The sequence below is a fragment of the Streptomyces sp. NPDC058653 genome, from assembly GCF_042716895.1.
In the GTDB taxonomy this organism is placed as follows: domain Bacteria; phylum Actinomycetota; class Actinomycetes; order Streptomycetales; family Streptomycetaceae; genus Streptomyces.
In genome coordinates this window covers 19,548-77,218 of the sequence record NZ_JBHXRM010000031.1, presented here as the reverse complement: position 1 = coordinate 77,218, position 57,671 = coordinate 19,548, and the positions used below count along the sequence as shown (strand labels likewise).

39 protein-coding genes and 2 riboswitches (1 of these 41 only partly in view) are annotated in these 57,671 nt (G+C 71.6%); of the genes, 15 read left to right on the top strand and 24 right to left on the bottom strand.

The annotated features are described in order from the left end of the window. Both ACFWU9_RS24715 and ACFWU9_RS24710 read right to left on the bottom strand, forming a co-directional pair. On the bottom strand, positions 1-12,638 hold the 5' portion of the coding sequence (locus tag ACFWU9_RS24715) for a type I polyketide synthase (protein WP_384321922.1). It extends 4,054 nt beyond the left edge of the window; the window shows 12,638 of its 16,692 coding nt (coding positions 1-12,638); its start codon is at positions 12,636-12,638; its stop codon lies off the left edge, out of view. Between the two features lie 235 nt (positions 12,639-12,873). Continuing rightward, positions 12,874-15,726 (bottom strand): AAA family ATPase, encoded by a 2,853-nt coding sequence (locus ACFWU9_RS24710; protein WP_384321920.1) that lies wholly within the window; start codon positions 15,724-15,726, stop codon positions 12,874-12,876. Between the two features lie 1,958 nt (positions 15,727-17,684). Between ACFWU9_RS24710 and ACFWU9_RS24705 the strand changes: the two genes are divergently transcribed. The 6 genes from ACFWU9_RS24705 to ACFWU9_RS24680 all read left to right on the top strand — a co-directional run bounded on the left by ACFWU9_RS24705 (position 17,685) and on the right by ACFWU9_RS24680 (position 21,251). Beyond that, complete coding sequence (locus ACFWU9_RS24705; RefSeq protein ID WP_384321918.1) at positions 17,685-18,206, top strand: hypothetical protein; 522 nt, start codon at positions 17,685-17,687, stop codon at positions 18,204-18,206. 195 nt (positions 18,207-18,401) lie between these two features. Next, on the top strand, positions 18,402-18,971 hold the full coding sequence (locus ACFWU9_RS24700) for a hypothetical protein (protein ID WP_384321916.1): 570 nt from the start codon (positions 18,402-18,404) through the stop codon (positions 18,969-18,971). Between the two features lie 34 nt (positions 18,972-19,005). After that, positions 19,006-19,146, top strand: a complete 141-nt coding sequence (locus tag ACFWU9_RS24695) for a hypothetical protein (RefSeq protein WP_384321914.1) — start codon at positions 19,006-19,008, stop codon at positions 19,144-19,146. Positions 19,147-19,192: 46 nt separating this feature from the next. Beyond that, a complete protein-coding gene (locus tag ACFWU9_RS24690) occupies positions 19,193-19,651 on the top strand; it encodes a hypothetical protein (protein ID WP_384321912.1) in 459 nt (152 codons plus the stop codon). 140 nt (positions 19,652-19,791) lie between these two features. Further along, positions 19,792-20,013 carry a hypothetical protein gene (locus ACFWU9_RS24685; RefSeq protein WP_189109429.1) on the top strand — a complete coding sequence of 74 codons (222 nt, stop codon included), beginning with the start codon at positions 19,792-19,794 and terminating at the stop codon, positions 20,011-20,013. Positions 20,014-20,090: 77 nt separating this feature from the next. Beyond that, positions 20,091-21,251: an SPFH domain-containing protein gene (locus ACFWU9_RS24680; RefSeq protein WP_384321910.1), complete on the top strand. Its 1,161-nt coding sequence runs from the start codon at positions 20,091-20,093 to the stop codon at positions 21,249-21,251. A 90-nt stretch (positions 21,252-21,341) separates the two neighbouring features. Here the strand turns inward: ACFWU9_RS24680 and rpmG are convergent, their stop codons facing one another. Continuing rightward, entirely contained in the window at positions 21,342-21,506 is a 165-nt protein-coding gene (gene rpmG, locus ACFWU9_RS24675; RefSeq protein ID WP_384321908.1) for a 50S ribosomal protein L33, read from the bottom strand. 39 nt (positions 21,507-21,545) lie between these two features. Then, complete coding sequence (locus ACFWU9_RS24670) at positions 21,546-22,097, bottom strand: Lrp/AsnC family transcriptional regulator (protein ID WP_384321905.1); 552 nt, start codon at positions 22,095-22,097, stop codon at positions 21,546-21,548. A gap of 73 nt (positions 22,098-22,170) precedes the next feature. Between ACFWU9_RS24670 and ACFWU9_RS24665 the strand changes: the two genes are divergently transcribed. Beyond that, the gene (locus ACFWU9_RS24665) at positions 22,171-22,644 is read left to right on the top strand and encodes a DUF2000 domain-containing protein (protein WP_384321903.1); all 474 of its coding nucleotides are present in this window, start codon (positions 22,171-22,173) and stop codon (positions 22,642-22,644) included. 40 nt (positions 22,645-22,684) lie between these two features. On the opposite strand, the gene ACFWU9_RS24660 is transcribed toward ACFWU9_RS24665, so the two are convergent. The 12 genes from ACFWU9_RS24660 to ACFWU9_RS24605 form a co-directional block, all read right to left on the bottom strand. Then, positions 22,685-23,656 carry an NADP-dependent oxidoreductase gene (locus ACFWU9_RS24660; protein ID WP_384321900.1) on the bottom strand — a complete coding sequence of 324 codons (972 nt, stop codon included), beginning with the start codon at positions 23,654-23,656 and terminating at the stop codon, positions 22,685-22,687. Positions 23,657-23,904: 248 nt separating this feature from the next. Then, on the bottom strand, positions 23,905-24,069 hold the full coding sequence (locus ACFWU9_RS24655) for a hypothetical protein (protein ID WP_384321898.1): 165 nt from the start codon (positions 24,067-24,069) through the stop codon (positions 23,905-23,907). Between the two features lie 67 nt (positions 24,070-24,136). Then, on the bottom strand, positions 24,137-25,087 hold the full coding sequence (locus ACFWU9_RS24650) for a cytochrome c oxidase assembly protein (RefSeq protein WP_384321896.1): 951 nt from the start codon (positions 25,085-25,087) through the stop codon (positions 24,137-24,139). 143 nt (positions 25,088-25,230) lie between these two features. Next, a complete protein-coding gene (locus tag ACFWU9_RS24645; RefSeq protein ID WP_384321894.1) occupies positions 25,231-26,256 on the bottom strand; it encodes a 6-phosphofructokinase in 1,026 nt (341 codons plus the stop codon). 138 nt (positions 26,257-26,394) lie between these two features. Beyond that, positions 26,395-27,123 (bottom strand): type 1 glutamine amidotransferase, encoded by a 729-nt coding sequence (locus ACFWU9_RS24640; protein WP_384321892.1) that lies wholly within the window; start codon positions 27,121-27,123, stop codon positions 26,395-26,397. A gap of 32 nt (positions 27,124-27,155) precedes the next feature. Next, positions 27,156-28,394 (bottom strand): MurT ligase domain-containing protein, encoded by a 1,239-nt coding sequence (locus ACFWU9_RS24635; RefSeq protein ID WP_189109419.1) that lies wholly within the window; start codon positions 28,392-28,394, stop codon positions 27,156-27,158. Between the two features lie 380 nt (positions 28,395-28,774). Next, on the bottom strand, positions 28,775-29,959 hold the full coding sequence (nagA, locus tag ACFWU9_RS24630; protein WP_384321890.1) for an N-acetylglucosamine-6-phosphate deacetylase: 1,185 nt from the start codon (positions 29,957-29,959) through the stop codon (positions 28,775-28,777). Next, complete coding sequence (locus ACFWU9_RS24625) at positions 29,956-31,425, bottom strand: glycoside hydrolase family 3 N-terminal domain-containing protein (protein WP_384321889.1); 1,470 nt, start codon at positions 31,423-31,425, stop codon at positions 29,956-29,958. Before ACFWU9_RS24625 ends, nagA begins: the two co-directional genes overlap by 4 nt. A gap of 66 nt (positions 31,426-31,491) precedes the next feature. Beyond that, positions 31,492-32,403 carry a carbohydrate ABC transporter permease gene (locus tag ACFWU9_RS24620; RefSeq protein ID WP_384321887.1) on the bottom strand — a complete coding sequence of 304 codons (912 nt, stop codon included), beginning with the start codon at positions 32,401-32,403 and terminating at the stop codon, positions 31,492-31,494. Beyond that, complete coding sequence (locus ACFWU9_RS24615; protein ID WP_384321885.1) at positions 32,400-33,374, bottom strand: carbohydrate ABC transporter permease; 975 nt, start codon at positions 33,372-33,374, stop codon at positions 32,400-32,402. The genes ACFWU9_RS24620 and ACFWU9_RS24615 overlap by 4 nt, the downstream gene beginning before the upstream one ends. Positions 33,375-33,390: 16 nt before the next feature. Then, on the bottom strand, positions 33,391-34,680 hold the full coding sequence (locus ACFWU9_RS24610) for an extracellular solute-binding protein (protein ID WP_384321883.1): 1,290 nt from the start codon (positions 34,678-34,680) through the stop codon (positions 33,391-33,393). A gap of 5 nt (positions 34,681-34,685) precedes the next feature. Next, entirely contained in the window at positions 34,686-35,963 is a 1,278-nt protein-coding gene (locus ACFWU9_RS24605; protein WP_384321881.1) for an ROK family protein, read from the bottom strand. A gap of 195 nt (positions 35,964-36,158) precedes the next feature. Between ACFWU9_RS24605 and def the strand changes: the two genes are divergently transcribed. Next, the gene (def, locus tag ACFWU9_RS24600) at positions 36,159-36,695 is read left to right on the top strand and encodes a peptide deformylase (RefSeq protein ID WP_384321880.1); all 537 of its coding nucleotides are present in this window, start codon (positions 36,159-36,161) and stop codon (positions 36,693-36,695) included. A 34-nt stretch (positions 36,696-36,729) separates the two neighbouring features. Here the strand turns inward: def and ACFWU9_RS24595 are convergent, their stop codons facing one another. Beyond that, entirely contained in the window at positions 36,730-37,383 is a 654-nt protein-coding gene (locus ACFWU9_RS24595) for a TetR family transcriptional regulator (protein WP_384321878.1), read from the bottom strand. 153 nt (positions 37,384-37,536) lie between these two features. Between ACFWU9_RS24595 and ACFWU9_RS24590 the strand changes: the two genes are divergently transcribed. Next, complete coding sequence (locus tag ACFWU9_RS24590; RefSeq protein ID WP_384321876.1) at positions 37,537-38,781, top strand: acyl-CoA dehydrogenase family protein; 1,245 nt, start codon at positions 37,537-37,539, stop codon at positions 38,779-38,781. Here the strand turns inward: ACFWU9_RS24590 and ACFWU9_RS24585 are convergent. Beyond that, positions 38,778-42,629 (bottom strand): XRE family transcriptional regulator, encoded by a 3,852-nt coding sequence (locus ACFWU9_RS24585; RefSeq protein ID WP_384321874.1) that lies wholly within the window; start codon positions 42,627-42,629, stop codon positions 38,778-38,780. The genes ACFWU9_RS24590 and ACFWU9_RS24585 overlap by 4 nt on opposite strands. Positions 42,630-42,860: 231 nt before the next feature. Here ACFWU9_RS24585 and ACFWU9_RS24580 point away from each other — a divergent pair, with 231 nt between their 5' ends. After that, on the top strand, positions 42,861-43,229 hold the full coding sequence (locus ACFWU9_RS24580) for a peptidase inhibitor family I36 protein (protein WP_384321873.1): 369 nt from the start codon (positions 42,861-42,863) through the stop codon (positions 43,227-43,229). 30 nt (positions 43,230-43,259) lie between these two features. Here ACFWU9_RS24580 and ACFWU9_RS24575 read toward each other — a convergent pair whose 3' ends face one another. The 5 genes from ACFWU9_RS24575 to ACFWU9_RS24555 form a co-directional block, all read right to left on the bottom strand. After that, on the bottom strand, positions 43,260-43,838 hold the full coding sequence (locus ACFWU9_RS24575) for a dihydrofolate reductase family protein (RefSeq protein ID WP_384321871.1): 579 nt from the start codon (positions 43,836-43,838) through the stop codon (positions 43,260-43,262). 155 nt (positions 43,839-43,993) lie between these two features. Beyond that, a complete protein-coding gene (locus ACFWU9_RS24570; RefSeq protein WP_384321869.1) occupies positions 43,994-44,500 on the bottom strand; it encodes an excalibur calcium-binding domain-containing protein in 507 nt (168 codons plus the stop codon). 192 nt (positions 44,501-44,692) lie between these two features. Further along, a complete protein-coding gene (locus tag ACFWU9_RS24565; protein ID WP_384321867.1) occupies positions 44,693-45,181 on the bottom strand; it encodes a glutathione peroxidase in 489 nt (162 codons plus the stop codon). A 51-nt stretch (positions 45,182-45,232) separates the two neighbouring features. After that, complete coding sequence (locus ACFWU9_RS24560; RefSeq protein ID WP_384321864.1) at positions 45,233-46,105, bottom strand: acyl-CoA thioesterase; 873 nt, start codon at positions 46,103-46,105, stop codon at positions 45,233-45,235. Positions 46,106-46,142: 37 nt separating this feature from the next. Beyond that, on the bottom strand, positions 46,143-48,665 hold the full coding sequence (locus ACFWU9_RS24555; protein WP_384321862.1) for a DEAD/DEAH box helicase: 2,523 nt from the start codon (positions 48,663-48,665) through the stop codon (positions 46,143-46,145). Between the two features lie 167 nt (positions 48,666-48,832). On the opposite strand from ACFWU9_RS24555, the gene ACFWU9_RS24550 reads away from it, so the two are divergent. Next, positions 48,833-49,624, top strand: a complete 792-nt coding sequence (locus tag ACFWU9_RS24550) for a metal-dependent hydrolase (protein ID WP_384321861.1) — start codon at positions 48,833-48,835, stop codon at positions 49,622-49,624. Positions 49,625-49,754: 130 nt separating this feature from the next. On the opposite strand, the gene ACFWU9_RS24545 is transcribed toward ACFWU9_RS24550, so the two are convergent. Next, a complete protein-coding gene (locus tag ACFWU9_RS24545; RefSeq protein WP_384321859.1) occupies positions 49,755-51,224 on the bottom strand; it encodes a prenyltransferase/squalene oxidase repeat-containing protein in 1,470 nt (489 codons plus the stop codon). A gap of 124 nt (positions 51,225-51,348) precedes the next feature. Next, positions 51,349-51,487: riboswitch (cobalamin riboswitch) on the bottom strand. 40 nt (positions 51,488-51,527) lie between these two features. Then, positions 51,528-51,668: riboswitch (cobalamin riboswitch) on the top strand. A 198-nt stretch (positions 51,669-51,866) separates the two neighbouring features. On the opposite strand from ACFWU9_RS24545, the gene ACFWU9_RS24540 reads away from it, so the two are divergent. The 4 genes from ACFWU9_RS24540 to ACFWU9_RS24525 form a co-directional block, all read left to right on the top strand. Beyond that, on the top strand, positions 51,867-54,560 hold the full coding sequence (locus tag ACFWU9_RS24540) for a prenyltransferase/squalene oxidase repeat-containing protein (protein WP_384321951.1): 2,694 nt from the start codon (positions 51,867-51,869) through the stop codon (positions 54,558-54,560). Next, on the top strand, positions 54,557-55,507 hold the full coding sequence (locus ACFWU9_RS24535; protein WP_384321857.1) for a hypothetical protein: 951 nt from the start codon (positions 54,557-54,559) through the stop codon (positions 55,505-55,507). The genes ACFWU9_RS24540 and ACFWU9_RS24535 overlap by 4 nt, the downstream gene beginning before the upstream one ends. Positions 55,508-55,585: 78 nt before the next feature. Continuing rightward, positions 55,586-56,740, top strand: a complete 1,155-nt coding sequence (locus tag ACFWU9_RS24530; protein WP_384321949.1) for an energy-coupling factor transporter transmembrane component T — start codon at positions 55,586-55,588, stop codon at positions 56,738-56,740. Continuing rightward, positions 56,737-57,671 (top strand): energy-coupling factor ABC transporter ATP-binding protein (locus ACFWU9_RS24525; protein WP_384321855.1); only part of this gene is annotated, 935 nt, incomplete at its 3' end. The genes ACFWU9_RS24530 and ACFWU9_RS24525, both read left to right, overlap by 4 nt.

The window sequence follows — 57,671 nt, the reverse complement described above, 5'->3', positions numbered from 1 at the left end:
GTGAGGGTGCTGCCCGCCGTACGGCCGCGCCGGCTGGTCAGCAGGAGCTTCTTCACCCCGTGCTCGGTGACCAGGTGACGGGCGAGGAGCGTGCCCAGCGCGCCGGTGCCGCCGGTGATGAGGACCGTCTTGTCCGGGTCGAACGGCGCCGTCGCGGAGGACTCGGTGGCGCCTGCGCCGACACGGGCGAGGCGAGGGGCGAGAAGTCGCCCGTCACGCACGGCCAGTTGGGGTTCGCCGGTCGCCAGGGCGGCCGAGAGGGCCCGCAGGGACGAGTCCGAGCCGTCGAGGTCGATCAGCGTGAACCGGTCGGGGTGTTCGGTCTGCGCGGTGCGGATCAGTCCCCACACCGCCGCTCCGGCCAGGTCGGACTCGCCGCCGGCGCCCATGGACATGGCGCCCCTGGTGAGGACCACCAGCCGGGAGTCCGGCCGGTCGTCGGCGAGGATCGCCTGGACGAGGCCGAGTACGCGGTGCGTGAAGGCGCGGGCGGTCTCCGCCGGGTCGGCGCCGGGCTCGGAGACGCACCAGGTGAAGACCACGTCGGGCCTGGTGGTGTCGTCCCCCTCCGTCGTCGGGAGGGTGATGGCGTCGGGCGCCACCTCGACCGCGGCGCCGAGAGGCGAGAGCGCCGCCGTGACCTGGGCGTTGCCCGGGCCGGCCACCAGGGCCCACTTGGCGCCGGAGCTCTGCGTCTTGTCCTCGACCGCCTGGACGTCGGTCCAGTCGACCTTGTACAGCTCTCCGGCGTCGGCCGCGCGGGTGGCGGCGAGCTGGTCGGCGCCGACCGTCCGCATCGCGAGGGAGTCGATCGCCATGACCGGTGTGCCGGTCTGGTCGGAGATGACCAGGGAGGCGGTGTCCGGAGTGGTCCAGGTGTGCCGGATGCGCAGGGAGCTGGCTCCCTTCGCGTGGAGGGAGACACCCGCCCAGGAGAACGGCACCCGGATCGAGTCCTCGGCCTCCGTCTCACCCATGATCAGCGCGGCCGGCTGGAGCGCCGAGTCGAGCAGACCGGGGTGGATGCCGTAGTCGCCCGGATCCGAGCCGGCCGGTAGGGAGACCTCCGCGTACGTCGTGTTCCCGTCCTGCCAGGCCTTCTTGAGCCCGCGGAACAGCGGACCGTAGCCGAAGCCGCCGTCCGTGACCCGGCGGTAGAACTCCTCCACGTCCATGGTGTCCGAGATGTCCGGAGGCCAGACCTCGTTCCTGAGCGATTCGGCGCCCTCGGGAATCTCCCGGCGTTCGGCTCCGAGCGCACCCGTGGCGTGGAGGGTCCAGTCGGTCTCGACCGGAACGTCCTCGGGCCGCGAGTAGAACGCGAAGGCCCGGCTCCCGGAGCTGTCGGCCGGCTCGATGAGAAGCCTCAGCTGGAGGGCGGCGCGCTCCGGGACGGCGAGGAACACATGGTGGGTGAGCTCCTCGATGTGCTCGCACTCCACATGACGTGCTGCGTGGAGGAGGAGGTCGACGAAGGCGACACCCGGGACGATCATCGTCCCGAAGATGATGTGCTCGGCCACCCAGTCCGGGTCGTTCCCGGAGACGCGGCCGGTGAACAAGTGCCCGCCACCGTCCGGGAGTTCGGCCAGGGTGGTCAGCACCGGGTGAGTGGTCGCCGTCAGACCCAGACCGTCGGCGCCCGAACTGGGCTTCGCCGGCTCCAGCCAGTAGGGCTGGCGCTGGAAGGGGTACGTCGGCAGGCCCAGGGCCGGGACGGACGTCTCGCCGATCAACGGCGTCCAGCGGACCTGCGTGCCGTTGGCCTGCGCGGTGGCGAGGGCGGTGAGGAAGCTCTGGTTCTCACTCCGGTCGCGGTGCAGGGTGGCGACGTGGATGGCGTCGACGTCGTCGGGCACGCTGTCCTGCGCCATGGAGGTGAGGACGGGGTCGGGGCCGAGCTCGATGTAGTGGCGGATGCCGAGCCGGTCCAGCGTGGTGATGGCGTCGGCGAAGCGGACCGCTTCCCTGACGTGCTGGACCCAGTACTGCGGAGTGGTGATGTAGTGGTCCGCGAGCTCCCCGGTGAGGGCGGAGACGATCGGGATCGTCGGGGTGTGGTAGATCAGCTCACCGGCGAGGAGTTCGAACTCGTCCAGCATGGGGTCCATGTGGGGCGAGTGGAACGCGTGGGAGACGGTCAGCCGCTTGGTCTTGACGCCGGTCTCGGCGAGGGTGTCCGCGATCCGGGTGGCCGCTTCTTCGTCGCCGGAGATGACGATCGACTGGGGGCCGTTGACGGCGGCGATGGTGACCTTGTCCTCGTGGCCTTCGAGGAGCGGGACGATCTGCTCCTCGGTGGTCCGGAGCGAGATCATGACGCCGCCGGCGGGCAGGGCCTGCATCAGTGAGCCGCGGGCCGCGACGAGGCGGCAGGCGTCGTCCAGGGAGAAGATGCCGGCGACGTGCGCGGCGGCGATCTCACCGATCGAGTGGCCCGCCAGATACTGCGGCGTGACGCCGAACGACTCGACCAGGCGGTAGAGCGAGGTCTCGATCGCGAAGAGCGCGGGCTGGGTGTACCGGGTCTGGTTCAGCAGCTCCGGGTCGTCCGCGAAGACGATGTCCTTGATGGCCACGTCCGCGTTCAGGTGGCGGTCGAGGGTCGCGCAGACCTCGTCGAAAGCGTCGCGGAAGACCGGGTGGGTCTCGTACAGCTCCCGGCCCATGCCGGGCCGCTGCGCACCCTGCCCCGTGAAGAGGAACGCCGTCTTGCCGGGGTGCGGCGTGCCACGGACCAGCGCGGGGGACGGCTCACCGAGGGTGAGGGCGCCCAGCGCGCGGTCGAACGCCTCGTGCTCGTTGCCGAACACCACGGCCCGGTAGTGGAACTGGGCCCGGGTGGTGGCGAGCGCGTGAGCGACGCGGGCCGGCCGTGCCTCGGGGTTGAGTTCGAGGTACGTACGCAGCTGCTGCGCCTGGTCGCGCAGGGCCTGCTCCGTCTTGGCGGAGAGGAACCACGGGATGAGGGCGGCCTGCGGGGCGTCCTGCTCCTCGTCGTTCTCGACCGGCTCCGGTGCGACGGGGGCCTGTTCGAGGATGACGTGGGCGTTGGTGCCGCTGATGCCGAAGGAGGAGACGGCCGAGCGGCGCGGGTGGTCGGTCTCGGGCCAGTCGCGTGCCTCGGTGAGGAGCTTGACGTTGCCGGAGGTCCAGTCGATGTGCGGGCTGGGCTCGTCGACGTGGAGCGTCTGCGGCAGTGTGCCGTGGCGCATCGCCTGGATCATCTTGATGACACCGCCGATACCGGCGGCGGCCTGGGCGTGGCCGATGTTCGACTTGAACGAGCCGAGCCAGAGCGGCTCCTCGCGGTTCTGGCCGTACGTCGCCAGCAGCGCCTGCGCCTCGATCGGGTCACCCAGCGGGGTGCCGGTGCCGTGCGCCTCGACCGCGTCGACCTCACCGGCGGTGAGTCCGGCGCCCGCCAGGGCCGCCTTGATGACCCGCTGCTGGGAGGGACCGTTCGGGGCCGTGAGGCCGTTGCTCGCGCCGTCCTGGTTGACCGCCGAGCCCCGGATGACCGCGAGGACCGTGTGTCCGTTGGCCTTCGCGTCCGACAGGCGCTCCAGGAGCACCATGCCCGCGCCCTCGGCCCAGATCGTGCCGTCCGCCGAACCGGCGAACGACTTGCACCGGCCGTCGGGCGCCAGACCGCGCTGGCGGCTGAACTCCAGGAACATGCCCGGGTTGGCCATGACCGTCGCGCCACCGGCGAGGGCCATCGTGGACTCGCCGTTGCGCAGCGACTGGCAGGCCAGGTGCATCGCGACGAGCGAGGACGAGCAGGCCGTGTCGACCGTGACCGCCGGACCTTCAAGGCCCAGCGTGTAGGCGACGCGCCCGGAGGCGACACTCGCCGTCGTACCCGTCAGCAGGAAGCCGTCGACAGGTTCGGTGCCCTTGTGGACGAGGGAGCCGTACTCCTGGGTGACGACGCCGGCGAAGACGCCGACGGGCTTGCCGCGCAGGCCGTCGGGGCGGATACCCGCGTTCTCGAACGTCTCCCACGTCGTTTCGAGCAGGAGGCGCTGCTGCGGGTCGAGCGCCAGGGCCTCGCGGGGGCTGATCCCGAAGAACTCGGCGTCGAAGCGGTCGGCGTCGTAGAGGAAGCCGCCGGTGCGGGCGTAGGTCTTCCCGCGTACGTCCGGGTCGGAGTCGAACAGATCCTCCAGGTCCCAGCCGCGGTTGGAGGGGAAGGAGCCGATGGCGTCCACCCCCTCGGTGACCAGCCGCCACAGTTCGTCCGGTGTGGTGGCGCCTCCGGGGTAGCGGCAGCCCATACCGATCACGGCGATCGGGTCGTCGTCGTCCCGCGCGGCCACCGTGGTGAGGGTGGTGTCCACGATGTCCTGCGGGGCGTCGTCGTCGTCGACGAGCTCGTCCCTGAGGTGGGTGATCAGCGCGTCGGGCGTCGGGTGGTCGAAGAGCATCGTGGACGGCAGGTGCAGCCCCATCGACTCACCGAGCACCATGAGGAGTTCGATACCGGCGAGCGAGTCGAAGCCGAGGTCCTTGAAGGAGGTCTCGGGGTCGATGGCGAGCGGCGAGCTGTGCCCGAGGACCGCCGCGACGTGCTTGCGCAGGACCTCCAGGAGGAGTTCGCGCTGCTCGTCCTCGGACAGTCCGGCGAGCCGGCCGCGCAGCGAGGACTCGTCGACGGCCTCGCCGCCGCGCTCGGCGGGCGCCGGCTGGGCGGGGAGCAGTTCGGTGAGCAGCGGCGACAGCATCGAGGCGCGCTGCGTACGCGCGCCGGACACGTCGACCCCGGCGGGCACGAGCACCGCACGCGCGGTCGCGAGTGCCGAGTCGAAGAGCCCGAGCGCCCGCTCGGTGGGCATCGGCGCCAGTCCGCCGCGGTTCATACGGGCCCGGTCCTGCTCGTCCAGCGTGTCGGCCATGCCGGCCTCCCACAGGCCCCAGGCGAGGGACGTGGCGGGGAGCCCGGCCGTACGGCGGTGCTCGGCGAGCTGGTCGAGGAAGGCGTTGGCGGCCGCGTAGTTGGCCTGTCCGGGAGAGCCCAGGACACCGACCACCGAGGAGAAGAGGACGAAGGCGTCCAGGTCCATGTCGCGGGTCAGCTCGTGCAGGTTCCACGCGCCGTCCACCTTCGGGCGGAGCACCGCGTCCAGCCGGTCCGGGGTGAGCTCCGTGACCACACCGTCGTCCAGGACACCGGCGCAGTGGACCACCGCGCCGAGCGGATGCTCCTGCGGGAGACCCGCGAGCAGCGCCTCCAGCGACTGCCGGTCGGCGGCGTCGCAGGCCGCGACGGTGATCTCGGCGCCGAGTTCGGCCAGCTCCGCGCTGAGGGTGGCGTCCGCCGCACGGCCGCTCCGGCTGGTCAGCAGCAGCTTCCTGACGCCGTGCCGGGTGACGAGGTGGCGGGCGAGGAGGGAGCCGAGGGCGCCGGTGCCGCCGGTGATGAGCACGGTGCGGCGCGCGTCGAAGGTCGCGGGGATCGCGCCGGGGGTCAGCCGGGCCAGGCGCGGCACGAAGAACCGTCCCTCGCGCACGGCCAGTTGGCGCTCCCCGGTGGAGAGGGCGGCCACGATCGCGTCGTCGGACGCCCGCGAGCCGTCGATGTCGAGGAGCGTGAACCGGTCCGGGTTCTCGGACTGGGAGGACCGGATCAGTCCCCAGACCGCAGCTCCGGCCAGGTCCACCGGCGCGTCTCCGGTTCCGGTGGACGTCGCGTTCTCGGTGAGGACCACCAGACGCGAGTCCGGCGCCCCGTCGGCCAGCACCGTCTGGAGCAGGTGCAGGGCGTCGCGCGTCAGGGTGTGCGCCGACTCGACCGGGTCCGCGCCGCCGGTGGCGAAGCGGGCGACGATCGTCGAGGGACGAGCCCCGCCGGCCCGCAGCGAGGCGCGCAGCGCCTCGGCGTCCGGGTACGACTCGGCCGAGGAGCCGAGCGCCACGAGCGCGGCGGCCACCCGCGCGTCACTGGTGTCTCCCACCACGGCCCAGCCGGCGCCGTCGGGGCGGGTGGCGGGACGCGGCGGTGCGGGGACCGCACGCCAGGCGACCTCGTGGAGGGCGCCGTCTCGGTCGGGCCTGGCCGCTTCGAGCTGCTCGGAGGCGACCCCGCGCATGGCGAGGGAGTCCACGGTCAGGACGGGCGCGCCGGACGGGTCGGTCACCGTCAGGGCGATGGTCTCCGGCGTCGAGCGCACGAGCCGGACCCGCAGGGCGCGGGCACCGTTCGCGTGCAGGGCCACCCCGCTCCAGGAGAACGGCACCAGAAGCGTGCCGTCGGCGCGGGTCGAGGCCAGCGCGATCGGGTGGAGCGCGGAGTCGAGCAGACCCGGGTGAACACCGTAGGAGCCCGGGGCGGTCCCCGAGGGCAGGGCCACCTCCGCGTACAGCGTGTCGCCGTCCTCCCAGGCGGCGTTCAGCCCCTGGAAGACCCCGTTGTAACCGAAGCCGGCCTCCGCGATCCGACGGTAGAAGCCGTCGGTGTCCAGAGGCGCGGCGGAGGCCGGGGGCCAGGCCGCGTCGGCCGGTGCGAGGGCCGGCGGTACGGCGCCGGCCGCGCCGAGCGCACCGGTGGCGTGGCAGGTCCAGTCGGCGCCCAGCGGGGCGTCCTCGGACCGGGAGTGGACGGCGAAGGACCGGCGCCCGGAGTCGTCGGCCGGCCGGACGACGACCCTCAGCTGGAGGGCGCCGTGCTCCGGCAGGGCCAGGAAGACATGGTGGGTGAGCTCCTCGATACGGGGGCGCCCCACCAGGGCCGCGGCGTGCAGCAGCATGTCGACGAAGGCCACACCCGGCATGACCGGGGTGCCGAACACCGCGTGGTCCGCCGCCCAGGAGGGAGCGGAGGCGTTCACCCGGCCGGTCAGCAGGAGCCCGCCCGGGTCGGGAAGCTCGGCGGCGGTCGTCAGCACCGGGTGCCCGGTGGCGGTCAGCCCCGCGGAGCTCACGTCCCCTTCCACGGCGGCCGCCGTGAGCCAGTAGCGCTGGCGCTGGAAGGGGTACGTGGGCAGGTCGGGGTGGCTCTGCGGGATCGGGAGGTGGCTGGTGAGGTCCGCCTGGGCGCCGGCCGTGTGCGCGGTGGCGAGGGCGGTGAGAAGCGTGGTCGCCTCGGCGTGGCCCTTGCGGAGCACGGCCGTGGGGCTGCCCTTGCCGCGGGACTTGGTGAGGGTCTCGTTGACGAGGGTGGTGAGGACGGGGTCGGGGCCGAGCTCGATGTAGTGGCGGGTACCGAGGCCGTCGAGCGTGGTGACGGCGTCGGCGAACCGCACGGCGTCCCGCACGTGCTGGACCCAGTAGCCCGGGGTGGTGATCCGGTGATCGGCCGGTTCGCCGGTGACGGCGGAGACGATCGGGATCATCGGCGTGTGGTACGTCAGATCCGCCGCCGTGCGCTCGAACTCGTCCAGCATGGGGTCCATGTGGGGCGAGTGGAACGCGTGGGAGACGGTCAGCCGCTTGGTCTTGACGCCGGTCTCGGCGAGGGTGTCGGCGATCCGGGTGGCCGCTTCCTCGTCGCCGGAGATGACGATCGACTGGGGGCCGTTGACGGCGGCGATGGTGACCTTGTCCTCGTGGCCTTCGAGGAGCGGGACGATCTGCTCCTCGGTGGTCCGGAGCGAGATCATGACGCCGCCGGCGGGCAGGGCCTGCATCAGTGAGCCGCGGGCCGCGACGAGGCGGGAGGCGTCGTCCAGCGTGAAGATGCCGGCGACGTGCGCGGCGGCGATCTCACCGATCGAGTGGCCCGCCAGATACTGCGGCGTGACGCCGAACGACTCGACGAGCCGGTAGAGCGAGGTCTCGATCGCGAAGAGCGCGGGCTGGGTGTACCGGGTCTGGTTCAGCAGCTCCGGGTCGTCCGCGAAGACGACGTCCTTGACCGTGGCCTCGGCGTTCAGGTGGCGGTCGAGAGTCGCGCAGACCTCGTCGAACGTGTCACGGAAGACCGGGTAGGTCTCGTACAGCTCCCGGCCCATGCCGGGCCGCTGCGCACCCTGCCCCGTGAACAGGAAGGCCGTGGTGCCCTCCCGTGCCGTTCCGGTGACGACCGCGCGGGAGGACTCGTTGTCGCTCAGCGAGCGCAGACCCGCGAGGAGTTCCTCACGGTCCTGACCGATCACCACGGCACGGTGCTGGAAGCGCGTGCGGGTGGCCGTGAGCGCCTGGCCGATCCGCGCGGGGGACAGAGCGGGATCCGCCGTGACGTGGTCGAGCAGCTGCCGTGCCTGGTCGCGGAGGGACTGCTCCGTCTTGGCGGAGAGGAACCAGGGCACGAGGGCCGCCTCGGGGGCGTCCTGCTCCTGGTCGTCCTCGGCGGGCTCGGCCGCGACGGGCGCCTGCTCGATGATCAGGTGCGCGTTGGTGCCGCTGATGCCGAAGGAGGAGACGGCGGCCCGGCGGGGGCGGTCGGTCTCGGGCCAGTCGCGTGCCTCGGTGAGGAGCTTGACGTTGCCGGAGGTCCAGTCGATGTGCGGGCTGGGCTCGTCGACGTGGAGCGTCTGCGGCAGTGTGCCGTGGCGCATCGCCTGGATCATCTTGATGACACCGCCGATACCGGCGGCGGCCTGCGTGTGCCCGATGTTCGACTTCAGCGAGCCGAGCCAGAGCGGCTCCTCGCGGTTCTGGCCGTACGTCGCCAGCAGCGCCTGCGCCTCGATCGGGTCACCGAGAGGCGTTCCCGTGCCGTGCGCCTCGACCGCGTCGACCTCGGCGGGGGTCAGACCCGCGCCGGCCAGGGCCGCGTTGATGACGCGCTGCTGGGAGGGGCCGTTGGGAGCGGTGAGGCCGTTGCTCGCGCCGTCCTGGTTGACCGCCGAGCCGCGGACGACCGCGAGGACGGTGTGTCCGTTGGCCTTGGCGTCCGACAGACGCTCCATCAGGACCATGCCCGCGCCCTCGGCCCAGATGGTGCCGTCGGCGGCGCCCGCGAAGGACTTGCAGGTGCCGTCGGGGGCCAGACCGCGCTGCTGCCCGAACTCCACGAACATGCCGGGGGTCGCCATCACCGCGACACCGCCCGCCAGGGCCAGCGAGCAGTCACCGGCCCGCAGGGCCTGCGCCGCCTGGTGCATCGCGACGAGCGAGGACGAGCAGGCCGTGTCGACCGTGACCGCCGGGCCCTCCAGACCGAAGGTGTACGAGATACGCCCGGAGACGACGCTCGCGGTGTTGCCGGTGAGCAGATAGCCGCCCATCCCGTCGTCACCCTCGTGCAGCCGGGGGCCGTACTCCTGCGACATCGCACCGACGAACACACCGGTGCTGCTGCCCTGGAGACCGTCCGGGTCGATCCCGGCGCGCTCCAGGGCCTCCCAGGTGACCTGGAGGAGCACCCGCTGCTGCGGGTCCATCGCCGTGGCCTCGCGCGGGCTGATGCCGAAGAACTCGGTGTCGAACTCGGCGGCCTCGTCGAGGAACCCGCCGTGCCGTGTGTAGGTCTTGCCCCGCACCCCGGGCTCCGGGTCGTACAGGGCCTCCAGGTCCCAGCCACGGTCGGTGGGGAAGCCCGAGATCGCGTTCACGCCGTCATCGACGAGCCGCCACAGCTCGTCCGGCGTGCTCGCGCCGCCGGGGTAGCGGCAGGCCATGCCGACGATCACGATCGGGTCGTCGGCGTCCAGGACCGATCCCTGGCGCGACAGCGCGGACGCGGCGGACGACGTGTCGTCGCCCAGGGCCAGTTCGACCAGCCGCCGGGCCAGCCGGGACGGGCTCGGGTGGTCGAAGACGACGGTCTCCGGCAGCGTCAGCCCGGTGATGTCCACCAGGTTCTGACGGAGCTGGACCGCCATCGTGGAGTCCATGCCCAGCTCGCGGAAGGCCTGGCCGACCTCGACCGTGTCCGTGCTCAGATGGCCGAGCACGATCGCGGTACGCAGCCGGACCAGCTCCAGCGCCACACGGCCGCGCTCGTCCGCCGGCAGACCGGCGATCCGCCCCGCCCAGGACGACCCCGCGGCGGGGGTCTCCTCACGTACGGCTGCCGGGAGCCGGCCGGTGGAGCGGGTACCGGGCGCGAACGCGGTCGAGACCTCGGGCCAGTAGCTCTCACGCTGGAACGCGTACGTCGGCAGGTCCACCCGGACGGGCGACCGGCCGGCGAAGACGGCGGACCAGTCCACGGGCAGACCGCGGACGTGGAGCTCCGCCAGGGAGGTCAGCAGCTGCGGCCACGGGGTCTCGTTGCGGCGCAGCGAGTCCACGACGACCGCGTCCGGCAGCGTCGCGCGCAGTCCCACGGTGAGTACGGGGTGCGGGCTCGACTCGACGAACGTGCCGAACCCGTCCTCGGCCATGGCCCGGAGGGTCGCCTCGAAGAGGACGGGCCGGCGGAGGTTGGAGAACCAGTACTCGGCGTCGAGCCCGGCCGTGTCGAGGGCGCCCGCGGTGACCGTCGAGTAGAACGCGATGTCGCACGAGCGCGGCGTCACCCCGGCGAACTGCTCCAGGAGACGGTCCTTGATGGCGTCCATGTGCGGCGAGTGCGAGGCGAAGTCCACGGCGGAGACGGCCTTCGCGCGGATCCCGTCGCTCTCGCAGCGGGCCAGCAGCTCGGCGACACCCTCGGGGGTGCCGGCCACGACCGTGGTGGTGGGCCCGTTGACCACGGCGATGCTCAGCGCGTCGCCGAAGGGCTCGATGTACTCGGCGACCCGGTCGGCGGCCAGCGGCACCGAGGCCATCGCCCCGGTACCCGCCAGCGTCATGATGGTCTGGCTGCGCAGGGCCACGATCCTGGCGGCGTCCGCCAGGTCGAGCGCGCCCGCGATGTGCGCCGCGGCGATCTCGCCCTGCGAGTGGCCGATGACCGCGTCGGGCCGTACGCCCAGCGACTCCCACACCCGGGCGAGGGAGACCATCACCGCGAACAGCACGGGCTGGACGACGTCCGCGCGGTCCAGGGCGGTCGCGCCGGACTCGTCGGTGAGGGTGTCGAGCAGCGACCAGTCGACGTACGGGGCGAGGGCTTCGTGGCACGCCTCGATCGACGCGCGGAAGACCGCCGACGTGCGCATCAGCTCACGCGCCATGCCTTCCCACTGCGAGCCCTGCCCCGGGAAGACGAGGGCGATCTTCCCGTGCTCGCCGGTGACACCGGTGACGAGCCCCGGCATGTCGGCGCCGGTGCGCAGCGCCTCCAACTGGGCGTCGTGGTCGAGCCCGAGGGCGACTGCGCGGTGTTCGAAGTGGGTACGGGTGCCGGCCAGCGACCGGCCGATGTCGAACGCGTCGGCGTCCCCGGTCCGCCGCTCCAGCAGCCGCCCGGCCTGGGCGCGCAGAGCCGCCTCCGTACGCCCGGAGACCAGCCAGGGGGCCAGCGGCATCTCGGGCGCGTCGCTCTCCGGCGCGGCCTCGGGCACGGCCCGCCCGGGCGCCTCCGCGAGGACGACGTGGCAGTTCGTACCGCCGACGCCGAAGGAGCTGACGCCCGCGAGCAGCGGCGCGTCCGGCCAGGGGCCGGACGCGGTCTGGACACGCAGGTTGAGCGCCTCGGGGTCGATGCGCGGGTTCGGCGTCTCGTAGTTGAGGCTCGCCGGGATCTCCCGGTGCCGGATGCTCAGCGCCGTCTTGATGAGGCCGACGATGCCCGCCGCGCCTTCCAGGTGCCCGACGTTGGTCTTGGCGGAGCCGACGAGGACGGGCGAGCCTGCGGGGCGCGCGCTGCCGTACGTGGCGCCGATGCCCGCCGCCTCCAGCGGGTCGCCGGTCGGGGTGCCCGTGCCGTGGAGTTCGACGTAGCCGACCTCGGCCGGGTCCACGCCCGCGTCCTCGCAGGCCTGGCGCAGTACCGTCGCCTGCGCCTCCGCGCTGGGCACGGTGAGCCCGTCGGTGGAGCCGTCGTTGTTGACCGCGCTGCCGCGGATGACGCCGTACACCGTGTCGCCGTCGCGCACCGCGTCCGCGAGCCGCTTCAGTACGACGACGCCGCCGCCCTCACCGCGTACGTAGCCGTTGGCCCGCGCGTCGAAGGTGAAGCAGCGTCCGTCGGGGGACAGCCCGCCGAACATCCCGGCGACCTCGGCGCTCTCGGGCGCGAAGTTGAGGGCCACACCGCCGGCCAGCGCCAGGGTGGCCTCGCCCTTGCGCAGGCTCTCGACCGCCAGGTGCACCGCCACGAGGGACGACGACTGGGCCGAGTCGACCGCCATGCTGGGGCCGTTGAGGCCGAGCGCGTAGGAGACCCGGTTGGCGATGACGCCCCGGTTCAGACCCGGCAGCGAGTGCTGCGTGATCGCGCCGCCCCGGTGGGCCAGCGCCGCGTAGTCACCCGCGATCGCGCCGACGATGACGGCGGTCGCGGTGGACCGCAGCGTCTCCGGGACGATTCCCGCGTCCTCCAGCGCCTCCCAGGCCAGCTCGGCGAAGAGCCGCTGCTGCGGGTCGATCGCCACGGCCTCGCGCGGCGAGATCCCGAAGAACGCCGCGTCGAACTCGTCGACGCGGTCGAGGAACCCGCCGTGACGCAGAGCGGCGCGGTGCCGCTCCGGCGCGTCCGGCAGTACCTCGTCGGGGTCCCAGCGGTCCTGCGGTACTTCCCCGATCGCACTCCGGCCCGACCGCAGCAGCTCCCAGAAGGTGCTGGCGTCGGGTGCCTGGGGGAGGCGGCATGACATGCCGGTGATAGCGATTGCATCCGTACCGTGGACAAGATCACTCGACATGATGGCGAGTGCCTCCCTCATCGCGCGCGTGGAAAACGCCGGGCAGGCGTTCGTCTTGAGGGAACGATCATCATCTCCGCCGTTGGCCCCCAGCTACCCGTAGAGCCCCCTAGGACGGCACAGTCAGGGGTACCCCTGGGGACGGCCCCCACCCCGGCCCCCCGAGCAAGCAGAAGTCCGCCTGCCCCGTCGGGAACGGGCCGGCGGACGGGGGTCCCTTACGGGGTGATACGGGTCAGACGGACTCGTAGCTGACCGCGTGTGCCCCCTGGAGGAGCTGCTCGCGGTTCCTGATGCCCATCTTGCGGTATACGCGCGTCAGATGCTGCTCCACGGTGCTGACGGTGATGAACAGCCTCTCGGCGATCTCACGGTTGGCATACCCCTGGGCGGCCAGCATCGCGACGCGCCGCTCGGACTCGCTGAGCGTGCCGAAACTGTCCTGGACGCCGCGGTCGGGACCGCGGGACCCCTCGGTCGGCCTCGTCTCCATGCTCTGCGGCATGGACGTCGGAAGCAGCGCCTGGCAGAGGGACTCCGCCTGGCAGCTCTTGGCGAGCCGCCACGCCCGCCGCGCCGTCGGCCGTGCCCTCTTGTCGCCCAACTGCTGGTAGGCGCGGCTGAGATCGGCCAGGACACAGGCGGCCTCGTAACGCGCGCCGCTCGCCTCCAGCAGACGGAAGGCGTCACGCAGGATCGGCGGCTGCTTCGCCGTCGCCTGGACCAGGGCCAGGGTGTGCAGGGTCATCCCGCGCGACCTGGTGAGCCCCGTGTCCGGGTTGGTGAGCTGCTTCTCGATGAGCCGGGCCGCCTGCTCCCGGTCGCCGAGCCGCAGCCACACCTCGGCCTCTCCGAGCCGCCAGGGCGCCAGGGAGGGGGAGTCGATGTTCCAGCGCCGCATCAGCGTGCCGCACTCCTGGAAGTCCGACAGCGCGAGATACGTGTTGCCGGTCGCCAGGTGGTGACGGCCGCGCGCGTACAGGTAGTGCAGCCCCGCGCGGGTCAGGAAGAGCGCGGGCGGCGGCTCGGCCGCCAGGTGCTTGGCCGCGGCCTGGTGGTTGCCCATGGCGGTGTGGGCCTCGACGAGCACCGTCAGCGCCAGCGCGCTGCTGACGTTCCACCTCGGCCCGGACAGCCGGGCATAGGCGGTCTCCGCCTGGCGTACGGCGTCGGCAAGCCGTCCGCGCCGCAGCGACAGGAGTGCGCCGACGCTCTCGATCTGGGCGCGCCAGCCGGGCGCGTCCGGTCCTTCCATCTCGGCCGAGACCAGCTCGTACCACGTGGCGGCGGCGTCGAGTTGATCCGCGTAGCACAGCGCCAGAAGTGCCTTCGGCAGACCGCTGAGCCGCGATATCGGCCGGCTCTGGCTCCCCTGGAACACCTGCTCGGCGAGGGCGATGGCGTACTTGTCCGCGCCGTTCTCGAGTACGAGGGCGAGGGCGTGGCGTGCTCTTAATTCGGCGTGGGACGTGGCGGGGGCGGTTGTCGCGGGGAGCGGCCGGTTCAGTCGTTCCAGCAGGCCCGGGACCTCCGCGGCCATCAGCATCCGGGTGCTGTGCAGCGCCTTCGACAGGTTCTCGTCGCCGGTGTTGACGTGGTCGACGACTTCCACGGCCTCGTCGAAGTTGAGGTGGAAGAGCATCCCCTCGGCGACCCACAGGGCGTCCTCGCCCGTGAGCTTCCCTTCGAGGATGGGGCCCTTGAGCGCGCGGAAGTGCGGACCGGACTCGGCGGGCCTGAGCTGCCACTGGCCGTAGGCGTAGAGCGACTTCGTCGACAGCCGCTGCCCCTCGTCCGACGAGCACTCGCAGGCCAGCTCCAGATAGCGGATGCCCTGCGGTACGTCACCGTCCTCCATGGCGTGGGAGGCGGCCTCCTGCAGGACGGGCAGCACCCATCCGTCGTGCAGCGGGCCGACGCTGAGCAGATGCATGGCGACGGCCTGCGGCGGCGCCCCGCCCTCGTTCAACAGGCAGGCGGCGCGGTACCGCTGCTGGGTCGCCTCACCGTGAGGCATCTCACCGAGGACCGCCTGGCGCACCCCCGCGTGCCGCAGTCGTCCACCGTCGAGGACACCCATGCTGGTGAACAGTCGTATATAACGTTTCAACAGTTCGGGGTCGATACCGCTCAGCCGGCTGAGCAGAAGGGGAGTGGTCGCCTCGTCCAGCAGCGCGAGGCACCGGGCGAGCCGGACCGCGCGCGGACCGAGCCGGTGCAGATAGGCGAGGACCGCCTGGTAGAAGACGGGACCGATCGAGGCGCCGCCCTCGGTGGTCGTCTGGTGGCCGGGGCCGTCGGTCCCCGGCGGGACCGGCCCCGGGAGGGACTCGGACGCGGCGCGCAGCCGGTGCTCCTCGATGAGCGCCAGCGCGAGCAGCGGGTTTCCCCCGCTCTGCCGGTGGATCTCCACGATGAGCCGGTCCGACGGCAGGACCGGGAGCCGGCTCGCGGCCAGCCCCATCACGTCCACGCGCGAGAGCGGCTCCAGATGGAAGTGGCGCGCGCTGGTCCGGTAGAGGAGGTCGTCGAGGACACGGGCCGGCTGTTCGTCGACGGAGACTCCGTGGGTGAAGACGAGCGCGAGTGAGAGCTGGGTCAGGCGCTGCGCGAGATGGCGCAGGCAGGACAGGGTCGCGGTGTCGGTGTGCTGGATGTCGTCGACGGTGATGAGTACGGGACGCCAGGTCGTGAGTTCCGCGATGACCTGGTAGGTCCGTCGTGCGACGGCCAGCGGGTCGTCCTGCGGTCCGGGCGGTGTGAGCGCCGCGGCGACGGCCGACGCGCTGTCGTGGCGGAGAGATCCCGGGCCCCCGTTGGCCGGTCCCTCCGTGGTGATGCACTGCGCCTCGATGGAGTGCAGCAACTGTGCGAGAGCGCTGTACGGAACCTCGCGCTCGTGGGGCGAACTCACCACGTTGAGGACGATACTGCCCGCCGAAGTCGCCCGCTCCGCGAGGGCGTTGAGTGTCGTGGTCTTGCCGACTGCGGTCGAACCACTGATCGCGGCGATGGCGCCTCTGCCCCGCGTGGACTGGATCAGCAGATCGTCGAGCTGTTCGAGTATCTTGTCCCGTTCCTTCAACACTACGAGCCTTCCCCCCCTGTTTACACCTTTTGGTCGTGCAGCTGGACCGTTTCCGGCTCGCCGTAAACGGAACCCAGTCGTCAATATGCGAAGCATAGTGACCGTATTCGGTCACCACCCGGCGATAGGATAATCGCTGTCGCGCTAGGGAGTGGTAAGACCGGCTGTGCGAAATCTCCTAGTAACCTCGGCGGCGATTACCGGCTCGTAGGGGAACTTCCTGGGGCCCGTGAGGCCGGGTCTGGTGCCGTACGGGGCGAATTGGGAGGGTGTCGACGCCCGGTGGCGGCCGCTTCACCGCTCGCCTGTACTACGATACGGTCCAGACCGTCGGTCGCGGTTACCAAAAGACACACCGTCGCCGATTCAAGCGCGTCGGCTTGCTTTCGGCCAAAACCCGAAGACCGGCGACGATCCGGCTCCCCGGGGCCAAGACGGAATCCATACGCGAAGGGTTCCGGTCGTCACGTGTTCATCACGTTGATAGTTGAACTAGGTGTTACCGGCGAGTCCGTACGGCCCGAGTGACGGAGCCGCGGCGCCGGCCCCTGGCACGCATATGCCGGACCCCGTGCGTGGAGGCGTCTGTGCCTACCCGGGAGGATCGGGCGAACCCGTGGCGCGGCCGGCGGACGGCCGACACCCGTCGCGGGGCGCGGAGTTGAGGACGTCGTAGTCCACCGCTACCTGCGGGGACGGTGTGGCGCGCGTCACGCCGGGGGTGGTGGCGATGGTTCGAGCGCCATGGTGGGGCGGTGGGCGGTCACAGGTCCCGGGTGTGTGGTCCTGGTGGACGCCGTGCGGCGCACGGCCGGTGCGCCCCGCGCCCAAACGCGCTGATCGTGCCCCCTTGGCAAAGCGGCTTGCCTGGGTATCCGGCATCCCGACGCGCTTTTCCCACGAGATGCCGACGGATCGAAACGTGCGACAGACGGACCTTTTGGGCGGACCGGATGAACGGCCGCGGGCCTTAAGATGCCCCGCCGCGTGACCTGGACGGTGAACTGTCGGGCCCTGGAATCCGGCGGCCACCGATAGCGCGGTGCGCGCGAGTGCTGACGGCTGCCGTGCGGTGTGAAATTAAGATAGCAGGCATGCGCCGACCGGGCAGGCTACAGCGAATCTGTTTACCCAGCTGTTGAAAAACAATAGCCACGCCTTTTCCCTCGCGCCATAGTCCACCGCAGTCGTGGGGATACCGGTCAGGCGCGGGTACTCGCGGGCGACGGGGCGGTCCGTTCGGGCAACGGCGCTCCGGCAGTGAAAACATAGCGCATGTGTGTTGTTGAACTCACCGACTTCCGCGCGCCCCTGGAGCGCCCCGCAGGTGGACTGTCGATCCCGGGCTCCACGACCGGGCCGGGCACCCGCCGCTACGCCGCTGGACAGGGCGCGGACCGGCCGCCACGCCGAGTACCCCGAGTCCGGAACGTGCCCGTCGGGATGGGCCCTCGCCACAAACGGAACCGAAATAGGGGTCGGCGAATAGGGGTGAATAATTAGGGGGGACTAGGGGGCGTAACCGCGTCGGCACCGGGTCGCGTCCAGGCCGGCCGTGCGCCCTGGGTGCTTCGGCCCATGGAGGGACCCCGATCCCCGACCCCTACCTCCGCCCGGGGGCGCGATTGATCCCCGCCGATCACCCACGGGCCGTCAAGTCGGCCCGTACGGCGCTGTCTTGGAAGCCCGTACGGGAGTCGGCACCGGAGCGGGCGTTGAGGCGGTACCGATCGACCGGCCCGGGGGCGCGCGTACGCGACCACGGGGTGGGGGAGCCGTGATCGACTCGTGTCAGTGGGTTCCGCCGCTTGTCGTATTCACCGCAATCGGAGGTCCTGCGCGTACCGAGTGTTCCTCGCACAGGTTTATCGGCCATACTGCCAGCCGTGGAGCGCATCGATCCGATAATCCAGCCCGTACCCGCCGCGGGAACCGATCCCGGATACATCCCTGGGCTCATGGCACCCCGCCTCGTAGAGGAGCCTGACGACACCGCCAAGGACGTTCCCGAGGAGGCCTCCGACGAGGAGGCGGCCGAGGAGCCGACCGCGGAGGCCGAGGCCTCACGCGCACCGGTCGCCGACGACCCCGAATCGACCGACGCCGAGACCGACGGCACGACGGCCGGAGCGGTCTCCTTCGCCAAGGACTCCTCGGACGACGACAGCGACAGTGACCGCGACAAGGACGGTGACCAGGACGGTCCCGTCTTCGAGGCCAGCGACCGCCGCGCCTCGATGACCGCCGACCGCACCGGCGTCCGCCTCCGGCTGGACGAGACCGAGGCCGAGTTCGGCTGGGACGAGATCGGCGCCGTGGAGGTCGAGACCCCCCGCTTCAGCCGCCGGTTCACCGTCACCCTGCACACGACCGGCCGCCGTCACTACCAGTCGGAGGTCGACGCACCCTCCCGGAGCAGCCTCAAGAAGTGGACGGCCGAACTCGACGTGGTGCTGGACGCCTACTTCGAGGAAGCCTGACCGCGCCTCAGGCGCCCTGTTCCCACTCCCACTCCCGCACTCCAACTCCTCCACTCCTCCTCGGGCCGGGCCGCACTCCGACGGCCCAGCCCAGGTGGCCGGTCCGTCGGCCCTGCTGTGCACTTGGGGCGAGCGGCCCCGATCGGGCGGGCCGCGTGCTGCCCGCCAGGGCGGCCGACGATCGAGGAGTCCCTGATGAGACGGCACACCAGGACAGTCACCGCACTGGCCTCCGCCCTGCTGCTGGCCACCGCGGCGGCCGGCTGCTCGGACGGCGGTGGCGACAATGGCAGCGCCGGCGAGGACACCGGCGGCAACCACGCCGAGCGTGAGGCCGAGGTGGTCCCGGCGGTGTCGTCGTCCGCGGCGCCCACCCTCGACGTCAAGAACAACAGTTCCCTCGGCAAGATCCTGGTCGACGACAAGGGCAAGACCCTCTACGAGTTCGACAAGGACACCAAGAACAAGTCGATGTGCAGCGGCGGATGCGCCCAGCAGTGGCCCCCGTTCACCGTCAAGTCGAAGCCGACCGCCGGCAGCGGGCTCAAGGCCGATCTGCTGAAGACCACGAAGCGCGACGACGGCAGCATGCAGGTGACCTACAACGGGCGTCCGCTCTACCACTTCGCCGATGACACGAAGGCCGGGCAGACCAACGGGCAGGGACTCAACGCCTTCGGCGCCAAGTGGTACGTCATGGACCCGGCCGGCAAGAAGGTCACCAAGAACGGCAGCGGCGGCGGTGGCGGTGGCGGCGGTTACTGACCGTCGGCCGGATCCACGAACGCCCGGAGACGCCATGGCGTTCCCGTTCCCCATCGGCCGGGCCGGGGACATCGCGCCCGGCAGGAGCGCCACGCCCACCGCCCCGTCGAAGGCGGGGGAGTCCCCCCGGGACCGCACGATCCACCCGTTCATGAAGGGCACGCCCACCGTCTGATGAGCCCGGCCGGCGGCTCCGTCCCCGGGGCGCGAATGGAGACCCGATGTCATCAACGCACACGGCCGCGCACGCCGCGCCCCGGCGCCGGGGCGGCGCCGGCCGCATCGTGCGTGGCGTGGTCCGGGTGCTCGCCGCGGCGGCCCTGGCCTTCGACGCGTACTACCACGCGGATCTCGCCCCGCAGTACGACGGCATCAGCGAGGACATCAGCCAGGGTGACCTCTTCCGGATCGAGGCCGGCCTCGCCGCGCTGGCCGCGCTGCTCGTCCTCGTCTGGCGCCGGTTCCTGGGCGACGCCTTCGCCTGGCTGGTGGCGGCGGGCGGACTCGCGCTCCTGCTGGTGTACCGGTACGTGGACGTCGGCGTCCTCGGACCGTTCCCGAACATGTACGAACCGCTCTGGTTCGGCGAGAAGACGGCCACCGTCGTGGTCGAGGCGATCGCCGTCGTGGCCACGGCGTATCTGATGCTCTTCCGGCCCCGGGGCAGACGTCTGTACTGACCCGGACCCACCGGTCCCCCCCCGGCCGACAGCTCCGGCCGCCCCCCGTCGACACATCCCTGACCGGCCATCGGCACGCCTCCGGAGTAGCCTGAGACTACCGGGGGCGTGCTGAGCGCTGGAGGTGAGGGCAACGATTCATGTCCGTCACAGATGACTCTGCGCAGAGCCCGGTGGGAGCGGTCGGACGTATCACGGTCCCGATCCCCCCTGACGGCCCCGGCGAGGTACTGGTGGCCGTACGCGGCGGTTCCGAAGCCTACGCGGCCTGGTGCGACCGGCCGATCGCGACCAACGTCCGGGTCCTGGTGACCGACCGTGTGTCGGCCCGCTCGGTGATGGTGGAGCCCCTTCCCGACTGAGGAGGGAAGCCCACCGAGACCGAATACGGCGTGTGAGTGCGAGTGTGCAGTTGTGCAGTGAGGACAGGAGTTCCCTCATGTTGTTCTGGCGTGTTCCAGCACCGAACGAGGCGATGCTCATCTCCGGTTCCAAACGACAGGTCCAGGACACCCAGTTCCGGATAGTCACCGGTCACGGCAGTTTCGTTCTTCCCATCAAGCAGAAGGCCCGCATGCTGTCCCTGGCGTTGCGGGAGGCGGAGATAGCCGAGGACTGTGTCACCCAGCAGGGCATCCGGCTGACCGTACGCGCGGTCACCGTCTTCAAGGTCGGCGACGACGCGGTGTCGATCGCCAACGCGGCGCGGCGCTTCCTCGCCGAGCAGGACCGGATGGAGGAGCTGGTCGGCCGGATCTTCGCCGGTCACCTGCGGTCCATCGTCGGTGGACTGACCGTCGAGCAGATCATCCGGGAGCGTGACCGGGTCGCCCAGGAGGTGAAGGCGGCCAGCCACAGCGAGATGGAGAAGCTCGGCATCGTGGTGGACGCCCTCCAGATCCAGGAGATCGAGGACGCCACCGGCTACATCAACAACCTGGCGGCGCCGCACGCCGCGGCTGTCGCGAGCCAGGCCCGTATCGCCGCGGCCAGGGCGGACCAGGAAGCCGCCGAGCGTGAGCAGCAGGCCGAGGCGCTGAAGGCGGAGTACGAGAGGGACACCTCGATCAAACGGGCGGGCTTCCAGGCGGAGACCGAGCAGGTACGGGCCCGGGCCTCGCAGGCCGGACCGCTCGCCCAGGCGAAGGCCTCGCAGGACGTCATCGAGGAGCAGACGGCACTGGCCGAGCGGCAGGCGATGCTGGCGGCCCAGCGGCTGGAGGCGGAGGTCAGGCGCCCGGCGGACGCCGAGGCGTACCGTCAGCGGACGCTCGCGCAGGCGCAGGCCGACGCGAACACCGCGCGCGCCCTCTCGCTGCGGGACGGGAACCAGGAGCTTCTCGCGGCCAACCGTGTCGTGGAGGTGCTCCCGGAGCTCGCCGACGCGGCGGCCAAGGGCCTGGCGGGCTCCAACCTGACCGTCCTCAACGGCACCGACGGTGTCAACGAGATGGCGGCGGGGCTGGTCGGTCAGGGCATGACCATCCTCAACTCGCTCCAGCACCACAACGGCTCGACCCGGGCCCCGGCCGATCGGACCGGGGACCCGGCGCCGAATGTGAACGGACAGGCGCCGGCGAAGGTCGACACCACCAACTGACCGGGGAAGGGCCACCTGCCTCGGCAGACGTCGGGCGGACTCGAAAGGAGTCCGCCCGACGTACGGCGGTCGAGGGAGCCGGCCCGCCGGTCAGCGCTCTTCGCGGAAGTCGACGTGCCGACGGGCGATCGGGTCGTACTTGCGCAGGACCAGGCGGTCCGCGTCGCTGCGACGGTTCTTGCGGGTGACATACGTGTGGCCGGTGCCCGCCGTGGAGCGGAGCTTGATGACCGGGCGGAGTTCGTTGTGTGCCATGACCGCACCATACGATAATGGTTCCCATTTTCAAAACGCTTATGGCTCGCCGTGCCCGCGACCGCTCTGCGCCCGTGGCTCCGTGCCGGGCGCGGTGGGGCGCCGTCGTCCGGCACCGCGCCGGCGGCCCTCCTCCGGCCGGGAGATCGACCGCGACCGGACATGCTCGTAGACCATCGTCGTCTGCACGTCCGCGACCTCGCGGCGCTCGGTGAGACGGTCGATGACGAAGGCGTACAGCCCGTCGACATCGGGCACCGCCACATGCAGCAGGAAGTCGTGCGGGCCCGACGTCACGAAGAGGCCGATGGTCTCCGGCAGCCCCGCCGCCCACTCGCGGAACCCCTCGATCACGGGCCGGGACGGCGGTCGGATCCGTACGGAGATCAGCGCCTGTACGGGACGGCCCACCGCCTCCAGGTCGAGCGCCGCGTGGAAGCCGCCGATCACGCCCCGCTCGCGAAGGATCTTGACCCGCTCCAGCGAGGTGGAGGGGGAGACGCCGGTCCTGGCCGCCAGGTCCCGGTTGGTCTGCCGTGCATCGTGCTGCAGCTCCCGCAGCAGAGCCCAGTCGAGCGCATCAAGTTCCACGAAAGTGCCCCTCGGCCGTACGAAGTGCGTCAGAACTCCCCATCGTACGCATGACTGCCTACCGTTCTGAGGTATGACCGTTCAGAACGACACCTCTGCGCTCCGCACCGAAGTACGGACCGACCTCTCCACCCGCCGGGCCCCGCTCAAGTGGGTCGTCGTCATCGACGAGTCCCTGCCCGCCGGGCGCGCGGTGAACGCCGCCGCCTGTATGGCCGCCGCCGTCGGCAGGGCCCTGCCGCACCTGCTCGGCGGCGACGGCAGGGACGCCTCCGGCCGGCTGCACCCGGGACTGCCCTGGGCGGGCTGTTCCGTCCTGGCCGCCGACGCCGCCACGCTCCACGCGCTGCGGGAGAAGGCGTCCGCGAAGGACGACGTCTTCGTGGTCGACATGCCGGAGCCCGCCCAGACCTCCCGGATCTACGACGAGTACCTCGACCTGCTCGCCGGAACCGGGCACGAGGATCTGATCTATCTCGCGGTCGGCCTCGTCGGCCCGCGCAACCGGATCGGCAAGCTCGTCGGGGGACTGCCGCTGCTGCGCTGACCGGCCGACGAGCCGCGGGCCGAGGCCAATTGATGATCCGTCAGGACGTCACGCTCAGCACGATCTTCCCGCGTGTGCGTCCCTCCTGGACACGTCGGTGCGCCTCGGCCGCGTCAGCCAGCGGCAGCACGCCCTCCACCTCGACGCGCACCACACCCTCGTCGATCAGTCCGGCGATCCGGGCGAGGGAGGCGCCGTCCGGCTCCACCAGGAAGGCCGTCGCGTTCAGCCCCCGCGCGCGGGCGCCCTCCAGCAGCTCCGGCGCGACGCCGGACGGGACGGCGACGATCGTGCCACCGGGGCGCAGGGTCTCCAGCGAGCGGCTGGTCGTCGCGTCGTGTCCCTCGCCCACCAGGTCGATGACCACGTCGACGTCGCTCACTGACTCCTCGAAGCGGACCCGTGTGTAGTCCACGACCTCGTCCGCGCCCAGTTCGCGCAGCCAGTCGTGCTTCGACGCGCTCGCGGTCCCGATCACCTCCGCGCCGAGGTGCTTGGCGAACTGCACCGCGAGGTGTCCCACGCCGCCCGCCGCCGCGTGGATCAACACCCGCTGCCCCGCCGTCACTTGAGCCGCGTCCACCAGCGCCTGCCAGGCCGTCAGCCCGGCCAGCGGCACCGCGGCCGCCGTGTTGTGGTCGATGCTGCGGGGCTTGAGCGCGAACTGCCGCGAGGGCGCGGTCACATACTCGGCGTACGCGGAGGCCGGACGCGGGAACCACGGCATCCCGTACACCTCGTCGCCCACCTTCAACGTGTGCACCCCGAAGCCGACCTCCTCCACGACGCCGGACACGTCCCAGCCGAGGACGAACGGGGGCGCGCCGAGGAGACCGGCCATGCCGCCGCTCTCGCGCGACTTCCAGTCGACCGGGTTCACCCCGGCGGCGTGCACCCGTACCAGCACCTCGGTCGGGACCGGGGTGGGCCGTGGACGGTCGGAGAGACGCAGCACCTCGGGCCCGCCGAGGGAGTCCTGGGTGATCGCGCGCATCGTCGGCTCACTGCTCATGTCGGTCAGGTCTCCTGAAAGAGTGCGTGCCGGGGGAGCGCGGAGGACGCGGCCCCGGTCGGTGGATCTTCGACCCCGCGAACGTACTCCCCGGATACCGCTGTCCCGCAAGGGACACTACGGTTCGGCGTCCTCCAGCGGCGCCTCCAGGGGATCAGCCCCAAGGTGCTCACCGGCACCCTGCGCCGGCGCGGCCGGGTCTTCCACCGGCGGCCGGCTGATCGCGGCCCGCCGCCGGCCCGACCGTCTCAGTTGCCGCGTGCGGCGACCATCGCGAGCGTGAGCAGTACCAGCACCACCCACCCGAACCAGAGCCAGCCGCTGCTCCCGAGCGCGGCAGTATAGGCCGTCACGACCACCAGCGCGCCCACGGTGATGATCCCCATCACCTTGGTGGATCCGGATCCGGACATGGCTGTCCTCCTCCCGGCCGTGATCGTGGCCGTAAGGACCATCGTCACCCGAAAGGGGGGTTTCGCGCTACTGTCCGCGTGCCTGCAACGACGCGAGGTACGCGTTGTACTCCGCCAGCTCCTTGTCACCGTCGCGGTCGGCGGCCCGGTCCGAACGCTTCGCCTGGCGTGTGTCGGAGCGGTACCACTGGTACACGAGAGCGATCAGTACGAGGACGGACGGGATCTCGCTGAACGCCCACGCGATGCCGCCGGCGGCGTTCTGGTCGGTCAGCGCGTCGATGCCCAGGGACGCCGGGGGATTCTCGTACGCCCGCACCATCGGCTCGCTCGCCATCATCAGCGCGATGCCGAAGAACGCGTGGAACGGCATCCCGGCGAACAGCTCCAGCATCCGCATCAGATGGCCCGGCCGGTGCGGGCCCGGATCCACTCCCATGATCGGCCAGAAGAAGATCAGGCCGACGGAGAGGAAGTGCACCATCATCGCGACGTGTCCCGGCTTCGACTCCATGAGGAAGTCGAAGAGCGAGGTGAAGTAGAGACCGTAGAGGCTCGCGATGAACAGCGGGATGGTGAACGCGGGATGGGAGACGAGCCGCAGGAACCGGCTGTGCAGCAGCGCCAGCAGCAGCTCACGCGGCCCCTTGCGGCCCCGGCCCGCGACCGGCAGCGCCCGCAGCGCCAGGGTCACCGGCGCGCCCAGGAGCAGCAGGATCGGCGAGACCATGCTGATGATCATGTGCTGGACCATGTGCACGCTGAACATGACCATGCCGTAGTCGTTCAGCCCGGTGCACATCACCAGGGCCACACTCAGCACACCGAGCACGAAGGGGATCGTCCGGCCCGGCGACCACGTGTCGCCCCGCGCGCGCAGCCGCACCACACCCCAGCCGTACAGCGCGAGCGCCAGCAGGCATCCGACCAGGAAGAAGGTGTCGGGCGAGAACTCCAGCGCACGGCCCAGCGTGAACGGCGGCAGATCCGTCGTCGTGCCGTGCCCGCCGTGATCCATACGTGCTCTCCCGCCGCGACGCTCCCGAATGGTGCGAAGTGTCCGCACCACGGAACAGAGTAGAACCGCCCCCGGCGCCGTTCGCGGCCGGGGGCGGTTCGTCGTACGAATGCGGGCGTTCCGGACGCCCGGGGCTCAGCGCCTCAGAGCACGCACTCCGCCTCGGCGTAGCGCTCGGCAGGCACCGTCTTCAGCGTCTCGACGGCCTCCGCGAGCGGCACCATCAGGATGTCCGTACCGCGCAGCGCCGTCATCATGCCGAACTCGCCCCGGTGCGCGGCCTCCACCGCGTGCCAGCCGAACCGGGTCGCCAGCACCCGGTCGTACGCCGTCGGCGTCCCGCCGCGCTGGACGTGGCCCAGGATCACCGGCCGCGCCTCCTTGCCCAGACGCTCCTCCAGCTCGACGGAGAGCTGCCTGGCGACACCGGCGAAGCGCTGGTGCCCGTAGATGTCCTTGCCGCCGGCGTCGAACTCCATGGAGCCCTCACGGGGCTTGGCGCCCTCGGCGACCACCACGATCGCGAACCGCTTGCCCGCCGAGAACCGCTTGCCGACCAGCGCGGTCAGCTCCCCGATGTCGAAGGGCCGCTCCGGGACGACGATCGCGTGCGCACCGGCGGCCATGCCCGAGTGCAGCGCGATCCAGCCCGTCTCCCGGCCCATGACCTCGACGATCAGCACCCGCTGGTGCGACTCGGCGGTGGTCTTCAGCCGGTCCAGCGCCTCCGTGGCGACACCGACGGCGGTGTCGAAACCGAAGGTCACGTCCGTGGAGGAGATGTCGTTGTCGATGGTCTTCGGCACGCCGACGATCGGCAGCCCCGCCTCGGAGAGGAGGTTCGCGGCCTTGAGCGTGCCCTCGCCCCCGATCGGGATGATCGCGTCGAGACCGAGGTCGGCCACATGCCCCTTCGCACGCTCCACACCGTCACGCAGATGCGCGGGCTGGACGCGGGAGGAGCCGAGTATCGTGCCGCCACGCGCCAGGATGCCGCCGACCGCGTCGAGGTCGAGCTTGCGGTAGTCGCACTCCAGCAGACCCTTCCAGCCGTCGTGGAAGCCGATGACCTCGTCACCGTGGTCGACGACGGCGCGGTGCACCACGGACCGGATCACCGCATTGAGACCGGGGCAGTCGCCGCCGGAGGTGAGCACACCAATTCGCATTGCCCGGAGAACCTTTGCAACGTGGGCCGACGGCCGGACCGCGTCGTCCGGCTGAATCCCCGCCACCCTACCGGCGCGGAGTGGCGGGGCCGAACCAGGCGTCCGACTGCTGGACACCTCCCGGCTGAACGCGAGACGTCAGGCGGGCTGCGTCGCGGCGGCGATCCGCTCGGCGCGCAGCGCCTCGTACCACCGGTCGTCGGCGGGCGGCAGCGCGTTGACGTCCAGGGCCAGCTTCAGCAGCAGATCGGCGATCAGCGGGTTCCGGGCCAGCACCGGGCCGTGCATGTACGTCCCGAAGACCGTGTCGTTGTACGCGCCCTCCGTGCCGTCGCCCGTGCCGTTGCCCCGGCCGAGCGAGACCCGCGCGAACGGCCGGGAGGTCGGGCCGAGATGGGTGATGCCCTGGTGGTTCTCGAAACCCGTCAGCGGCGGCAGCCCCAGATGCGGGTCGATGTCGCCCAGCACGTCGCCGACGCACCGCTCGCCCTCACCACGGGTGGAGATCACGTCGAGCAGCCCCAGACCACCCTCGCGCTCGCCCAGGTCGTTGACGAACTCATGGCCGAGGATCTGGTACCCGGCGCAGACCGAGAACACGATCGCGCCGTTGGAGACCGCCCGGTTGAGACCGCCGTCCCGGCGTAGCCGCTCGGCGGCGAGCCGCTGCGGCCGGTCCTCGCCGCCGCCGATGAGATAGATGTCGCCCGAGGTCGGCACGGCCTGGTCGCTGCGTACGTCGACACGCGTGACGTCCAGCCCACGCTGCCGGGCCCGGCGCTCCACGACCAGCGCGTTGCCCTGGTCGCCGTAGGTGCTCAGCAGGTCCGGGTAGATCCACACGAGCCGCAGACTGTTGTCGCTCATTCTTCGCTGTCCCCTCTCCGACTTCATGTGACTCAGTTGCCGACGCGACGGCGCAGGTCCTGGAAGGACGTGTAGTTGGCGATCGCCTCGATACGTCCGGGCGGCGCCATCTGTACGGCCTCGTCGGCGGTCGCGCACACCCGGAAGTCCAGGCCCGCGACCTCCAGCCGGACGGCCAGGTCCAGCTTGCGGTCGCCGATGACGAAGATCGGGTGACCGGCGAGCCGGGTGTAGTCGACGTCCCACAGCCAGGAGGTGTCCGTGCCGTCGGCGCCCCGGGCGTTGACCGCGAGGATGACGGGCGTGGGCGGCGGGTCGATGAGCGAGAACGTCTCCAGCCAGCCCGCCGGGTTCTTCGCCAGCAGGAGCCGCAGATCACGGCCGAGGAAGGAGACCACGTCGTAGCGGCCCGCGACGGCCTGCACCTGGTACATCCGCTCCAGGGCGACCTGCGGGGGCACTCCGAACGTGGCGGCGACGGCGGCGGACGTGGCGGCGTTCGCCCGGTTCGCGCGGCCGGGCAGCTGGAGGTGGATCGGCCAGGCCGAGCCGTGCGGGTCCAGGACATGGTCGCCGTGCAGCGCCCAGCTCGGCGCGGGCCTGCGGAAACCGCACTGGCCGCAGAACCAGTCGTCGCCCGGCCGCTGCATCACACCGCCGCAGGCGGGGCAGGACCAGGCGTCGTCCTTCCACTCCTGTCCGGCGGCGACCCAGACGACGTTGGGGGACGACGAGGCGGCCCAGACGATCAGCGGGTCGTCGGCGTTGGCGATGACCACGGCCTTCGTACCGGCCAGGCCCTCCCGCCAGTGCTCGGCGAGCATACGGGTCTCGGCGGCGCGGTCGAGCTGGTCGCGGGAGAGGTTGAGCAGGGCGATCGCCTTGGGCGTGGTGTCGCGCGCGACACCGGCGAGGTACTTCTCGTCGACCTCGATCACGCCGTACTTGGCGTCCGAACCGCCCGCGAGGGCGGAGGTGATGCCGGCCGGCATGTTCGCGCCCAGCGCGTTCGACACCACGGGGCCGCTGGCCCGCAGGGCTTCGGCGATCAGCCGTGTCGTGGTGGTCTTGCCGTTGGTCGCCGACACGAGCACGACGTCCAGATGCTGCGCGAGAGCCGCCAGCAGATCCGGGTCGAGTCGCAACGCCACCTTGCCGCCGATCACCGATCCGCTGCCGCGCCCCGCAGCGCGCGACACCGCCGCTGCGGCCTTGCCTGCCGTCACGGCCAGCTTGGCCCGTGGCGACAGCGGGTCCGTGTTGCCTGCCATCGTCCTTGATCCTCCTCGCGTCGGTCCGGGCTCAGCCTATCGAGATACGTGCACGGGCCCGAACCACGGCACCGGCGAAGGAGCCGATCGTTGTCACACGTACGCCGGAACGAAGCCGCGGGGCGGGCGCGCCGGAGCGCCGCCCGTGGTCCCCGCCCGGCGACGGGCAGCCCGGAGAGCTGGGCGTTTTCCTGCCTCGGTGGGCCGTGCGCGGGGTCCCCGGCCGGGCTTCCGCCGGTCCTGCCAGGGCGGCGGCGGGGCGCCCGGCCGCGCGCGGGGGAGGTGGACCACACCGGCCGGCTCCCGTGTGCGGACACCTGTCACCCGGCTCCAGAGGGTCACTCACCCGCCCGCCGGAGACCAGGAGTTGAGCAGGATGTTCACCCGACCTCCACGCCTCCGAGCCATACCCGGGCGGGTCGCAGGTCCGCGTCCAGCTCGACCAGGTCCGCCCGCAGGCCGGGGCGCAGCTCCCCCCGGTCGCGCAGCCCGAGCAGCCGGGCGGCCGTACCGGACGTCATCCGGACGGCGTCCGCCAAGGGCAGCCCCACCGTCGACACGGCCCGGCGGAACGCCTCCGCCACGAACAGCGTCGACCCGGCGAGCGTGCCGGTGCCGCGCAGCGTGGCCACCCCGCCGGAGACGGTCACCTCGCGGTCGGCGAAGGCGTACTCCCCGTCCGCCATGCCCGCCGCCGGCATCGCGTCACTGACCAGCACCAGCCGGTCGGGGCCCGCGACCCGGTGGGCCAGCCGGACGGTGTCGTCCGCCAGATGGTGCCCGTCCAGGACGAGTTCGCAGACCAGACGCGGGTCGAGCAGCGCGGCGGCGACCGGGCCGGGCTCCCGGTGGTGCAGCGGGGGCATCGCGTTGAACAGGTGCGTCACCGCGCGGGCACCGAGATCGGCGGCCCGTGTGAACCGGTCCGCGTCCGCGTCGGTGTGACCGAGGCAGCAGACCAGCGCGTCCGCGTACCGCTCGATCAGCTCCATGGCGCCGGGCAGTTCCGGCGCCACGGTCACCGACCGCGCGTGCCCGCCCGCCGCGTCGATCAGCCGCGCCAGCAGGTCCGGGTCCGGGTCGCGCAGCGCGGAGCGCGTCTGCGCGCCGCGCCGCAGCGGCGACAGGAAGGGCCCCTCGAAGTGGATGCCCGCCAGATTGGGCGCGGACCCGTCGTCGACGACCGACGCGACCGCGCGGACGGCCGCCTCCATCGCGGCCGGCTCGACCGTCGCGACGGACGCCAGCATCGTGGTCGTACCCCGTGCGAGATGGCCCGCCGCCGCCCCCCGTACGGCGGCGGGATCCCCGGTGTAGACCGAGTGGCCCGCGCCGCCGTGGCAGTGCGGGTCCACGAACCCCGGCACGACGGTCCGGCCGCCCAGGTCCACCAGGTCCGCGGACCCCCCGGGCGGGGCGCCCGTACCCAGCGAGTGGATACGGCCGTCCCGTACGAGGAGCCACCCCTCCACGACACCGGCGTCCGGCGTGACGAGCCGGCCGCCGGTCAGCAGCCGCCCGCCACCGGCACCGTCCGGCCCCCGTGCCGGACGGCCCGCCGTCATCGCGTGCCCAGCAGCGCGTCCACCGCGGCCCGCGCGCACACCCGCGAGGCACCGAAGGTGCGGACCCAGCCCCGGAAGCCGGAGAAGTCATGGCCGGGCACGCCCATGTCGACCACCACACAGCCGGGGTACCGCTCCAGCAGCTCGTCCAGGACCGGCCGCTGCCAGGGGAACCGGTGCGAGCTGCGCACCAGCAGCACCACATCGGCGTCGGGGCCGAACTCGTCCAGATACAGGCCGACTTCGGCCTTGATCATGCCCTCGGCGTTGTAGGTGTCGCCCGCCACCGCGAGCGCCTCGACATCGATTCCCGCCGCGCGCAGCGGCGCCTCCACGCCCCAGGAGGCGCCGCCCTGCGCGGGGGAGTGCGTCGGGTCGAGCCGTACGACCAGGGCCCGCCTCCCCCTGAGCGCCGCGTCGCCGCCGACCTCCAGGACGTCACGGGCCTGCTGCTCGCCGACGGTGTCGTCGTGTGCGACACCGGTGGCGCGCGGCCGGGTGCCGAGCTTGGCCAGACGGGTGTTCGCCTCGCGCAGCCGCTCCTCTGACAGGGTGCCGTTCTCCACGGCCGCCACCAGGGCGGCCGCCGCCGCGTCCACGTCGTCGCCGAACGCCCAGGCGCCCAGGCACAGGGCGTCCGCGCCGGCCGCGATCGCCCGGACGGCCGCCTCGGGCAGGCTCGCCACATCGGCGATCCCGCGCATCTCCAGCGCGTCGGTGATGACGACGCCGTCGAAGCCGAGCTCGTCACGGAGCAGACCGGTCAGTACGGCGGGGCTGATGGTGGCGGGCACGTCGTCCAGTTGGCTGAGACGCACGTGCGAGACCATGATGCTGTCGACCCCTGCGGCGATGGCCGCGCGGAACGGGTCGAGGTAGTGGTCCACCAGTTCCTGCCGGGGCAGGTCCACGGTGGGGGTGCCGAGGTGCGCGTCCGTGGAGCTGAGACCGTGCCCCGGGAAGTGCTTGGCGCACGCGCTCACCCCCGCGGCCTGGAGCCCCTCGACCCAGGCCGCCGCGTGCTTGGCGACCAGCGCGCGGTCGGCGCCGAAGGTGCGGATGCCGTTGGGGGACAGGGGGTTGACGGCCGCGTCGACGGCGGGCGCCAGGTCCCAGTCGATACCGGCCTCCACCAGGGAGAGGCCGATCTGGTAGGCGGACTCACGGGTCCGCGCGGGGTCGTCGAGCCGGCCGAGGGCGTGATTGCCCGGTACGGACGTACCGCCGTGGTTCTCCAGCCGGTTGACGTCGCCGCCCTCCTCGTCGACGGAGAGCAGTACATGGTCGCGGAGGCCGTGCAGGGCCGTGGTCAGCTCCCGCACCTGCTCGGCGGAGGCGATGTCCTTGCCGAACAGGACGAAGCCGCCGAGTCCGCTCGCGACCCGGGCGCGCGCCCACCTGGGGACGGTCCTGCGTCCGAGCGCGGGGAACAGCACGCCGTGGGCGAGCCGGGACAGCTCGGTCATGATTCGATTCCTCACCTTGCGGTTGATCGTCGTGCGGTGATGTGGGACGTGTGGGCGCGGACCGGGTCAGCCCTTGACCGCGCCGCTGGTCATGCCGCCCACGAGACGGCGCTGCACCAGCAGGAAGAAGATGAGCACCGGGATGGAGAAGATCGTCGAGGCCGCGATCATCGCGCCGTAGTCGACGCTCTCGGAGGTCTTGAACGACACCAGCCAGACCGGCAGCGTGTAGTTGTCCTGAGATTTCATGATCACGTAGGCGAAGATGTAGTCGTCCCACGCGTTGACGAACGCGAAGATCGACGTCGCCACGATGCCCGGCATCAGCAGGGGCAGCAGGACCCGTACGTACATCTGGAACCGCCCGCACCCGTCGACGAGCGCGGCCTCCTCCAGCTCGACGGGCACACCCTCCACGAACCCGCGCAGCGTCCAGATCGTGAACGGCAGCACGAAGGTCATGTACGTGAGGACGAGACCGGGCAGGAAGTCCAGGCCGCCCACGGACCGCAGCATCAGATACACCGGGATGACCATGGCCGCCGCCGGCACCATCTGCACCAGCACCAGGACGGTCAGCACGGCCTTGCGGCCGGCGAACCGGAACCGTGCGATCGCGATCGCCGCGAAGAGCGAGATGATCAGCGACAGGACCACCGAGGAGAGCGTGACCGTCAGCGAGTTGCGGACGAACACCCAGAATCCCGGCTTGTCCAGGGCCCGGGTGAAGTTCTCCATGCTGATCGGCCAGGGGATGAACCTCGGCACCGAACTGAGGATGTCCGACCGCTGCTTGAGCGCGGTGGCCACCATCCAGTAGACGGGGAACACCATCACCGCGGACACGGCCATCGCGATCGTGTTGTTGGCGGTCCGCCGTCTGCGCGCGGGTGAGCGCCGTGACACCTTCGTGGCCGGAGGCTTCCCGGCGGGTGCCTTGCCGGCAGGCGCCTTCCGGACGGGCGTTGAGGCGCTCATACGACATCTCCCTGCCGGGACAGCTTGCGCACGTAGGCGACGGAGAACAGGGCGAGGATCACCACGGTCACCACCGCGACCGACGCGCCGCTGCCGTACTCGTTGCGGCTGAACGCGGTGATGTACGCGTACACGCCGAGCGTGGTGGTCGCCCCGTCCGGACCGCCCTGTGTCAGCACCCAGATCGGGGTGAACGAGTTCACCGACCAGATCACCTCGAGAATGGTGAGGATCGCGAGGACGGGCCGCATGATCGGAATGGTGATGTTGCGGAACATCTGGAGGGTCCCCGCGCCGTCGAGGCGGGCCGCCTCGTACAGGGACTCGGGTATCTGGCCGCGCGCGGCGAAGAGGGTCAGCGCGACGAACGGCAGGCCCTTCCAGACCGTCAGCAGGATGATCAGACCCAGGGCCTGGGTGGGGTGCGAGAACCAGTCGTAGACCGACATGTCCCCGAACACCCGGACCTGGGTGAGCAGCCAGTTGGCGACGCCGTACTGCGGCTGGAACATCCACTGCCAGACCAGCGTCGCCGCCACCATGGGCATCGCCCACACCAGCACCAGACAGACGGTGGTGACGACGCGGGCCCACGGCGAGATGCCCATCAGCAGATGCGAGATGAGGAATCCCAGCACCATCAGCAGCGTCACGCACACCAGCGTGAACACCACCGTCCGCAGCAGGACGGCCAGGAAGTCGGCGTCCGAGAAGATCCGGGTGAAGTTGTCCAGGCCGATGAAGTCCGACTGCCCGGTGAACAGCGAGCGGGGGCCGAACTCCTGCGTCGACAGGGTCAGCAGCCGAAGCAGGGGATAGCCCTGGATCAGCAGGAGCGCGGCCAGCGCGGGGGCGATCATCGCCCAGGGCAGCATCCGGGACCGCCGCGCCGGCCCGCGCCGCCCCGGTGGCCCGGTGCGGCGGTCCCTGTCCGGTGCGCGCACCGGACGGTGCTTCTCAGTGAGTGCCATCAGGCGTCCAGGGGTGTCAGTCGCTCAGCGAGTTGAAGGCTTCCGTCGCGTGCTTGTCGTACGCGGCGGACGACGAGGCGATGTCCGCACCGCTCGCGATCTTCGAGAAGAACTGTTCGTTGTAGCGCTCGGTCTCCAGCGTCGCTTCGCCGGGACTGTTGGGCAGCGGCCGGCTCACCTTGCTGGCCTCCGACGCGACGGTCAGCTGCTCCGGCACGCCGGCCGGGGTGAACTCGGGGGAGACCGGCAGCAGGTTGAGCTTCAGAGCCATCCGCTGCTGGAACTTCTCGCCGGAGACGACCCGCAGCCAGTCCTCGGCGGCGTCCCGGTCGGGGCTGCCCGCCGCGATACCGATGGTCGACCCGGAGACGATCACGGGCATCGTGCTCTCCGCGGTGTAGCCCGGCATCGCGAAGAAGCCGATGTTCTCCTTCATCTCCGGGTTCTTCTCGACGACGGCGGCCGGCTCCCAGGCCTTGACGTACGCCATGGCGGCCTTGCCGTCGGCGAACAGCTGGTCCTGGTCGGGGCTGTCGGTGTTGACGCCGCGGGAGGAGGGGGTGGAGCAGGTGTTCTGGAAGTCCTTCCAGGCCTTCAGCCCGGACTGGTTGGCCGCGGACGACATCTGGGCCTTCCACTCGCCGTCCTTCTGCGCGGCGATGTCGCCGCCCTTGCCGAAGAGGAAGGGCATGCCGTTGAACCAGTACTGGCCCGGCAGATAGAAGCCGGAGAAGTTGGCCGTGTCCTTGTTCGACTCGGCGAGGGTGCCGCAGTGTTCCTCGAGCTCGGCGAGGGTCTTCGGCGGTGTGGTGATGCCCGCGTCCGCGAACATCTTCTTGTTGTACATGACGACCTTGGTGCCGCCGTAGAGCGGAACCGCGTACAGCTTGCCGTCGAACTCGGAGGGGGTGGAGAGACCGCTCAGCCAGCCGTCGGAGCCCTCGAAGGACTTCTTGTCCTCCGTGAGGTCGGCGAGGCCGCCGGAGTACGTCTGGAGCGGGGTCTGGGTGTTGCCCATCTCGACGATGTCCGGCGGGTTGCCGCTGGCCAGCGCCGTGGTGATCTTGGTGGCGACACCGTCCCACTGCTGTATCTGGATGTCGACATCCATGTCCGGATGGTCCTTCTCGAACTCGGCCGTCACCTCCTTGATCAGGGGGTTGTCGCCGGGCCCGCCGGTCATCATCCAGATCGTCAGCTTGTTGTCGGAGTCGGACTTCGCCACCCCGCCACCGCCGCACGCCGTGAGCGTGAGCGCGAGGACCGGAAGTGCCGCGAGTGCGCACCGGGTCCGTGATCGATTCATCGTTGTCACCCTTCTGCCATCTGCTCGTCGTGGGTGGTGCGGGAGTGCGCGTCGTCGTTGCCGGGAGGGCCGCCTTGGGCCTTCGTGGCGGTGGGGGAGGTGGGGCAGTCCGCGAGGCGGCGGATGATCAGGTCGCGGTCGACGGCCACGGAGGCCGCGTCGTCGGCGCTCACGCCCAGCGAGTCGTAGAGCCGGCCGAGCGAGGCCGCCATCGAGCCGAGCAGGCCCGCCGAGTCACCGAGGTCGGAGTGGCGCACCACGCTGCGGACGCCGACGGCGCCGGCGACCTGGTCGCTGATGGCCGTCAGCCGCGCGGTGTCGAAGGACTCCGAGAAACCGCCGGTCAGGACCACGGTGGCCGGCTCGTAGGCGAGCGCGACGATGGTGACGAGATGGGCCAGCGCGCCGTGCACCTCGGCCAGGAGCGGCGCGTACGCCTCCGGGTCCTCGAACAGGGCCCGCGCCGTCGGCACGTCGACCCCCGTGCCGCGCGCGTACGCCACCAGGTCGGCCCCGGACAGCAGATCGCGCAGCCGCTCCTCGCGGCCGGGCAGGGGGAGCCGGCCGAACTCGCCGAGGAGACCGGTCCTGCTGAGCAGCACCTGTCCGTCGATGGAGACCGCGGAGCCGAGGCCGGTGCCCATGGCGAGCAGTACGGCGGTCTCCCGGTCCGGCAGTGATCCGTACTGGAGTTCGCCGCGCAGGGCGAGGTTGGAGTCGTTGCCGACCGCGGTCTCCACGCCCACGAGGGCGGAGACCCTGTCGATGAATCCGGTGCCCTTGATCTGGCCGAGATTGTGCGATGCCACGACGGCCCGTCCGTCGCCGGTGACGACACCGGGCAGGCCGATCGTGACGGTGTGCAGGGGGACGCCGTCACCGTGCCGGTCGACGAGGTCGGTGATCCGGCCGGCCACCCAGGCGGCGAGCTCGTCCGCCGTCGCGTCGCGCGGCGTGGTGTCCCGGCTCCTGATGATCGCGCGGCCCAGCGCGTCCGCCACCACGACCCGGCAGTTGGTGCCGCCGAGGTCGACTCCGCAGACGAGGGCGGAGCGGTGGTTGAAACTCACGGACGTCGACTGTCTGCCGGGGCCTTCCCGGAGCACCCGGAAACCCTCCAGGGCGAGGGACTCGGCCATCAGGTCGTCCACGATGCGGAACACCGTGGCCCGGCTCAGACCGGTGTCCGCGATGAGCCGTTGACGGTCCATGTCCGCGCCGGACAGCAGGGCCGCGATCACGGCGCTGCGGTTGGAGGTGCGGGGGAGCGAGGTAGTTGCCACAATTCCTCTCACTCTGAGATTAATTTGGTGGCGCAACTTTAGGCACAGGTGACCGATGAAAACCAGACATGCGGCACATCACGTTCAGGTAAACGTGGTGGCCCCACCCGTCACGCCCGTCACGCACTTGGGGCCCCCGGGGTGGAGCCGGTACCCGTGCGGAGGGCCCCCGCGGTGACGACGTACTCTGGCGCGATGCGAAACCGGCCGATCCCCGGAAGCACCGGACGGGTCCGTCCCCTGCGGCTGCTCGGCGACCCGACGCTGCACGCCCCCTGCGGGCCCGTCACCGACTTCGGGCCACAGCTGGCCCGGCTGGTCGAGGACCTGTTCGCGACGATGTACCGGGCGAGCGGAGTCGGTCTCGCGGCCAACCAGATCGGCGTGCCGCTACGGGTCTTCGTGTACGACTGCCCCGACGACGAGGACGTCCGCCATCTCGGGCACGTCGTCAATCCCCGCCTGGTGGAGGCGGACGGGGTCACCGTACGGGGGCCCGAGGGCTGCCTGTCGCTGCCGGGCCTCGAAGCGGGCACGGAGCGGTTCGACCACGCGGTGGTGGAGGGGGTGACGGTGGACGGCGCGCCCGTACGGGTCGCCGGAAGCGGGTTCTTCGGCCGCTGTCTCCAGCACGAGTGCGACCATCTGGAGGGGCTGGTCTACCCGGACCGGCTGACCGGTCTGCGCCGGGCCAGGGTGCTGCGGGCGGCGCGGCGCGCGTCCTGGGGCTGAGCGGCGGGGACCCCTGGGCCCCCGGCCCGAGTCGTCAGAGCCCCGGGCTGCCCGCCCGGTCGTCCACCAGCGACAGCCTGCCCCAGAGCAGATCGGCCAGGCTGCTCACCAACTGGGCGCGTGAGCAAGGGCGTTCGCCGAGCCACCAGTCACCGGCCGCATGCATCATGCCGACGATCCCATGGCCCCAGACCCGGGCCAACTGCGCGCTGCCGGGGCCGAGGTCGACCCGTTCCTCGATGACGATGGCCAGCTCCTCGCCGAGGCGGCGCAGCAGCGGCGCCGAGTGCCGGCCCACGTCGAAACCCTGCTCGGGGAGCTGGGTCTCGGCGGCGTCGTCCGCGGGATGCATCAGGAACCGGTACACCTGGGGCCGGGCCTCGATCGCCGCGAGATAGGTGTCGAGCGTGGCCTCCACCCGCTCGCGCCGGTCGGCGGGCGCGTCGAGCGCCACCTTCAACGCGCTGAGCAGCGCGTCCGTATGACGCTTCGCCAAGGCGCGGTAGAGCCCGCCCTTGTCGCCGAAGTGGCGGTAGAGGATCGGTTTGGTGATGCCGGCCTCCGCCGCGATCGCGTTCATGGAGGCTTTCGGCCCGTCGCGCAGCACGACCCGGTCGGCGGCCTCCAGGAGTTGGCGGCGCCGCTGATGGGCCGAGCGGTGCTGGTCGGCCTGCTGTGTGGTCCCCATGGGTGTCTCCCCGCCCGAGCGATTCCGTGACGCCCCGGCAACGTAACACCAAGGCCACCGCCCCCGCAGATCAGCCCGCCGCAGGTTGACATCCTCTACTTGTCGGTAACAGACTGTTGTTACCGTAAGTAACAGCAGTGCTGGAGGATGACGATGGCCGAGTTCACCTTCGAACTCAACGATGACCAGAGGCAGGTACGCGACTGGCTGCACGGGTTCGCCGCCGAGGTCATCCGTCCGGCCGCCGCCGAGTGGGACGAGCGGGAGGAGACTCCCTGGCCCGTGATCCAGGAAGCCGCCAAGGTCGGTGTCTATTCCCTCGACTTCTACGCACAGCAGTACTTCGACCCCACGGGCCTCTCCATCCCCATGGTGATGGAGGAACTCTTCTGGGGTGACGCGGGCATCGCCCTGTCGATCGTCGGCACCGGACTCGCCGCCGTCGGAGTGCTCGCCAACGGCACGGAGGAGCAGATAGGCACCTGGATCCCGCAGATGTACGGCGACCCGGACGAGGTGAAGGTCGCCGCCTTCTGCTCCTCCGAGCCCGACGCCGGATCGGACGTGGCCGCCATGCGCACCCGCGCCGTCTACGACGAGGCGAAGGACGAGTGGGTCCTGAACGGCACCAAGACCTGGGCGACCAACGGCGGCATCGCCAACGTGCATGTCGTGGTCGCCGTCGTGGACCCCGGGGCCGGCTCCAAGGGCCACGCCTCGTTCATCGTCCCGCCCGCGACACCCGGTCTCTCCCAGGGCCAGAAGTTCAAGAAGCACGGCATCCGCGCCTCGCACACCGCCGAGGTGGTCCTGGAGAACGTACGGGTCCCCGGCCACTGCCTGCTGGGCGGCAAGGAGAGGCTCGACGAGCGGCTGGCCCGTGCCCGCGAGGCGAGGGCGGACGCGGGAGCCGCGCGTACGGGCGCCGAGCGCGTGAAGAACGCGGCCATGGCGACCTTCGAGGCCTCGCGCCCCGCGGTCGGCGCCATGGCCGTGGGCACGGCCCGCGCCGCGTACGAGGTGGCGCTCGACTACGCGCGGACCCGCCACCAGTTCGGCCGCCCGATCATCGACAACCAGGGCGTTGCGTTCCAGCTCGTCGACATGCGCACCCGGATCGACGCGTCCCGGCTGCTCGTGTGGCGCGCCTCCTGGATGGCGGCCACGGGCAAGCCCTTCACCGCGGCGGAGGGCTCGATGTCGAAGCTCTACGCGAGCGAGACGGCGAAGGACGTCACCGCCCGGGCGGTCCAGATCCTCGGCGGCAACGGCTTCACCCGGGAGTACCCGGTCGAGCGGATGCACCGCGACAGCGCGATCTACACCATCTTCGAGGGCACGAGCGAAATCCAGCGCCTGGTCATCGCCCGCACCCTCGCGGGGATGCCGATCCGCTAGGGGCAGGGGGAGCGGGGGGCCACGCCTCCGAAGTACTTCTTCCACTGGGAGTGCGTCATCGCGGGCTGTCCGAGCCGGCAGACGCGGTCAGCGACGCGTTCCGGAGAGATCTCCCACAGTCGGGCGGCGCGGTCCTCGCCCACCGTCGCCAGGGTGTGACCGTCGGGGCCGAACGCCGCAGCGAGCACGGCATCGGTGCGACCGGCTTCGTACGCCAGGGACGCCATGGCCTGCGGCCGGGCCGGATCGGCCGTGTCCCACAGCCGGGCGGTGCCGTCGGCGCCCGTGGTGGCCAGGGTGTTCCCGTCGGGGCTGAAGGCGGGGGAGTGGGCGGCGCCGACATGACCGTCGAGTGCCGCCCTCTGGTGCGGTCGCCGGCCGGTGACGTCCCACAGCCGCGTCGTACCGCCGAATTCCGTGGTGGCCAGGGTGCGGCCGTCGGGGCTGAAGGCGGCGGCGTTGACACCCTCCGGGAGCGACGCCGAGATGGCCAGAGTGCTCGGGCGGCGGGAATCGCGAACGTCCCACAGGCGTACGGTGCGGTCCCATCCCCCGGTGGCCAGGGTGTTCCCGTCCGGGCTGAACACGGCGGTGTTGGCGCCGCCGGTGTGTCCGGTGACAGCGGCGTGCGCCCGGGGGCGGCGCGGGTCGGTGACGTCCCAGAGCCGGACGGTGCCGTCGGTGCTCGCGGTGGCGAGGGTGTCGCCGTCCGGACCGAAGGCGACCGTGTTGACGTGGTCGTCGTGTCCCGTGAGTGTGGCGACGGTGCGCGGCCGGCGCGGGTCGGTGAGATCCCACAGCCGGGCGGTGCGGTCCAGGCTGCCGGTGGCCAGGGTGCGGCCGTCCGGGCTCACCGCCAGCCCGCACACGCCGTCCTTGTGTCCGGTGAGGGTGGCCACGGTGCGGGGACGGTGCGGGTCGGTGACGTCCCAGAGCCGGGCGGTGCCGTCGGTGCTCGCGGTGGCGAGCGTACGGCCTCCGGGAGCGAACGCCGTCGCGCAGACGGTGCCGGTGTGCCCATGGAGGGCGGGAATGGGCAGGTCCCACAGGCGGGCGGTCTGGTCGTCGCCGGCCGTGGCCAGGGTGCGGCCGTCGGCGCTGAACGCCACGAACACGGCCGCGTCGGTGTGGCCGGTGAGCACGGTCGTCCGTCTCGGGTGTCGTGGGTCGTCGATGTCCCACACCCCCACGGTGTGGTCCAGGCTCGCGGTGGCGAGGGTCCGGCCGTCGGGACTGATGGCGACCGCGCGCAGGCCCTCCGTGTGACCGGTCAGCGTGGCCCGCCGGAGCGGGCGCCCGGGGCCGTCCAGATCCCAGAGCCGTACGGTCCGGTCCCAGCTCGCGCTGGCGAGCGTCTTCCCGTCGGGGGTGAACGTCACCCAGCTGACGGCGGCGGTGTGCCCGGTGAGGGTGGCCGACGGGTGGGCTTCCCCGGAGGCGTCGAGCGTCCACAGCCGTACGGCGCGGTCGAAGCCGCCGGCGGCCAGGGTGCGGCCGTCCGGGCTGAAGGCCACCGAGACGGTCGCCGTGTTCGTGGCCGCGTCTGCGCGCAGCGTGGCCGTCGCCCGGGGACGGCGCGGATCGGACACGTCCCAGAGCCGGACGGTGCTGTCGGTGCTCGCGGTGGCGAGGGTGTCGCCGTCCGGACTGAACGCCGCGGCGTTGACATCACCGCTGTGACCGCGCAGGACGGTCGAGCGGTGATGAGCGGTGCCCGGGTCCCCGAGGTCCCACAGGCGGGCGGTGTCGTCCCAGCTCGTGGTCGCCAGAAGATGAGTGTCAGGGCTGAAGGCCGCGTGGCTGACCTTCTCCGTGTGTCCGGTCAGGATGGCGCGCGTACGGGGGCGGTGGGGGTCGGTGATGTTCCACAGCCGGGTGGTGCCGTCCGTACTCGCCGTGGCGAGCGTGCGGCTGTCCGCGCTGTAGGCCACCGCGTTGACGTTCTCGTTGTGGCCGGTGAGCCGCGTGGCGTACGGGGTCGCGAACGTACTGAGCAGGCTGCCGCGCGACTCGGTGGTGGGGGCCAGACGGTAGGCGGCGAGGCTGAGCCGGGTCGCGAGCGCGGGGTCGGCGGCGCGCAGTGCGGTGGCCTGCGCGGCGACCTTCTGGGAGAGGGCGATGTTGCGCTGCCGAAGGGCGTCGCCCTGTGCGCGCACCGCGTAGACGGTCGCGGCCGACGCGGTGACCAGCAGCAAGGTCAGCAGTGCGGTGAGCCGGCGCAGCCGGCGGGCGCCGCGCCGTGCGGCGGCCCGCTCGCCGTCCGCGGCCGCCCGGCTCGTATCGAGGAACTCCCGTTCCCGCACGGACAACGAGGCGCGGTCGAGCGCGGCGGCGGCCGCGAGACGCGTGCCCCGGTACAGCGCGCCCGGATCTCGTCCCAGTGCCTCCCACGCGTGCGCCGCGTCGGTGAGCTGCCCAAGGGCCCTGGTGGCCTCGCGGTCGTCGGTCAGCCATCCGCGCAGCCGGGGCCAGCAGCGGATCAGGGCCTCATGGGCCAGCTCGACCCGTTCATGGTCCAGCGTCAGCAGCCGTGCGTGGGCCGCGTGGTTGAGTACGGCGGTGAGGTCTGCGCCGTCGGCCCGCTCGCCCAGTCCCGCCAGCTCCTTCCGGCGGGCCGGCCGCTTGGTGTCCTGCGTGCCTTCGCCCACCGCGATCAGCCGTAGGAACACGCGCCGGGCCGTCTCCCGCTGCCGCGGGGACAGTTGTCCGTAGAAGTCCTCCGCCGTCCGGGCGAGGCCGCCTTCGAGTCCGCCCAGGGCCTGGAAGGCATCCAGTGTCAGCGCGTTGCCGCGCCGTCCGCGCCAGGTCTGGAGCAGCGCGTGCGAGAGCAACGGCAGCGTGCCGGCCTGACCGTGGGCCTGCGCGACGAGTGACGTCAGAAGCGCGCCCTCGACGGTGAGACCTGCCTGCCGGGCGGGTCCGGTCACGGCGGTGCGCAGTTCGTCGACCGTCATCGGTCCGACCGGTACCTGTGTGTCGCGCACCGCCGCCGCCAGCAGCGGGTTCTGGATGCAGTGGCCGTAGAAGTCGGCGCGTACACCCAGGACGACGCGACACCGGCCGTGCGCGGCGGCCGCCGCGGTCAGCAGCGCCTCGATGAAGAGGTGCCGTTCGGCCTCGTCCCGGCACAGCGTGAAGATCTCCTCGAACTGGTCGACGATCAGCACGACACTGTCGTCCTCACCGGAACGGGCAAGGATCTGCCGTACGACCCGGTCCAGATTGGCGGGGTCCTGCCGCAACTCCTCGTACAGCCCGCCGGGCGGCACTCCCGCCGGGCCGCCGAGCCGTACCGCGCACTCCTCCAGGGGTCTCGGTCCCGGTGTCAGGACGACCGTCATCGCCCGGTCGCGCAGACGCGGGACCAGCCCCGCCCGCAGAAGCGAGGACTTGCCCGCGCCCGAAGCCCCGATGACGACGACGAACGGCCGACGCTCCAAGCGGTCGGCCACTTCGTCCACTAGCCGCTCCCGGCCGAAGAACCACGGGGCGTCCCGCTCCTGGAACGCCCGCAGGCCGGCGTACGGCGCTCGCGCCCCCGTCTCCTCCCGCGCCCCGGGGGCGGCGTCCGCCGAGTCCTCCAGGACGAGGTCCGCCGTTTCGCGCCAACGCCGCTCCCATTCCGCGGCGTTCCCGTCGCACGCGCGCACGTACGCCAGGGTGACCGCCAGGGTCGGCAGTCGCTGCCCGGACGCGGCGGAGGAGAGAGTCGAGATCGAGTAGTGGGCCAGTTCCGCCAGTCTCCGGTAGGGCGGATTTCCCGCTTTCCGGCGCAACTGCCGTAAGCCTTCGGCGAATTCCGGCAACGGACCGTTCACCGCGTCCAGCGGCCGTTCTCTGCGCGGCACCGCCGCACCCCCTTACCGCTTGCCGTTCCCCGTTTCCCCAGGTCACGGCCCGACGCTCTCCGTCGGATTCTTCGGCGATTGTTTGTTCGCATCAGTGCTCCGAACCCGAACAACGCGCGAGCCGCTACACCTTGAGAGGCCGACCGGCCGCCCTTTCACCGGTCGGCGGCCCAGTGGCTGGGTCCGAAGGCCACGAAGGAGACCCGGAAGACCCGGGGGAAGGACTCGATCATGCGTAGATCGACAAAGGCACGGCTCGGGGCAGTGGTCGCCGTCATCAGTCTCGGTACGGCGTTGGCGTCAGGCCCTCCGGCGGCGGCCGCGCCGACCGGCGGCTCCGATGTGCGGGTGACCTGCAACGCCGGCAGTGTCTGCGGGTGGACCGCCTACAACTTCGGCGGACTCGGGACAACGAGCGCCGCGGTCGCGTCCGGGCAGTGCAAGAACCTGTCGATCAGTGTGCGGTCAGCGATCAACCACTCGTTCTCCTATCAGAGGTTCTGGACCAACAGCAACTGCACCGGCACCTCGTACCTGCTGGCTCCCGGTGAGTCGGCGACGATCATGGGAGCCGGGCACCGGGGGCTGGGCGGGTTCTGAGGTGCCGGGCGCGGGCTGTTGTGGGTGGGGTCAGGTGTGTGCCGTGGGGCGGTAGACGAGTTCCTGGATGTGGCTGTCGAGCGTCCGGTGCTCGATCAGTTCGAGGTCGAAGTCGGCCGCTCCCCGGAAGACGGGGTCCAGGCCGGTGCGGCCGGTGATCACGGGGAAGAGCGTCACCTGCACACGGTCGACCAGACCGGCCTCCATCAGCGCCCGGTTCATCGACAGGCTGCCGTGCGAGCGCAACGGCACCGGTGACTCCTCCTTGAGGCGGGCGACGACGTCGACGGCGTCGCCGCCCGCCACGGTCGCGTCCGGCCAGTCGAGGGGGCCTTCCAGGGTGGTCGACACCACCGTCGTCGGCAGATCCCTCATCCGGGTGACCCAGGGGTCGCGGACCTCGGAGTCCGGGGTGCTCTCCGCCAGCATCCTGGCGAACAGGCGGTAGGTCCGGGCCCCGAAGACCATCCGCTGTTCCTCGCCGTAGAGGCCCAGGCGGTGGTCGAGAAGTTCGGGGCCCTGTCTGCCCCAGTAGCCGGTCCAGTTCCCGCCCGCGGCGCCGAAGCCGTCGAGGCTGGAGAAGACGTCGAAGGTGTAGGTGGCGGTCATGGTGCTCTCCTCGGCAGGTGCGGTTCCTCGCGTGTTTCCGTCCTGCCAGTAGAGACCGGCGACGGCACCGGGACTCATCGTTGCCCGGCGGAATTTCACCCGTCCGGCCCGCGCCGTCACCGCCGCCCGCACCCCGCCCGCACCCCCGCCCGGGCTCACTCGCAGGCGACGCCGTCTCCGTCGCGGTCCAGGTGCGAGCCGTAGCCGGGGTCTCCCGAGCGGATGGGGGCGGCGCCGGCGGCCCGGACGGCCGTGCAGTTGGCGTAGTACGTGGAGCCGCCGCCCGAGCCGGACGACCCGTCGCTGTCGCCGCTGTCGTTGTCGTCGGCGGCGGGTGCGACCGTCACCCTGACCGTCTTCGTCCTGGTGACGGTGGGCGCCGGCTCCGGGTCGGCCGTCACCGTCTCGGTCACCGCCGGTTCGGGGGTGGTCGTCGGTGTGGCGGTCACCGTCGTCGTCGGTCCCGCCTTCGCGTCCGCCGCGTTCTCCGTCCCCGCCGTGTCGTCCGCCGATCCGATGCCCAGTACCAGTCCCAGGAAGAAGAGCACCGCCAGCAGAGGCAGCAGCACCCGCTTCCGTGTCCACCTCGGACGGCCGGGCGCCGGGGCGGGCGGCCCGACGTAAGGGGCGGGGCCGGGTCCGGAAGGTGGCTGATAACTCATGTGTCCCCCAAGGGCCGCTTCGTGAGGGGATGACCGTAGCGGCGTGACTTGCCCCCTTGTAGGACCCTCTCTCCGGTTGTGTCGAAACTGTGATGAACGCGTGGATACATGGTGGATGAACCGGTCCCGGGGGCCAACACGCCGATGCCCGGCCCCCTCTCAGGGGCCGGGCATCGTTCTGAAAAGCGCGCGTTACGACGGGAGTTGGGCCTCGATCGCCGCGACGACCTCAGGGGCCTCCGGCTCCGTACGGGGACGGATACGGCCCACGACCTCGCCGTCCGGGGAGATCAGGAACTTCTCGAAGTTCCACTGCACGTCACCCGCCTCGCCGGCCGCGTCCGCCCGCTCGGTCAGCGCCGCGTACAGCGGGTGCCGGTTCTCGCCGTTGACCTCGGACTTCTCCAGCAGCGGGAAGCTCACCCCGTACGTCGTCGAGCAGAACGTCTCGATCTCCTCGGCGCTGCCCGGCTCCTGGCCCGCGAACTGGTTGCAGGGCACCCCCACGACCGTGAGACCACGCTCGCCGTACGTCTGCTGGAGCCGCTCCAGGCCCTCGTACTGCGGAGTGAGACCGCACTTCGACGCCACATTCACCACCAGCACCGCCCGGCCCTTGTACGCGGCCAGCGAGGTCGGCTTACCGCTGAGGGTGCGCAGCGGGATGTCGTACACAGTCATCAAGGTCTCCTCGGAGCAGTCGGTCCCGGTCGTCCGGACCATTGTCGCCTCTCACCCGCGGAGCTTACGGAACAGCCCCTCCTGGACGACCGATACCAGGAGGCGGCCCGAGCGGTCGTAGATACGGCCCCGGGCCAGCCCCCGTCCACCGGTCGCGATCGGCGACTCCTGGTCGTACAGGAACCACTCGTCCGCCCGGAACGGCCGGTGAAACCACATGGCGTGGTCCAGGGACGCCATGTCGTACCCGCGCGGCCCCCACAGCGGCTCCACCGGGATACGCACCGCGTCCAGCAGGGTCATGTCGCTCGCGTACGTCAGCGCGCACGTGTGCACCAGCGGGTCGTCGCCCAGCGGGCCCACCGCCCGCATCCACACCGCGCTGCGCGGATCCGCGTCCTCGATCTCCTCCGCCGTCCAGCGCAGCCTGTCCGCGTAGCGGATGTCGAACGGCTGACGGCGCGCCATCCGTTCGAACGCGTCGGGCAGCCCGCCCAGATGCTCCCGGACCTCGTCCGCCACCGTCGGCAGCGACTCCGGGTCCGGGAAGTCCAGCCGGGGCGGCAGCTGGTGCTCGAAGCCGCCCTCCTCCGGGAGGTGGAAGGACGCCGTCAGATTGAAGATCGTCCGCCCCTCCTGCACCGCCGTGACCCGGCGCGTCGTGAACGACCGCCCGTCCCGGACCCGCTCCACCTGATAGACGATCGGCACCCCGGGCCGGCCGGGGCGCAGGAAGTAGGCGTGCAGCGAGTTGACCGGACGCTCACCTTCCGTGGTACGCCCGGCCGCCACCAGGGCCTGGCCCGCCACCTGGCCGCCGAAGACCCGTTGCAGCGACTCGTCCGGGCTGCGCCCACGGAAGATGTTGACCTCGATCCGTTCCAGATCGAGCAGGTCGACCAGCCGCTCGGCGGGATTCGTCATCGTTCTCGTTCTCCACGGTTTCGACGTACCGCCGGACTCAGGCGGCGGACAGCTGGCCCACGGAGGTGACCCGGACCACGGCCCGGCCCTCCTCGTCGGAGGCGGCGAGATCGACCTCCGCGCTGATGCCCCAGTCATGGTCGCCGTTCGGATCGGCGAACGACTGCCGGACCCGCCACAGGCCGTGGGCCGGATCCTCCTCGATGCCGAGCAGTTTCGGGCCCCGGGCGTCGGGACCGGTGCCCAGCTCCTCGTACTCGTCCCAGTAGCCGTCCATCGCGTCGCCCCAGGCGTCCGCGTCCCAGCCCGACTCGGCGTCCAGCTCGCCCAGCTCGTCCACCTTGTCCAGCGCCGCCAGCTCCACCCTGCGGAACATCGCGTTGCGCACCAGCACCCGGAAGGCACGCCCGTTCGCGGTGACCGGCTTGACCTGGTCGGCCTTCTCCCGCGCCTCCTCGGCCGTCTCCTCCTCCGGGTTGGCCAACTGCTCCCACTCGTCGAGGAGACTGGAGTCGACCTGACGCACCATCTCACCGAGCCAGGCGATCAGATCCTCCAGGTCCTCCGACTTGAGATCGTCGGGGATGGTGTGCTCGAACGCCTTGTACGCGCTCGCGAGATACCGCAGCACGATGCCCTCGGTGCGCGCCAGTTCGTAGTGGGACGTGAACTCCGTGAAGGTCATGGCCCGTTCGTACATGTCACGGATGACGGACTTCGGCGACACCGGATGGTCGCCGACCCACGGGTGGCTGGTGCGGTAGACCTCGTACGCGTGCCAGAGCAGCTCTTCGAGCGGCTTCGGATACGTGAACTCCTGGAGCCGCTCCATCCGTTCCTCGTACTCGACACCGTCGGCCTTCATCTGCCCGATCGCCTCGCCCCGCGCCTTGTTCTGCTGGGCGGCGAGGATCTGGCGGGGATCGTCCAGCGTCGACTCGACGACGGAGACCATGTCCAGCGCGTACGAGGGGGAATCAGGGTCCAGCAGATCGAACGCCGCCAGCGCGAACGTCGACAGCGGCTGGTTGAGCGCGAAGTTCTGCTGGAGGTCGACGGTGAGCCGGATGATGCGGCCCTCCGCGTCCGGGGTCTCCAGCCGCTCCACCACGCCACCGTCCAGCAGCGAGCGGTAGATCGCGATCGCGCGCCTGATGTGCCGCAACTGCTGCTTGCGCGGCTCGTGGTTGTCCTCCAGCAGCCGGCGCATCGCCTCGAACGCGTTGCCCGGCCGCGCGATCACCGACAGCAGCATGGTGTGCGTGACCCGGAAGCGGGAGGTCAGCGGCTCCGGATCGGAGGTGATGAGCTTGTCGAACGTGGTCTCCGACCAGGCGACGAAGCCTTCCGGGGCCTTCTTGCGGACCACCTTGCGGCGCTTCTTCGGATCGTCGCCCGCCTTGGCGAGCGCCTTCTCGTTCTCCACGACATGCTCGGGAGCCTGCGCGACGACGAAGCCCGCCGTGTCGAATCCGGCCCGGCCCGCCCGGCCCGCGATCTGGTGGAACTCACGGGCGCGCAGCGTGCGTACGCGGGTGCCGTCGTACTTGGTGAGGGCCGTGAACAGCACCGTGCGGATAGGGACGTTGACGCCGACGCCGAGCGTGTCCGTACCGCAGATCACCTTCAACAGACCGGCCTGCGCGAGCTTCTCGACCAGTCGGCGGTACTTCGGGAGCATCCCGGCGTGGTGCACCCCGATACCGTGGCGTACGTAACGGGAGAGATTGCGGCCGAACTTGGTGGTGAAACGGAAGTTGCCGATCAGATCGGCGATCCGGTCCTTCTCCTCCCGCGTCGACATGTTGATGCTCATCAGCGACTGCGCGCGCTCGACGGCCGCCGCCTGGGTGAAGTGCACGATGTACACCGGCGCCTGACGGGTCTCCAGCAGTTCCGTCAGCGTCTCGGTGATCGGGGTGAGGCGGTACTCGTAGCTCAGCGGCACCGGGCGGGTCGCCGAGCGGACCACGGAGGTGGGCCGGCCCGTGCGGCGCGTCAGGTCCTCCTCGAACCGCGACACGTCGCCGAGCGTCGCGGACATCAGGATGAACTGCGCCTGCGGCAGTTCCAGGAGCGGGATCTGCCAGGCCCAGCCCCGGTCCGGCTCCGCGTAGAAGTGGAACTCGTCCATCACGACCTGGCCGATGTCGGCGTGCCTGCCGTCGCGCAGCGCGATCGAGGCGAGCACCTCCGCCGTACAGCAGATGACCGGCGCGTCGGCGTTCACGGACGCGTCGCCGGTGAGCATGCCGACGTTCTCGGTACCGAAGAGCTTGCAGAGATCGAAGAACTTCTCCGACACCAGCGCCTTGATCGGGGCGGTGTAGAAGGTGACCTTGTCCTCGGCCAGCGCCGTGAAGTGCGCACCCGCCGCGATCAGGCTCTTTCCGGAGCCTGTGGGGGTGGAGACGATCACGTTGGCCCCGGAGACCACCTCGATCAGCGCCTCCTCCTGAGCCGGATAGAGCGTGATGCCCTGGCCCTCGGCCCATGAGGAGAAGGCCTCGAAGAGGGCATCGGGGTCGGCATCCGGCGGCAGCTGATCAATAAGGGTCACGCCCCCATCTTGCCTGCCTTCGGTCCCGATGCGGGAACCGGACGACCCACGGAAGATCACTACCGGTACGCTGCCCTGTCAACTGGGCCTTGCCGCAACGTCGGTGGGCCCATCGCACGTATCACCACAGCGACGACGGGGCGGGGATCGATCATGCGGGGACGATCATGATGGGGCCGGCGCACTCGCTGTCCGGCGCGGCCGCCTGGCTGGGGGTGGGAGCCGCCGCGGCGGCGGCCGACCGCACCATGCCCTGGCCGGTGCTCGTCGCCGGCGCGCTGATCTGTGCGGGGGCGGCGCTCGCCCCCGACCTGGACCACAAGTCCGCGACGATCTCACGGGCCTTCGGACCGGTGTCCAAGGCGATGTGCGGCATCGTCGACAAGATGTCCTTCGCCGTCTACAAAGCGACAAAGAAACCGGCCGACGCCCGCAGGACCGGCGGCCACCGCACCCTCACCCACACCTGGCTCTGGGCCGTCGCGATCGGCGGCGGCGCCTCCGCGATCGCGATACTCGGCGGACGCTGGGCCGTGCTCGCGCTGCTCTTCATCCATATGGTGCTCGCCGTCGAGGGACTGCTCTGGCGGGCGGCGCGGGTCTCCAGCGACGTACTCGTGTGGCTGCTCGGCGCGACGAGCGCGTGGATCCTGGCCGGAGTGCTGGACAAGCCCGGCAACGGTTCGGACTGGCTCTTCACCGGCCCCGGCCAGGAGTACCTCTGGCTCGGGCTGCCGATAGTCCTGGGCGCGCTGGTCCACGACATCGGCGACGCGCTGACGGTCTCGGGCTGCCCGATCCTCTGGCCGATCCCGGTGGGCCGCAAACGCTGGTACCCGATCGGCCCACCGAAGGCGCTCCGCTTCCGGGCGGGCAGCTGGGTCGAGCTGAAGGTGCTGATGCCCCTGTTCATGCTGCTGGGCGGGGTGGGCGGCGCGGCGGCGCTGAACGTGATCTGAGGGGCGGCGTCGCGCAGGGGTGTGGGCGCCGGTCCATGACGGTCCGGCGGCGCGTGCGCGCCCGGGCGGACACCTTCTGGCGCCCGCCCGGACACCACTTCCCGCTTTCGGACGCGGGACTGCCGCAGGATCAGGAGCCGTAGCGCAGGGAGATCGTGTCGCCCAGGTTGATCACCGTCCCGCGGCTCGCCGCCGCGGCCGCCGCGCCGTCGACACTCGCCCTCCAGGTCGCACCGCCCGTGTTGGTCCTGCCGTTGACGCCGGTGATCACGCCGGTACCACTCCCGGGAGTGACGGAGGTGACGCAGCCGGACGGGGTGGCCGCGGTGGTCGCCGCGTCCAGGACCGCCCCGAGGGTGGTGGTGGACGCGGTCGGGGTGAACGCCACCGAACAGACCTTCAGCGACGTCCCGTCGTCCACGGTCAGGGCGAGCTCGGTCGCCGTGCCCGGGGTGAATCCGGAGGCCGCCACCCAGCGCGGGGCACCCGCCGTGGTCGGGGCGGGCGGGGCCGCGACGAAGCCGCCGCCGGCCACGGCGCGCAGGGCGTCGACCGAGGCGTACGCGGAGGGGCCGGTGTCGCCGGGGAGGTATCTGAAGCCGCCGGCCGGGTTGAACTGCTGGGCGATCAGGAAGTCCACGGGCGTCTTGCCGGCCGTGGTGAGGAAGTCACCGGTCTGCGGGTTGATGCCGCAGGCGTTGAGGCCGGAGACGGCCCAGCCGTTGGAGTTGGTGTTGGCGCCGAACATGGCGTCGAAGGCGCCGGTGGTTCTGATGAGTTTCGACTTGAGGAAGGCCTTCGCCTCGGTGATGGCGGGGTCGGTGGCCGGGACGCCGGACATGCAGAGTGCGGCCATGGCGGCGCCGGTCATGTCGATGTCGCCGTCGGCGGCGAGCTTGGCCGGGTCGCCCTCGGCCTTGGCGAAGGTCCAGCCGCCGTCGTCGTGCTGATTGGCGCGGACCGTGGTGACGGACCTGTTCAGGAGCGCCTGCGGTACGCGCTGGACACCGGTCTGCGTCTTGGCGCCGGCGAGGGCGATGAGTGCGAAGACGGTGCCGTTGAAGTTGGCGGACGCCCCCCAGTAGCCCGGCTCGGAGTTCTGCCAGTACGCGTAGGTGTCGGCGATCAGATTGCGGCTCGCGGAGACCCGGGCGGGGTCGACACCGGCGGAGTAGGCGTTGATGATGCCGCGCTCGTAGTCGGTGACGACCGGGGAGGTGCCGGGCCAGGAGGCGTTGGCGAGGTGGGCACGGTAGACGGTACGGGCGTTCCTGCTCGTGTCGCCGCCCGGTGCGACGTCGACGGCCGCCGTCCCGGCGGCGGCGAACGCGGAGAAAGCCCATTCGTTGGAGAGTCCGGCGCCCGCGTACGAACCGTCGGCGCCTTGCAGTGAGCGCAGATAGCCCACACCGTTCGTCTTGGACGTGGCTATCTGCGCGGGGGTCGACGTGGCGAGTGCGGGCAGCGCGGTCAGGGCGAGTGCGGTGAACGCGGCGGGTACGGCGATCAGGGCGGGCCGGGCGACGGTGCGCCGGGTGACGCCCCGGCGGGACGAGCTGACGCGCGAGGCGCGGGGTCGCGAGGCGCGGGGTGAGGTCATGTCGGTACTCCCGGGGAGAGAGGGGCGGCGGCCTCACGCCCCTCCGGCCGTACCCGTACGCGAGAATCCGTGTACGAGAGCCCGCCCGACGACACGCGGCCGTCGCCCGAGCGCGTGGGTCGACGTCCTGTGGAACAGGCCGGTCGGGCATTCGGGCTCGGACCTCTCCGGGGCTCCGAGCCCCCGGGTCCACACCGCTGCGCGTCAGCTCCGGACTCCCACCGGATTCCCCCAACTCGGCAGCACGGGACGCTAGTCGAAAACCGCGCGCCGCGCACTCCCTTGTCGCCGGATTCGCATCTGTGCTCTAATTCGTCCGCATCTCTGCTCAGTTCCCAGGGGAAGCCGGTCTAAGTCCGGCGCTGACCCGCAACCGTAGGCCCGTCAGGCACTCATGTGCCCGGTGGGCAAGCCGGATTACCTGGTTCTGAGCTCAAGTGAACGACGCCGTCGCGGACTACGGCGTGGTACGGCCGGCACCGCCGGGGACGTCGCTCGACGACTCCACCGGGCCGCCGGTCGCGTCACGTGGACCCCCGTAACGGCCGACGCCAGGGGGCCGCCGTGGAGCACGGAGACGTATCCGGACGAAGAGCGCGCGGTGTGCGCCCGCGAGCGGGCGCGCTGCTGTGCTCCGTCCTCATGGCTGTCGCCGGCGGGGTCTTCCTGCTCGGCCCCGCGTCCCCGGCCGCGGCCGACCCCATCGAGACGTGCACCCCCACCAAGGGCGCGGTCGTCGCGGTGGACTTCGGCGACTGGGGCGGTGGGATCGTCCGGGGCTGCGACGCGAGTCCGACCACGGGATACGACCTCCTGCACGAGGCCGGGTTCAGCACCGAGGGCACCGAGCACGACGGCCCCGCGTTCATCTGTCGCCTGGGCCACGCCGAGTTCGACTCCGGCGCCGGGTACCCGACTCCGGCGGAGGAGGCGTGCGAGCTCACCCCGCCCGCCACCGCGTACTGGTCCTACTGGCTCGCCCCGGCGGGCCAGGACTTCTGGACGTACAGCCCGCTCGGCGCGATGAGCAACAGGCCGAAGGACGGATCCGTGGAGGCATGGGTCTTCGGCCCCACCGATGTGGGCGGAACCGGCGGGGGCCCCACGTTCACACCCGCGCAGGTGCGAGCCGGGGGCCAGGGCGAACCCGGAGAGGACCCGCCGGACGTCGAGCCCGGTGAGGTCGATCTCCGCAGGCTGGACGGCTATCTGAAGAGCAGGCTCACCGACGGCGACCACGTACGCGACGAGGGTGCTCAGACCCCGAACCTCTACCAGTCCGCGCAGACCGCGCTCTCCCTCGCCGCCATCGGCGAGGAGAACGCGACGGTCGACAGAATGCGCGCCAAACTGGCCGGCCACACCGAGGAGTTCGCGTACCCGAACGGCGCCGACCGGCCGGTGTCCGCCACCGGAGCGGCACTTCTCTCCCTGCTCGCGTCGGGCACCGGCGGCGACCCGCGCGGCGTGGGCGGGCACGACGTGGCCGGGGACCTGGCCAAGGCGGTGTGCGAGAGGGGTGGCACACCGGGCTGCAAGGGCAAGGGCGACTTCCACGACGTCGGCGATGTCGAGACGCAGGCGATCGCCCTGCTGGCGCTGGACCGGGCGGGTGTCACCGTGCCCACGGCGGCTGTCGGCCGGCTCGCCGCCCACCAGTGCAAGGACGGCGGGTTCTCCCCGACGCTGGTGGGCGAAGGCACCGTGTGCGCGGGCAGTGACCCCGCCACCACTCCGTACGCGACGATCGCACTGCGGCAGGCGGGCGGACATGACGACGCGGTCGCCGAGGCGCACCGGACCCTGCGCCGGGCCCAGCTGCCCACCGGCGCCTTCGCCGCCTACCCGGGCGTGACCACCGGCGATGTCAACGCGACGGCCAAGTCCGAGCAGGCGCTGCGACTGCTCGGCGACACCGGGCGCGCCGACGCCGCCGTCTCCTGGCTGTCACGCCAGCAGACCGGGTCGGGCGGCTTCGGCTTCGACGAGGGCGCCACGGAGCCGGAGATCTTCCCCACCTGGGCCGCCGCCTTCTCCGCCGCGCGCACCAGCCTCGCCACGCTCGGCGTGGAGCTGCCGGATCCCGGCCCGGGCGACCCTCCGACGGGCGAGCCCCCGCCGCCGACGGACGGCCCGAAGCCGCCGTGGGCCCCGGGCGAGGGCCCGGATCTGGACAAGGGCGCCGCGTACCTCACGGACGGCGCCCGTCTGAAGCAGGGTCACTACTACGAGAACGTCGCCGGCACCGGTTTCGCCGACTTCGGTCTCACCATCGACGCCGCCTACGCCCTGGCCGCGACAGGCAACGACAACGACGCGCTGCGCGGCATCGTCGACTTCCTCGACACCGAGGGCGAGGACGGCTCCGAGCCCGGCCGGACCGTGGGCGACTGGACCGGTGTCGGTACGTCGCACGCGGGGGGCGGCTCGATCGGCAAGCTGGCGGTGCTCGCCCAGGCCACCGGCCGTGACCCGCGCGACTTCGCGGGCGCCGACCTGATCGCGGCACTGGACGAGGCGGTGTGCGAGGCCCCGTCAGGGGCCCCGGACCGCAGCTGCCCGGCCAGGGGCGCCTACCGGTACGGCCCCTCCGTTTTCTCGCAGTCTCTCGCGGTGATCGCCCAACTGCGCGCCGGAGAGGCCGGGTCGGCCGCCGGGCCGGTCGCGTATCTGAAGAGTCTCCAGCACCCGTCGGGCGCATGGCCGAGTCTGATTCCGTCGACCGGCGACTCCGAGGTGGACTCGACGGCGATCGCCGCGATGGCCCTCGACCTGGCCGAGGACACGACGTCCGCGCAGGCCGTAGACAAGGCCCTCGCCTGGATCGCCGCCAAGCAGCTCCCCGACGGCGGTTTCCCCGGCGCCGCCGGCAACTCCGTCAACTCCGCGGGCCTCGCGATCCAGGGACTCTCCCTGGACGCCGGGAAGTACGCGACCGAGATCAAGAAGGCGCGGAAGTTCCTGGCGAAGCAGCAGAACAAGGACGGCGGCTTCGACGTGGCCGCCGACGGTCAGCCCGGCTCCGACGTACGCGCCTCCACACAGGCGCTCGGCGGTGCGGTGGGCACCTCGTTCGGCACGCTGGAGCGGGACTTGACGGGTACCGCTCCGCGGCCCCCGGGCGAGCCGGCCCCCGGCCCCTCGGACACCCCCACGGTGCCGGAGATCGTGACCACCGGCGGCGAGGAGGCGGGCTCGGGTTCAGGGGCCGGCGCGCTGGCCTCCACCGGTACGCGGGTGGGGACACTGGCCGCCGTGGCCGGGGCGTTGACCGTGGCGGGCTGGTCCATCCTCGTCACCCGCCGCCGGACGACCGCCACCGGGAGGGAGCGATGAGCGCCCGGGTGGCCCGTACGATCGTCCGCCTGCTGACGGCGCTCGCCCTCACCGCGGGCGCGCTCGCCACCACGGCCGGACCCGCCGCCGCGAAGCCGCAGCCGATGGGGCGGTGCACCACCTCGTCCGGCGCCGTACTCGCCGTGGACTTCGGCGACTGGGGCGGGCCGATCCTGCGCTCCTGCGGGACCACGCCGACCACCGGCTACGAGCTGCTCAACCAGGGCGGCTGGCGCACCACCGGCACCGGCCACGACGGTCCGGCCTTCATCTGCCGCATCGGTTACGCCGGGCACCAGGGCGGCAGGCAGTACCCGCCGCCCTCGCAGGAGGACTGCGTTCTCACCCCGCCCGCCTCCGCCTACTGGTCCTATTGGCACGCCGACCCGGGCCGGAACACCTGGACGTACAGCCAGCTCGGCGCGATGCTCTACAAGCCGAGGCCGGGCAGCGTCGACCTGTGGATCTTCGGCGGGACGAACATCGAGGGCACCACCGGCCGGCCGACCGTGACACCGGACCAGCTGCGCGCCCGCAACACCAGGCCCACCGGCGGGGGAGCACCCCAGAACGGCTTCGAGACGGATGCCGCCGAGCCGCCGGCGCCCGGCACCGACACCGGACCCGCGCCCGGGCGCCCGGTGCAGGAGAAGCCCGCGCCGAAGCCGTCACCGTCCCCCACGTCCGCCTCCCCGTCCGCGTCACCGTCGAAGTCCCCGCCTCGGTCCGCCGCCAAGAGCCCCTCGCCGTCCGCCTCCACCCGCGCGGAACCCGGCGCGGTCGCCGCCGCCCCCGAGCCCTCCCGGCAGATCGTCGACGCCGACCCCACTGCCGACGCGCCCCATGACTCCGGCTCGATCGTGCCCACCGTCCTCACGGCGGCGGCGACACTGGCGATCGGCCTCGCCGGCGGGTACGCCGTCCGGCGCCGACGGCGCACGGAGTAACGCGTGCCGCCGTCCACCGTCGTGGTCCGGGCGGCCGGTCCCGCACCGGGGCAGGCCGCCCGCGGCCGTGTGCCCCGCATGCTGCACCCGGTCGCCTGGTGGATCTGGGCCCTCGCCCTCGCCACCGCCGTCAGCCGTACGAACAACCCGCTGCTGCTCTTCCTCGTGCTCGCGGTCCTCGGCTACGTGATCAGCATGCGCCGCACCGAGGCCCCCTGGGCGCGCGGCTTCACGTACTACCTGTATCTGGCGCTGACGGTCGTCGCGATAAGGGTGGTGTTCCGCGCGGTCTTCGCCAGCGGCGTCACACCCCGCGACCACTTCCTCTTCTCCCTGCCGCACATCCCCACCCCCGACTGGTACGCGGGCATCCAGCTCGGCGGCCCCGTCTCCCTGGAGGCCCTGCTGTCGGCGGGCGTGGACGGGCTGCGTCTGGCCTGCATGCTGTGCTGCGTCGGCGCCGCCAACACCCTCGCCAACCCCAAACGCGCCCTGCGCGTCCTGCCCGGGGCCCTGTACGAACTCGGCGTCGCCGTCACCGTGTCCATGAGTGTCGCCCCCCAACTCGTGCAGAGCGTGCAGAGGGTCAACCGCGCCCGACGGCTGCGGGCCGGCCGGACGAAAGGCTTCCGCGTCCTGCGCGGCATCGTCGTACCCGTTCTGGAGGACGCCCTGGAACGCTCCCTGCGTCTCGCGTCCGCCATGGACTCACGCGGCTACGGCCGCGCCGGAAGCGCCACGGAGAACTCGCGGCGGCTCACCGGCGCGCTGATGCTGGCCGGGATGTGCGGGCTGTGCGCGGGGGCGTACGGCCTGCTCGACGCGTCCGCGCCCACCTTCCTCGGTCTCCCGGGGCTCGCGCTCGGGACGGCGCTCTGCCTGGGCGGGCTGCGGCTCGGCGGGCGGCGGGTCACCCGTACCTCCTACCGGCCGGACCCCTGGCGCCTCGCGGAGTGGGCGGTCGCCGGCTGCGGCGTCCTGTCGGCCGTGCTGCTCTTCATCAACGCGGGATTCGACGCCGCCGAACTCAACCCGTCCATCTACCCGTTGAGCTGGCCGACCCTGCCGCCGGTCCCGGCGGCCGCGATCCTGCTCGCCGGCTGCGCGGGGTTCCTCGCACCACCACCGGTACCGCCCGGCGGAGCACGTACGAGTCCGCCGCCGACCGCTCCCGCGCGGGCGCCCGCGACCCCGCCGCGCTCCGAGCCCACCCAGAAAGCCGGCGTCAAGTGATCACTTTCGACCACCTCAGCGTCCAGTACGACGACGCCGACGAGCCGGTCCTCACCGATGTCGACCTCACCGTGGACGAGGGCGAACTCTGCCTGGTCGTCGGCCACACCGGCGTCGGCAAGTCCACTCTCCTCGGTACCGTCAACGGGCTCGTCCCGCACTTCACCGGCGGCACCCTGTACGGCTCCGTGACCGTCGACGGCCGCGACACCGCCACACACCCGCCCCGCGAACTGGCCGATGTCGTCGGCGTGGTGGGCCAGGACCCCCTCGACGGGTTCGTCACCGACAGCGTGGAGGAGGAACTCGCCTACGCCATGGAGCAGTTGGCGGTCCCGCCCGAGACCATGCGCAAGCGCGTGGAGGAGACCCTCGACCTCCTCGGCCTGGCCGACCTGCGCCACCGGGCACCCCACGAACTCTCCGGCGGCCAGCAGCAGCGCGTCGCCATCGGCTCCGTCCTGACCGCCCACCCCCGGATCCTCGTCCTGGACGAGCCCACCTCCGCGCTCGACCCCACCGCCGCCGAGGAGGTCCTCGCGGCGATCACCCGTCTCGTGCACGACCTCGGCGTCACCGTGCTCCTCGCCGAACACCGTATGGAGCGCGTCGTGCAGTACGCGGACCGGGTGCTGTATCTGCCCGGCGACGGCACGGTCGTGACCGGACCACCCGCCGAGGTCTTCCGTACGACGACGATCGCCCCGCCCGTGGTGGAGCTGGGCCGCCACCAGGGATGGTCGCCCCTGCCCCTGTCCGTACGGGACGCGCGCCGCGCCGCCGCCCCTCTGCGGGCACGGCTCGCCGATGTGCCGGTACCCGCCGCCCGGCCCGCGCCACCCGGCGCGGGGGGGGGCGGGGGTGGCGCGCCGGGCCCCGGGGCCGGCCCGCGCCTACGCGGCCTTCGGCTGCTGGGAGATCCGGACCGTGT

What these genes read in the sequence shown, in the direction of transcription:
- rpmG (WP_384321908.1), bottom strand. Translation starts at nt 21,506, where the DNA reads ATGGCACACAACGAACTCCGCCCGGTCATCAAGCTCCGCTCCACGGCG.
- ACFWU9_RS24700 (WP_384321916.1), top strand. Translation starts at nt 18,402, where the DNA reads ATGAGACGGCACACCAGGACAGTCACCGCACTGGCCTCCGCCCTGCTG.
- ACFWU9_RS24680 (WP_384321910.1), top strand. Translation starts at nt 20,091, where the DNA reads ATGTTGTTCTGGCGTGTTCCAGCACCGAACGAGGCGATGCTCATCTCC.
- ACFWU9_RS24690 (WP_384321912.1), top strand. Translation starts at nt 19,193, where the DNA reads ATGTCATCAACGCACACGGCCGCGCACGCCGCGCCCCGGCGCCGGGGC.
- ACFWU9_RS24705 (WP_384321918.1), top strand. Translation starts at nt 17,685, where the DNA reads ATGGCACCCCGCCTCGTAGAGGAGCCTGACGACACCGCCAAGGACGTT.
- ACFWU9_RS24550 (WP_384321861.1), top strand. Translation starts at nt 48,833, where the DNA reads ATGATGGGGCCGGCGCACTCGCTGTCCGGCGCGGCCGCCTGGCTGGGG.
- ACFWU9_RS24540 (WP_384321951.1), top strand. Translation starts at nt 51,867, where the DNA reads ATGGCTGTCGCCGGCGGGGTCTTCCTGCTCGGCCCCGCGTCCCCGGCC.
- ACFWU9_RS24620 (WP_384321887.1), bottom strand. Translation starts at nt 32,403, where the DNA reads ATGAGCGCCTCAACGCCCGTCCGGAAGGCGCCTGCCGGCAAGGCACCC.
- ACFWU9_RS24535 (WP_384321857.1), top strand. Translation starts at nt 54,557, where the DNA reads ATGAGCGCCCGGGTGGCCCGTACGATCGTCCGCCTGCTGACGGCGCTC.
- ACFWU9_RS24685 (WP_189109429.1), top strand. Translation starts at nt 19,792, where the DNA reads ATGTCCGTCACAGATGACTCTGCGCAGAGCCCGGTGGGAGCGGTCGGA.
- ACFWU9_RS24660 (WP_384321900.1), bottom strand. Translation starts at nt 23,656, where the DNA reads ATGAGCAGTGAGCCGACGATGCGCGCGATCACCCAGGACTCCCTCGGC.
- ACFWU9_RS24560 (WP_384321864.1), bottom strand. Translation starts at nt 46,105, where the DNA reads ATGACGAATCCCGCCGAGCGGCTGGTCGACCTGCTCGATCTGGAACGG.
- nagA (WP_384321890.1), bottom strand. Translation starts at nt 29,959, where the DNA reads ATGACGGCGGGCCGTCCGGCACGGGGGCCGGACGGTGCCGGTGGCGGG.
- ACFWU9_RS24575 (WP_384321871.1), bottom strand. Translation starts at nt 43,838, where the DNA reads ATGACCGCCACCTACACCTTCGACGTCTTCTCCAGCCTCGACGGCTTC.
- ACFWU9_RS24595 (WP_384321878.1), bottom strand. Translation starts at nt 37,383, where the DNA reads ATGGGGACCACACAGCAGGCCGACCAGCACCGCTCGGCCCATCAGCGG.
- ACFWU9_RS24545 (WP_384321859.1), bottom strand. Translation starts at nt 51,224, where the DNA reads ATGACCTCACCCCGCGCCTCGCGACCCCGCGCCTCGCGCGTCAGCTCG.
- ACFWU9_RS24650 (WP_384321896.1), bottom strand. Translation starts at nt 25,087, where the DNA reads ATGGATCACGGCGGGCACGGCACGACGACGGATCTGCCGCCGTTCACG.
- ACFWU9_RS24635 (WP_189109419.1), bottom strand. Translation starts at nt 28,394, where the DNA reads ATGGCAGGCAACACGGACCCGCTGTCGCCACGGGCCAAGCTGGCCGTG.
- ACFWU9_RS24695 (WP_384321914.1), top strand. Translation starts at nt 19,006, where the DNA reads ATGGCGTTCCCGTTCCCCATCGGCCGGGCCGGGGACATCGCGCCCGGC.
- ACFWU9_RS24530 (WP_384321949.1), top strand. Translation starts at nt 55,586, where the DNA reads ATGCTGCACCCGGTCGCCTGGTGGATCTGGGCCCTCGCCCTCGCCACC.
- ACFWU9_RS24615 (WP_384321885.1), bottom strand. Translation starts at nt 33,374, where the DNA reads ATGGCACTCACTGAGAAGCACCGTCCGGTGCGCGCACCGGACAGGGAC.
- ACFWU9_RS24610 (WP_384321883.1), bottom strand. Translation starts at nt 34,680, where the DNA reads ATGAATCGATCACGGACCCGGTGCGCACTCGCGGCACTTCCGGTCCTC.
- ACFWU9_RS24645 (WP_384321894.1), bottom strand. Translation starts at nt 26,256, where the DNA reads ATGCGAATTGGTGTGCTCACCTCCGGCGGCGACTGCCCCGGTCTCAAT.
- def (WP_384321880.1), top strand. Translation starts at nt 36,159, where the DNA reads ATGCGAAACCGGCCGATCCCCGGAAGCACCGGACGGGTCCGTCCCCTG.
- ACFWU9_RS24565 (WP_384321867.1), bottom strand. Translation starts at nt 45,181, where the DNA reads ATGACTGTGTACGACATCCCGCTGCGCACCCTCAGCGGTAAGCCGACC.
- ACFWU9_RS24580 (WP_384321873.1), top strand. Translation starts at nt 42,861, where the DNA reads ATGCGTAGATCGACAAAGGCACGGCTCGGGGCAGTGGTCGCCGTCATC.
- ACFWU9_RS24665 (WP_384321903.1), top strand. Translation starts at nt 22,171, where the DNA reads ATGACCGTTCAGAACGACACCTCTGCGCTCCGCACCGAAGTACGGACC.
- ACFWU9_RS24590 (WP_384321876.1), top strand. Translation starts at nt 37,537, where the DNA reads ATGGCCGAGTTCACCTTCGAACTCAACGATGACCAGAGGCAGGTACGC.
- ACFWU9_RS24570 (WP_384321869.1), bottom strand. Translation starts at nt 44,500, where the DNA reads ATGAGTTATCAGCCACCTTCCGGACCCGGCCCCGCCCCTTACGTCGGG.
- ACFWU9_RS24655 (WP_384321898.1), bottom strand. Translation starts at nt 24,069, where the DNA reads ATGTCCGGATCCGGATCCACCAAGGTGATGGGGATCATCACCGTGGGC.
- ACFWU9_RS24625 (WP_384321889.1), bottom strand. Translation starts at nt 31,425, where the DNA reads ATGACCGAGCTGTCCCGGCTCGCCCACGGCGTGCTGTTCCCCGCGCTC.
- ACFWU9_RS24640 (WP_384321892.1), bottom strand. Translation starts at nt 27,123, where the DNA reads ATGAGCGACAACAGTCTGCGGCTCGTGTGGATCTACCCGGACCTGCTG.